49 protein-coding genes and 6 pseudogenes are annotated in these 56,414 nt (G+C 65.0%); 25 read left to right on the forward strand and 30 right to left on the reverse strand.

Annotation, left to right across the window (positions count from 1 at the left end; translation table 11 throughout):
* Nucleotides 1–303: 303 nt before the first annotated feature.
* Nucleotides 304–1,575: an Nramp family divalent metal transporter gene (locus tag OVA21_RS00005; RefSeq protein ID WP_070720780.1), complete on the reverse strand. Its 1,272-nt coding sequence runs from the start codon at nt 1,573–1,575 to the stop codon at nt 304–306.
* A 312-nt stretch (nt 1,576–1,887) separates the two neighbouring features.
* Between OVA21_RS00005 and OVA21_RS00010 the strand changes: the two genes are divergently transcribed.
* The 5 genes from OVA21_RS00010 (at nt 1,888) to OVA21_RS00030 (ending at nt 8,320) form a co-directional block, all read left to right on the forward strand.
* The gene (locus OVA21_RS00010; protein ID WP_268091498.1) at nt 1,888–3,123 is read left to right on the forward strand and encodes an ISL3 family transposase; all 1,236 of its coding nucleotides are present in this window, start codon (nt 1,888–1,890) and stop codon (nt 3,121–3,123) included.
* A 155-nt stretch (nt 3,124–3,278) separates the two neighbouring features.
* Nucleotides 3,279–4,004, forward strand: coding sequence for a M23 family metallopeptidase (locus tag OVA21_RS00015; protein WP_061917731.1), 726 nt, complete (start codon nt 3,279–3,281; stop codon nt 4,002–4,004).
* Nucleotides 4,005–4,086: 82 nt separating this feature from the next.
* Nucleotides 4,087–5,046: an SURF1 family cytochrome oxidase biogenesis protein gene (locus OVA21_RS00020; protein ID WP_061917734.1), complete on the forward strand. Its 960-nt coding sequence runs from the start codon at nt 4,087–4,089 to the stop codon at nt 5,044–5,046.
* 250 nt (nt 5,047–5,296) lie between these two features.
* On the forward strand, nt 5,297–7,291 hold the full coding sequence (locus OVA21_RS00025; protein WP_259852130.1) for a bifunctional copper resistance protein CopD/cytochrome c oxidase assembly protein: 1,995 nt from the start codon (nt 5,297–5,299) through the stop codon (nt 7,289–7,291).
* 537 nt (nt 7,292–7,828) lie between these two features.
* Nucleotides 7,829–8,320 carry a M23 family metallopeptidase gene (locus OVA21_RS00030; RefSeq protein ID WP_239550792.1) on the forward strand — a complete coding sequence of 164 codons (492 nt, stop codon included), beginning with the start codon at nt 7,829–7,831 and terminating at the stop codon, nt 8,318–8,320.
* Between the two features lie 96 nt (nt 8,321–8,416).
* Here OVA21_RS00030 and OVA21_RS00035 read toward each other — a convergent pair whose 3' ends face one another.
* From OVA21_RS00035 to cmtR, 10 genes are all read right to left on the reverse strand, one after another.
* Nucleotides 8,417–9,655, reverse strand: coding sequence for a Dyp-type peroxidase (locus OVA21_RS00035; protein ID WP_253002872.1), 1,239 nt, complete (start codon nt 9,653–9,655; stop codon nt 8,417–8,419).
* 6 nt (nt 9,656–9,661) lie between these two features.
* Nucleotides 9,662–10,222, reverse strand: a complete 561-nt coding sequence (locus tag OVA21_RS00040) for a copper chaperone PCu(A)C (protein ID WP_253003837.1) — start codon at nt 10,220–10,222, stop codon at nt 9,662–9,664.
* A 260-nt stretch (nt 10,223–10,482) separates the two neighbouring features.
* Nucleotides 10,483–11,115, reverse strand: a complete 633-nt coding sequence (locus OVA21_RS00045; RefSeq protein WP_061917650.1) for a vitamin K epoxide reductase family protein — start codon at nt 11,113–11,115, stop codon at nt 10,483–10,485.
* A complete protein-coding gene (locus tag OVA21_RS00050) occupies nt 11,108–11,749 on the reverse strand; it encodes a DsbA family protein (RefSeq protein WP_061917647.1) in 642 nt (213 codons plus the stop codon). The genes OVA21_RS00045 and OVA21_RS00050 overlap by 8 nt, the downstream gene beginning before the upstream one ends.
* A 277-nt stretch (nt 11,750–12,026) precedes the next feature.
* Nucleotides 12,027–12,881 (reverse strand): cytochrome c biogenesis CcdA family protein, encoded by an 855-nt coding sequence (locus OVA21_RS00055; protein WP_061917644.1) that lies wholly within the window; start codon nt 12,879–12,881, stop codon nt 12,027–12,029.
* A complete protein-coding gene (locus tag OVA21_RS00060; protein ID WP_096907575.1) occupies nt 12,881–13,444 on the reverse strand; it encodes a TlpA family protein disulfide reductase in 564 nt (187 codons plus the stop codon). Before OVA21_RS00060 ends, OVA21_RS00055 begins: the two co-directional genes overlap by 1 nt.
* Before the next feature lie 292 nt (nt 13,445–13,736).
* Entirely contained in the window at nt 13,737–14,672 is a 936-nt protein-coding gene (locus tag OVA21_RS00065; protein ID WP_061917639.1) for a cation diffusion facilitator family transporter, read from the reverse strand.
* 7 nt (nt 14,673–14,679) lie between these two features.
* On the reverse strand, nt 14,680–15,129 hold the full coding sequence (locus tag OVA21_RS00070; protein ID WP_096907574.1) for an ArsR/SmtB family transcription factor: 450 nt from the start codon (nt 15,127–15,129) through the stop codon (nt 14,680–14,682).
* 94 nt (nt 15,130–15,223) lie between these two features.
* Complete coding sequence (locus OVA21_RS00075) at nt 15,224–15,820, reverse strand: cadmium resistance transporter (RefSeq protein ID WP_096907573.1); 597 nt, start codon at nt 15,818–15,820, stop codon at nt 15,224–15,226.
* Complete coding sequence (gene cmtR, locus OVA21_RS00080) at nt 15,817–16,176, reverse strand: Cd(II)/Pb(II)-sensing metalloregulatory transcriptional regulator CmtR (RefSeq protein WP_119193011.1); 360 nt, start codon at nt 16,174–16,176, stop codon at nt 15,817–15,819. The genes OVA21_RS00075 and cmtR overlap by 4 nt, the downstream gene beginning before the upstream one ends.
* A gap of 177 nt (nt 16,177–16,353) precedes the next feature.
* Here cmtR and OVA21_RS00085 point away from each other — a divergent pair, with 177 nt between their 5' ends.
* Nucleotides 16,354–16,722, forward strand: a complete 369-nt coding sequence (locus OVA21_RS00085) for a cytochrome c oxidase assembly protein (protein ID WP_096907572.1) — start codon at nt 16,354–16,356, stop codon at nt 16,720–16,722.
* 94 nt (nt 16,723–16,816) lie between these two features.
* Here OVA21_RS00085 and OVA21_RS00090 read toward each other — a convergent pair.
* From OVA21_RS00090 to OVA21_RS00100, 3 genes and pseudogenes are all read right to left on the reverse strand, one after another.
* A pseudogene (locus tag OVA21_RS00090) lies at nt 16,817–17,077 on the reverse strand (glycosyltransferase); the annotation flags it as partial.
* On the reverse strand, nt 17,078–18,682 hold the full coding sequence (lnt, locus tag OVA21_RS00095) for an apolipoprotein N-acyltransferase (protein ID WP_173674860.1): 1,605 nt from the start codon (nt 18,680–18,682) through the stop codon (nt 17,078–17,080). It lies immediately after the preceding pseudogene.
* The gene (locus tag OVA21_RS00100; protein ID WP_326493453.1) at nt 18,679–20,037 is read right to left on the reverse strand and encodes a COX15/CtaA family protein; all 1,359 of its coding nucleotides are present in this window, start codon (nt 20,035–20,037) and stop codon (nt 18,679–18,681) included. Before OVA21_RS00100 ends, lnt begins: the two co-directional genes overlap by 4 nt.
* Before the next feature lie 62 nt (nt 20,038–20,099).
* Here OVA21_RS00100 and OVA21_RS00105 point away from each other — a divergent pair, with 62 nt between their 5' ends.
* From OVA21_RS00105 to OVA21_RS00115, 3 genes and pseudogenes are all read left to right on the forward strand, one after another.
* Nucleotides 20,100–20,333: a ribbon-helix-helix protein, CopG family gene (locus tag OVA21_RS00105; protein ID WP_096907569.1), complete on the forward strand. Its 234-nt coding sequence runs from the start codon at nt 20,100–20,102 to the stop codon at nt 20,331–20,333.
* The gene (locus OVA21_RS00110) at nt 20,330–20,572 is read left to right on the forward strand and encodes a toxin (RefSeq protein ID WP_096907568.1); all 243 of its coding nucleotides are present in this window, start codon (nt 20,330–20,332) and stop codon (nt 20,570–20,572) included. Before OVA21_RS00105 ends, OVA21_RS00110 begins: the two co-directional genes overlap by 4 nt.
* 507 nt (nt 20,573–21,079) lie before the next feature.
* Nucleotides 21,080–21,657 (forward strand): annotated as a pseudogene (locus OVA21_RS00115) (recombinase family protein).
* Nucleotides 21,658–21,915: 258 nt separating this feature from the next.
* On the opposite strand, the gene OVA21_RS00120 reads toward OVA21_RS00115, so the two are convergent.
* Both OVA21_RS00120 and OVA21_RS00125 read right to left on the reverse strand, forming a co-directional pair.
* A complete protein-coding gene (locus tag OVA21_RS00120) occupies nt 21,916–22,587 on the reverse strand; it encodes an Abi family protein (protein WP_159981232.1) in 672 nt (223 codons plus the stop codon).
* A 670-nt stretch (nt 22,588–23,257) separates the two neighbouring features.
* A complete protein-coding gene (locus tag OVA21_RS00125) occupies nt 23,258–23,776 on the reverse strand; it encodes a hypothetical protein (RefSeq protein WP_268091500.1) in 519 nt (172 codons plus the stop codon).
* A gap of 220 nt (nt 23,777–23,996) precedes the next feature.
* Here OVA21_RS00125 and istA point away from each other — a divergent pair, with 220 nt between their 5' ends.
* Both istA and istB read left to right on the forward strand, forming a co-directional pair.
* Nucleotides 23,997–25,538 (forward strand): IS21 family transposase, encoded by a 1,542-nt coding sequence (gene istA, locus OVA21_RS00130; protein WP_268091501.1) that lies wholly within the window; start codon nt 23,997–23,999, stop codon nt 25,536–25,538.
* Nucleotides 25,535–26,335 (forward strand): IS21-like element helper ATPase IstB, encoded by an 801-nt coding sequence (istB, locus tag OVA21_RS00135; RefSeq protein WP_268091502.1) that lies wholly within the window; start codon nt 25,535–25,537, stop codon nt 26,333–26,335. The genes istA and istB overlap by 4 nt, the downstream gene beginning before the upstream one ends.
* Before the next feature lie 86 nt (nt 26,336–26,421).
* On the opposite strand, the gene OVA21_RS00140 is transcribed toward istB, so the two are convergent.
* Both OVA21_RS00140 and OVA21_RS00145 read right to left on the reverse strand, forming a co-directional pair.
* Complete coding sequence (locus tag OVA21_RS00140; protein ID WP_268091503.1) at nt 26,422–26,598, reverse strand: hypothetical protein; 177 nt, start codon at nt 26,596–26,598, stop codon at nt 26,422–26,424.
* Between the two features lie 114 nt (nt 26,599–26,712).
* Complete coding sequence (locus tag OVA21_RS00145; RefSeq protein ID WP_159981229.1) at nt 26,713–26,868, reverse strand: hypothetical protein; 156 nt, start codon at nt 26,866–26,868, stop codon at nt 26,713–26,715.
* A gap of 493 nt (nt 26,869–27,361) precedes the next feature.
* Here OVA21_RS00145 and OVA21_RS00150 point away from each other — a divergent pair.
* Nucleotides 27,362–28,138 (forward strand): annotated as a pseudogene (locus OVA21_RS00150) (type ISP restriction/modification enzyme); the annotation flags it as partial.
* A gap of 94 nt (nt 28,139–28,232) precedes the next feature.
* Nucleotides 28,233–29,081, forward strand: a complete 849-nt coding sequence (locus tag OVA21_RS00155; RefSeq protein ID WP_268091504.1) for a hypothetical protein — start codon at nt 28,233–28,235, stop codon at nt 29,079–29,081.
* A gap of 184 nt (nt 29,082–29,265) precedes the next feature.
* Here OVA21_RS00155 and OVA21_RS00160 read toward each other — a convergent pair.
* Nucleotides 29,266–30,675 (reverse strand): annotated as a pseudogene (locus tag OVA21_RS00160) (IS3 family transposase).
* 16 nt (nt 30,676–30,691) lie between these two features.
* Between OVA21_RS00160 and OVA21_RS00165 the strand changes: the two are divergent.
* From OVA21_RS00165 to OVA21_RS00175, 3 genes and pseudogenes are all read left to right on the forward strand, one after another.
* Nucleotides 30,692–31,162, forward strand: coding sequence for a hypothetical protein (locus OVA21_RS00165; protein ID WP_268091505.1), 471 nt, complete (start codon nt 30,692–30,694; stop codon nt 31,160–31,162).
* Nucleotides 31,163–31,250: 88 nt separating this feature from the next.
* The gene (locus OVA21_RS00170) at nt 31,251–31,490 is read left to right on the forward strand and encodes a hypothetical protein (RefSeq protein ID WP_254050717.1); all 240 of its coding nucleotides are present in this window, start codon (nt 31,251–31,253) and stop codon (nt 31,488–31,490) included.
* A 9-nt stretch (nt 31,491–31,499) separates the two neighbouring features.
* Nucleotides 31,500–32,084 (forward strand): annotated as a pseudogene (locus OVA21_RS00175) (transposase); the annotation flags it as partial.
* A gap of 271 nt (nt 32,085–32,355) precedes the next feature.
* Here the strand turns inward: OVA21_RS00175 and cydB are convergent.
* Together cydB and OVA21_RS00185 are read right to left on the reverse strand one after the other, a co-directional pair.
* On the reverse strand, nt 32,356–33,405 hold the full coding sequence (gene cydB / locus OVA21_RS00180) for a cytochrome d ubiquinol oxidase subunit II (protein ID WP_096907666.1): 1,050 nt from the start codon (nt 33,403–33,405) through the stop codon (nt 32,356–32,358).
* A 20-nt stretch (nt 33,406–33,425) separates the two neighbouring features.
* Nucleotides 33,426–35,006, reverse strand: a complete 1,581-nt coding sequence (locus OVA21_RS00185; RefSeq protein WP_096907664.1) for a cytochrome ubiquinol oxidase subunit I — start codon at nt 35,004–35,006, stop codon at nt 33,426–33,428.
* Nucleotides 35,007–35,149: 143 nt separating this feature from the next.
* Here OVA21_RS00185 and OVA21_RS00190 point away from each other — a divergent pair, with 143 nt between their 5' ends.
* Nucleotides 35,150–35,509 carry a BlaI/MecI/CopY family transcriptional regulator gene (locus OVA21_RS00190; protein WP_070719688.1) on the forward strand — a complete coding sequence of 120 codons (360 nt, stop codon included), beginning with the start codon at nt 35,150–35,152 and terminating at the stop codon, nt 35,507–35,509.
* A 14-nt stretch (nt 35,510–35,523) separates the two neighbouring features.
* Nucleotides 35,524–36,315, forward strand: coding sequence for a M56 family metallopeptidase (locus OVA21_RS00195; protein WP_096907662.1), 792 nt, complete (start codon nt 35,524–35,526; stop codon nt 36,313–36,315).
* A 33-nt stretch (nt 36,316–36,348) separates the two neighbouring features.
* Here the strand turns inward: OVA21_RS00195 and cydC are convergent, their stop codons facing one another.
* The gene (cydC, locus tag OVA21_RS00200; protein WP_268091506.1) at nt 36,349–39,783 is read right to left on the reverse strand and encodes a thiol reductant ABC exporter subunit CydC; all 3,435 of its coding nucleotides are present in this window, start codon (nt 39,781–39,783) and stop codon (nt 36,349–36,351) included.
* 266 nt (nt 39,784–40,049) lie between these two features.
* Nucleotides 40,050–40,746 (reverse strand): annotated as a pseudogene (locus tag OVA21_RS00205) (IS3 family transposase); the annotation flags it as partial.
* Nucleotides 40,747–41,152: 406 nt separating this feature from the next.
* Here OVA21_RS00205 and OVA21_RS00210 point away from each other — a divergent pair.
* On the forward strand, nt 41,153–41,404 hold the full coding sequence (locus OVA21_RS00210; RefSeq protein ID WP_268091507.1) for a toxin HicA: 252 nt from the start codon (nt 41,153–41,155) through the stop codon (nt 41,402–41,404).
* Nucleotides 41,401–41,736 carry a type II toxin-antitoxin system HicB family antitoxin gene (locus OVA21_RS00215; protein WP_268091508.1) on the forward strand — a complete coding sequence of 112 codons (336 nt, stop codon included), beginning with the start codon at nt 41,401–41,403 and terminating at the stop codon, nt 41,734–41,736. Before OVA21_RS00210 ends, OVA21_RS00215 begins: the two co-directional genes overlap by 4 nt.
* 462 nt (nt 41,737–42,198) lie before the next feature.
* Here OVA21_RS00215 and OVA21_RS00220 read toward each other — a convergent pair whose 3' ends face one another.
* Nucleotides 42,199–42,759, reverse strand: coding sequence for a ParA family protein (locus OVA21_RS00220; RefSeq protein ID WP_268091509.1), 561 nt, complete (start codon nt 42,757–42,759; stop codon nt 42,199–42,201).
* A 1,417-nt stretch (nt 42,760–44,176) separates the two neighbouring features.
* Here OVA21_RS00220 and OVA21_RS00225 point away from each other — a divergent pair.
* Nucleotides 44,177–45,439 carry a helix-turn-helix domain-containing protein gene (locus OVA21_RS00225; RefSeq protein WP_268091510.1) on the forward strand — a complete coding sequence of 421 codons (1,263 nt, stop codon included), beginning with the start codon at nt 44,177–44,179 and terminating at the stop codon, nt 45,437–45,439.
* 27 nt (nt 45,440–45,466) lie between these two features.
* On the opposite strand, the gene mobF is transcribed toward OVA21_RS00225, so the two are convergent.
* The gene (mobF, locus tag OVA21_RS00230) at nt 45,467–48,967 is read right to left on the reverse strand and encodes a MobF family relaxase (RefSeq protein WP_326493454.1); all 3,501 of its coding nucleotides are present in this window, start codon (nt 48,965–48,967) and stop codon (nt 45,467–45,469) included.
* Between the two features lie 245 nt (nt 48,968–49,212).
* Between mobF and OVA21_RS00235 the strand changes: the two genes are divergently transcribed.
* Together OVA21_RS00235 and OVA21_RS00240 are read left to right on the forward strand one after the other, a co-directional pair.
* Nucleotides 49,213–49,581 carry a hypothetical protein gene (locus OVA21_RS00235; protein ID WP_268091511.1) on the forward strand — a complete coding sequence of 123 codons (369 nt, stop codon included), beginning with the start codon at nt 49,213–49,215 and terminating at the stop codon, nt 49,579–49,581.
* Nucleotides 49,582–49,729: 148 nt separating this feature from the next.
* Nucleotides 49,730–50,137, forward strand: coding sequence for a hypothetical protein (locus OVA21_RS00240; protein ID WP_268091512.1), 408 nt, complete (start codon nt 49,730–49,732; stop codon nt 50,135–50,137).
* A 77-nt stretch (nt 50,138–50,214) separates the two neighbouring features.
* Here the strand turns inward: OVA21_RS00240 and OVA21_RS00245 are convergent, their stop codons facing one another.
* Both OVA21_RS00245 and OVA21_RS00250 read right to left on the reverse strand, forming a co-directional pair.
* Nucleotides 50,215–50,538 (reverse strand): hypothetical protein, encoded by a 324-nt coding sequence (locus OVA21_RS00245; protein WP_268091513.1) that lies wholly within the window; start codon nt 50,536–50,538, stop codon nt 50,215–50,217.
* A 140-nt stretch (nt 50,539–50,678) separates the two neighbouring features.
* Nucleotides 50,679–51,239 (reverse strand): hypothetical protein, encoded by a 561-nt coding sequence (locus OVA21_RS00250; RefSeq protein ID WP_268091514.1) that lies wholly within the window; start codon nt 51,237–51,239, stop codon nt 50,679–50,681.
* A 242-nt stretch (nt 51,240–51,481) separates the two neighbouring features.
* Here OVA21_RS00250 and OVA21_RS00255 point away from each other — a divergent pair, with 242 nt between their 5' ends.
* Both OVA21_RS00255 and OVA21_RS00260 read left to right on the forward strand, forming a co-directional pair.
* On the forward strand, nt 51,482–51,742 hold the full coding sequence (locus tag OVA21_RS00255) for a hypothetical protein (RefSeq protein ID WP_268091515.1): 261 nt from the start codon (nt 51,482–51,484) through the stop codon (nt 51,740–51,742).
* Between the two features lie 295 nt (nt 51,743–52,037).
* A complete protein-coding gene (locus tag OVA21_RS00260; RefSeq protein WP_268091516.1) occupies nt 52,038–53,084 on the forward strand; it encodes a PDDEXK nuclease domain-containing protein in 1,047 nt (348 codons plus the stop codon).
* Nucleotides 53,085–53,294: 210 nt separating this feature from the next.
* Here the strand turns inward: OVA21_RS00260 and OVA21_RS00265 are convergent, their stop codons facing one another.
* The 3 genes from OVA21_RS00265 to OVA21_RS00275 form a co-directional block, all read right to left on the reverse strand.
* Nucleotides 53,295–54,704: a Fis family transcriptional regulator gene (locus OVA21_RS00265; RefSeq protein ID WP_326493455.1), complete on the reverse strand. Its 1,410-nt coding sequence runs from the start codon at nt 54,702–54,704 to the stop codon at nt 53,295–53,297.
* 75 nt (nt 54,705–54,779) lie between these two features.
* The gene (locus tag OVA21_RS00270; protein WP_168547789.1) at nt 54,780–55,133 is read right to left on the reverse strand and encodes a helix-turn-helix domain-containing protein; all 354 of its coding nucleotides are present in this window, start codon (nt 55,131–55,133) and stop codon (nt 54,780–54,782) included.
* Nucleotides 55,126–56,262 carry a tyrosine-type recombinase/integrase gene (locus tag OVA21_RS00275; protein ID WP_268091518.1) on the reverse strand — a complete coding sequence of 379 codons (1,137 nt, stop codon included), beginning with the start codon at nt 56,260–56,262 and terminating at the stop codon, nt 55,126–55,128. Before OVA21_RS00275 ends, OVA21_RS00270 begins: the two co-directional genes overlap by 8 nt.
* Nucleotides 56,263–56,414: the final 152 nt, after the last annotated feature.

The following is a 56,414-nucleotide window of genomic DNA, read 5'->3' on the forward strand; positions in this document are numbered from 1 at the left end:
TTTATCTTATGACAAGCTAACGGTGCCGAGTTGTAGATTGTGCGAACTCTGTACCCCACCGAACCGTTCCCCACATTCGTATCGGTCAACCCCAGCGCGACCTGCGCGTGGGTGGATCTCGGGCCTGCGCTTCGTTGCTTGCGCCACCTTGACCGCAGGGAAATGACGGAATGGTGGAGCAGGTCGCCACCTGCGGACCGTTGTCGAGACTCGTGTTTCATACCACGCGTTCGCACCACGCGGAGCCCCTCCGGACGGTGCAACATGCCGCAGCAACTATGGTGCACCATAGGGTGGTGTAACTCAGGCAATTCCCGTCTCGAGAGCCACCAGCGCGACATTCAAAGCAATGATTACAGCAGCGATCGCCCAGCCCAGTAATGTTGTTTCGCGCGCATTGACCGAGGCGCCCATGAGGGATTTTCGGGAAGTGAGCCACACCAATGGCACCAGCGCAAACGGGATGCCAAACGACAGAATTACCTGGCTCAGAATCAGCGCGTACGTGGGATCAACCCCGGCTGCTAGCACAATAATGGATGGGATAATGGTGATGAGCCTGCGGGTGAGGAGTTTCATCCGGGTACGAAACAGGCCCCCCATGATGTCGCTGCCCGCGTAGGCGCCAACGGCAGTTGATGCGAGCCCTGAAGCCAATAGCGCGATTGCGAACATAAGACTGGCTGTCGTGCCGAGGGTGTTCTCGATCGCAGCGTGAGCCCCTTCAATAGTCTCAGTGCCCGCCACTCCGGGGAGCACCGATGCCGCCACAAGCAGCATCACTAGGTTCACTGACCCGGCGATCGTCAACGCGATAGTCACATCTACCCGGGTTGCCCTGATTAACCGGGAAAGCGGGTAGGTCCTCTCTGTACCGAACCTGTCACGGGCGAGTGAGGAGTGCGCGTAGATTGCGTGCGGCATGACCGTTGCCCCGAGAATACTTGCTGCCAGCAACACCGATTGGGCGCCGTCGAAGCGGGGGATCATGCCACCTAGTACTGCACCAGGCTCGGGCGGAGCAATGAACAGGCCGTAACAGAACCCGATGACGATCACGAGCATAAGGCCGATAATCGCGAACTCAAACGTTCTTGCTCCACGTTGAGCTTGCAGCAAGAGAAGCCCTGTGGAGATGACTCCCGTGATAACAGCACCGGCAACAAGGGGGACATCGAACAAGATCCACAGCGCGACGGCGCCCCCGATGACTTCAGCGACATCGGTAGCGATCGCGACGCATTGGGCCTGCAACCCATACAGGACACGCCATGCCCGGTTGGCGATGCGCTGACCGAGAAGCTCAGCCATGCTCGACCCAGTAACCAACCCGAGCTTGGCCGAAAGGTACTGGACCAGCCACGCCGCTGCGTTCGCCGCAACAAGCACCCATACCAACAAGTACCCGAACTGAGCCCCGGCAGACATGTTGACGGCAACATTTCCAGGGTCAAGGTAGGCCACACCCGCGACTAGGGCCGGGCCCAACAGCCATGCTCGGCCCGATCCCCGAGCTCTCAGCTGCAGTTTTGTCTGTGTCCCCACTGTACGAGCCCCCTTATTCCACTCCCTCATACGTTCTTCGGACGGACGTCTACCCGAGCCCGTTGTCGCCTGGCCACCAAGACGTATGGCCAGATCGACCGTAGCGCACGGACCAGCAACGGTTTGACGGCTCTTCGCATCTGAGTGTGGGTGAGGGCGACACGCCGGTGAAGCAGTAGGGAGCAAGAGGGTCGAGGCCCTGAAGGATTGGAAGTACCTCTACACCCAATCCCGAAGGGGCCTCGACCCATGTCTGAGCCTATCGGGTGCTGCCGGCCTGCCGCTGGCGCCGCACCTTCGTCTCGTTGTTCCCGCTGCGATGTTCTCGTCGGTCTCGATGACGTGTACGTCCTTGATGCGCGCATGGTCGACGAGCACCTGGAGGTGACCGTCGAGTCCGAGCCTGGGCCTGTCGGGTGCCCCGACTGCGGCGCCGTCGGAGTAGGCCATGGCCGGCAGGTAGTGCGTCTGGTCGACATCCCCTCGTTCGGTCGCCCCGTCACGATCATCTGGCGCAAGCGCCGCTTCCTGTGCCCGGGAGCGGCGTGCGAACGCTGCACCTTCGTCGAACATCTTCCCGGCCTGGCCTCGCCGCGGCACGCCACCACGACCCGCGTAGTGGAGTGGGCGGTACAGCAGCTGCGACGAGAGCACGCCACCGTCAACGGACTGGCCCGCCAGCTCGGCACCGCGTGGCACACCGTGTGGACGCCGGTCAAGGCCGTGCTGCAGTCGCTCGCCGATGATCCGGACCGCTTCGACGGCGTCCTCACCCTCGGAGTCGATGAACACATCTGGCACCACGTCTCCCGCCGCAAGCGCGGACCCAAGGAACTGACCGGGATGGTCGATCTCACCCGCGATCGCCAAGGAAAGGTGCAGGCCAGGCTGCTGGATCTCGTGCCAGGTCGCTCCGGGGCAGTGCTGGCCGAATGGCTCACCGGTCGTGGCAAGGGCTTCACCAGCGGTGTCGAGATCGCCGCCTTGGATCCGTTCCACGGCTACAAGCGGGCCATCGATGACGAACTCGAGGACGCCACCGCGGTGCTCGATGCCTTCCATGTCGTCAAGCTCGCTCTCGGCGCCGTGGACGAGGTCCGCCGTAGGTTGCAGCAGCAGATCTGCGGCCACCGCGGACGCAAGGGCGACCCGCTCTACGGGATCCGCACCATCATCCGCTGCGACCCGGCACGGCTGACCGAGCGGCAGTGGCGACGGTTCAATGACGCATTGGCCGCCGACCCCCGGCACGAGGAACTGTTCCTCGCCTGGCAGATCGCCCACGAACTCCGACAGGCCTACCACCACAAAGACCTGCCAGCCGGGCGCAGCGCTGCGGAGAAGATACTCGCGACCTTGCCGTCCTGCCCGATCCCAGAGATCGCCCGCCTCGGCCGCACTCTTCGCAAGTGGAAGGACTCCTTCCTCGCCTACTGGACCACCGACCGATCCAACAACGGAGGAACCGAAGCGATCAACGGCCTCATCGAACTCCACCGGCGCCTGGCCCGCGGCTACCGCAACCGCGACAACTACCGCCTGCGGATGCTCCTCATCGCCGGCGGGCTACGGACCTGACCCCACACTTAGATGCGAAGAGCCGGTTTGACCTGCGATGTTTCAAGTCTCCGGAGATCGCGCAAGACAAGACGATATGAAACTGTTACCGTTTCGAGAGTAATCGGAGACCGCCCGCGGCCAGCCGGAAGCATCACCACGTCAAAGGAATCAGCATGTCGAACTCTTCGCGGGCTGTACCGTTCGCCGATCTCATGGTCTCGCTCGGTGTCGAGACCACTGCGTCCCCTGCCGGCCGGCATCGGGCCCGCCACTCTGCGGGAATCGGCCGCATGGCTGCCACCACCCTGGCCGGCGCGGCGATTGCTAGCGGTGCAGCACTGAGCGCCACGCCTACCGCCTCCGCCCAATCGTCTGATCTCGACCAGGTCGGACAGATGGTCCAGGAGGTCGGCGCTCAGCACGGCATCGGGGCCGAGCAGGTCCGCGCGTACGCCAGCCAGATTCCCGGGCTAGATCAGCTCGGGCTCGGTTCTTTGCAGCTGCCTGGCAGCGTCGACGCACACAAGCCGACCGACGGTGTTGTCACTTCGAGCTTTGGCCCCCGGTGGGGCTCCAACCACAGTGGCACCGACTTCGGCGCTCCAATCGGTACTCCCTTGTACGCGGCCAAGTCTGGCACTGTCGTGGCTTCCGGGCCCGCCGCCGGCTATGGGCTGTGGATCCGCATCCAGACTGACGACGGCTACCTCCTGGAGTACGGCCACAACAACGCCAACTACGTGTCCGTGGGCGAGCGGGTCACTGCCGGCCAGGTGATCGGCGAAGTCGGCAACCGGGGTGACTCGACCGGCCCGCATCTGCACCTGGGCGTGCAGAACCCCGCCGGCCAGTGGATCGACTCGGTGTCGTGGCTTGCGACGAACGGTGTCATCATCTGACGGATGCGCCCACCGCGGCGGTCTCGGCGAACCGGAGGTCCCAGATATTGACCGCTTTGGTCCCGGGTCTACCGTGAACGGCGTGCAGAGGTTCTTTCGTGCGATCACGTCGGGATGGCTGATCGCCGTTATCGCCGTCGCGCTTTTTGTGTACGCGTGTTTCACGCTGCTTGCACCGTGGCAGTTGGGCAAGAATGAGGATCTACAGGCACGCAACTCACAACTCCGTGAGAGCATCGAGGCCGATCCGGTGCCGCTGGCGGAGCTGACGACTGGCAACACTCCGCTGGAGCAGTCCGAGTGGCACCTCGTGACGACGACTGGCCGCTACCTTCCGGAGGCAGAAGTTCTACTACGCCAACGAGCGGTCGACGGTAAAGCCGTGTACCAGGTCTTCGCCGCCTTTCGAACCGAGAAGGGCACTGACCTTCTCATCAATCGCGGGTGGGTTCCAGTCGGCGAGAACAATTCGGTGCCGGACTACCCTGCGGTACCGGCTGATCCCGTGACCATCACCGCCAGGCTCCGAATGGCTACCGATGCGCCAGCAGAGCCCATCGTTTTGCATGGTCGACACATGGTGCGCAATGTCGAAACCTCCGCAATAGGTCCGCTTGTGGGCCTCGACCTCGTGCCGCATCACCTCCAACTCCCCGGAAACCAACCCGGGTCGCTCGAGCCGGTGCCGACGCCGTCCATCGAGGCGGGCAGCTACCTGTCCTATGGGTTGCAGTGGCTCGCGTTCGGGGTCCTAGCACCAGTTGGCTTCGGGTACTTCCTGTGGAGCGACATCCGAGAGCGCCGCCGCAACCGTGCCGATGGCATCGACCTCGAAAACGACGCCGGCGAGGGCCCCCAGGGGCGGACCGACGACGGTGACAATACTGCTACCGACGCATCAGGCCGTCCCGTTGCTACTACCGCCAGCGGACCCATCTCGCATGAGCGCCTCATCGAGAAGACTGTTCGCGATCGCTACGGCACCAGGTTCGACGCGGAACGACGGCGCCATCTGCGACAAGGTAACCGTCTCGATTATTGAGTGCTGCTGCCTCAATGTGCTGACCGAACCTTTCCTTTCCGTCGCCGTGTCCCGCCAGGCGGCTACCCATCGACCTCTCGATTGACCTCGAACGACTCCGGGGCCTTCGAGGTGCAACCCGAAGCCTGGTTGGCGACGGCCTCGGCGGGCCCCGCTAATTTCCCTGGCTCCGCCGACAGCAGGACCCCCTTGGTCGCGATCCCCCTTCGTCCATTCCGGTTCTCGGGGTTGAGCTTTCTATGATGAGCCCATGAGTTCTCCTCTGGCGAGCGTGCGCCGACCTGTCTGGCCGGTCATTCTGGTCCTGCTCGTCATCGGTGCCGCTCTAGCGGTCATGCTGTCCGGATTATCAACAGCCCAGGCCCTGGTCCTTTTGGGTATTCCCGACCCTGGGATCCTCACCACTGCCGGGCTACCTGCCACACGGGTAGTCGCCGAATTGCTCTGCGCAGTCGCGGTGGGCACCGCGATGTTCGCGGTGTTCTTCACACCTGCGGCACCCGATGGGACCCTCGACGTGGCCGGGTATCGCGCACAGCGACTCTCATCGTGGGCGAATCTGGCATGGGCGGCCTCGGCCGCGCTGCTCATCTTGCTCACCCTCTCGGACACTTCGGGCAAACCATTATCCGCCTCGCTTCCGCCCGAGCAGTGGATTCTCGCCGTCGAACAGATCGAGGTCGCCTCATCGTGGCGGTGGGCTGCGTTGCTGGCTTTGATTGCAGGCATCGGCCAGCGCTTCAGCCTCTCGTGGCGTTGGTCGGCGGTGTGGCTCGCCGTCACCGTATTGTCACTGCTGCCGGTCGCGGCGACGGGACATGCGGCAGGCGCGGTGGCGCACGACATCGCCACCAATTCGCTGATCCTTCACCTCTTTGCCGCCGCAGCATGGGTCGGCGGCCTCATCGCCGTGCTTGTGCACGCCTGGTGGGGAGGCAAGAAGGTCGCGCTCGCACTGCGTCGATTCTCTGCGGTCGCGACCGTGGCGATCGTGGTGATGGCACTCAGCGGCGTCATCAATCTCTTCACCCGTTTGCGCCTGTCCGACCTGCTCACCTCCACATACGGATTGCTTGTCGTAGCTAAACTGTTCGCCCTGGCCCTACTGGGCTTGTGTGGTTTGCTGGTACGCGCCCGCATCCTCGCCGATCTGGACAGTCGGGACCCCGACGCACCGCTTCGCCGGCGCATCCTCATTCGTATCACCGGCATTGAGGCTGGATTGATGGCCGCGACTATGGCCATCGCTGTATCTCTGGGCCGCACCCCGCCGCCGGCACCTCGCTACCTCCCGAGCGTTCACGAATCGCTGATCGGCTTCCAACTCTCCGGGCCGATCACCATGGCCACGATCGTCGGGCAATGGCGGTTCGATCTACTCTCGGGAACACTGGCGGTCGTCGCGCTCGGTCTTTACCTCTGGGGCTTACGAACGCTGCGAAGGCGAGGAATCGGATGGCCGACCGGTCGCACCATCTCGTGGGTGGCCGGCTGTGTGTTCCTCTTTCTGACCACCAGCTCGGGCTTCGGCATGTATGCGAGAGCCGAGTTCTCCGCCCACATGACCGCACATATTCTGCTGTCCATCGTCGTGCCGATATTCCTCGCAATGGGGGGGCCGATGACCCTCGCCCTCCGTGCTCTACCTGCCGCTGCACCCGCAGATCCGCCCGGTCCGCGCGAATGGTTGCTCGAATTCATCAACAACCCGATCTCCCGGCTTCTCACCCACCCGGCCGTCGTCGGGGCGCAGTTCGTAGCTGGTTTCTACCTCTTCTACCTCGGAGGCATGTACGAGGAGCTAATCTCCGAGCACCTGGGCCATATGTTCATGAACGGATTCTTCCTGGTCAGCGGTTACCTGTTCTTCTGGGTGATCATCGGCGTGGATGAAACACCCACACCTGTGAGCCCTCGCACCAGATTCCTGATACTCCTGAGTTCGATGTCGTTTCATATCCTTTTCGGGCTTATGCTGATCAACTCGCAAACGATCCTCGCCGAGGCTTGGTACAGCGATCTCAACCTGCCGTGGATCCCTGATCTTCTTCGCGATCAGCAAGTCGGAGGTGGCATCTCCGTGGCCGCGGGCGAGGCGATGCTGTTGGTTGTCCTCCTCGCCCTCGGGCGCAGATGGCATTCCAGTAGAGGACAGACGCGGGAACGTGCCCACCGCGCCACGGCGGACAAGCGTGCCGAACCGCGCTCCGAGAAGGTGCTACAGCAGGGCCCGAGCTCGAACTGAAGCCGAGCTCCTTGAGGCTGCCCCGCATGCCCGCGGGCAGCAGCCAAACGACCCTCGCACGGGGGAGCCATCTTGCCCCGAGGTTTGCAGTGGCCGAATCGACTCGACTACCTTCGCACGGGTAAGATCACGAAAGCATCACGGCGCAGCGACAGAGGGGACACGGCGGCAGTGAAGAGAAGGCGCGCTCGCCGCAACGGAGACTCGCTCACAGTCGACCATTGGGGGCTCGACGGTACGGTTCGGCATCGCGGGGAACATCGCCGCCCCTCCCAGGCAACCGCCGTCCGCGATCGGGTCATCGTGGTCGCGGTTGCTGCAGGGGCGGTCACCTCGTCGGGCAGCGCTCTGGCCACCCCGCATGAAGACGCCTCCGGTGAACACATCGACCTGATCGCTCACCAATCGACGATCAGTCCGAGCGCGCCCGAGGTGCCTCCCACTGCGTCTGACCAAGCAGAGGCGCCCGTGCCACTTCCTGGCAGTCCTGAGCCCATCACCCCACGGGAGGACGCCGCGGACGAAGGTGCCGCCTCCATGGTCACTTCGCTGATGACCGGCACGGCCATCGATACGTACCGACAGGTCACTGAGGAGACCGCGCGTCGTCCGAAGGCAGCGATGCCGACGAGCGGTTCGCTGACCTCCGGATTCGGCCAGCGCTGGGGGGCACTCCACGGCGGTGCCGATATCGCCAACGCCATCGGCACTCCCATCTTGGCGGCCAGCGAGGGCATGGTCATCGATGCCGGGCCAGCGCAAGGATTCGGCAACTGGGTGCGCATCATGTCGGATGAGGGCACGATGACCGTTTATGGACACATGGAGGAAGTCCTAGTGTCCACGGGCCAGCGCGTACAAGCAGGGCAAACAATCGCCCTAATGGGAAATCGCGGTTTTTCCACCGGGCCTCACCTGCACTTCGAGGTCTGGACAAATGAGGGACGAGATCGAGCGGATCCCCTGGAGTGGCTCCGACAGAAGGGCGTCGACCCGTACTCCACCAATTCGCTTGCCGTTCAGAGCTAGCTCTGAACTGTTCTGAGGAGCTGGCGCCCTCGTGTGCGGTGCGCCGCCTCGGGCTGTCAACCGACTGTCGATGCCATTGGCCAGTACCTCGGACGGTTATCCCTCCATCACTCCTTGGCCGATATAGCCACCCTCCTGGCATCCGGGCGGAATGGCGAAGACAGCTGATCCGATCGGCACAGTCCAGGTGTTAAGCATGTCCTGCTCGGCGAGTCGTTGCTGGATCGGGAGATACTGCCGTACCGGATCGGCTTGGTAGGCGGCGAACAGCAGTCCGGAGTTGCTGATCTCACCTGGCTGCGGGGTGTCGTCGTAGTTGTACGGTCGACGTAGGATTGTCTCGCTTCGGTTGCGCGAATGCGCACGGGCGATATGCGATTCGGCGGGAATGACGGGCAAACCGACCTCGTTCATCGCCGTGAAGTCTGCGGGGTCGTGCTCGTCTGTGCCAGTGAGCGGAGCACCCGTGTCCAGTTTTCGTCCCACCGAAAGCTCGCGGCTGTTTCGGTCGATCTCCTCCCACGAGTTCATCGTCATCCGGATGCGGCGCAGCACCAGCGACGTCCCCCCACGCATCCATTGCTGTTCCGCGCCGTCTGAAAACAGCAGCGCCTCGAAGTCGGATTCGGCGGGGGCGGGGTTGACGGTGCCGTCAAGCTGGCCAAACAGATTCCGCTGCGTCCGGCCGGACGGATCGGTGCCAACTGCCCGCCGGAATCCGCGCTGGACCCACCGCTGGGTGGCGACACCACGGACACCGGAGGCCAGGACGCGGGCGGCGTGAGCCACCGTGAGTGGGTCATCCGCGCAGATCTGAAGCAACAGGTCTCCGCCGGACCATCTGTCCTCGAGACGGTCAATCTGCGGGAAAGCGGGGAGCGGTCGAAGCCACTGCGGACTGCGGCCGCCCAGTCCGACTTTGCCGAGCAGGTTGGGACCGAAACCGATGGTGACTGTCAGTCGGGCAGGATGCTCTGCCAACTCGGGCTGGAGATCGGCAAGTCCGCTTCGACCCCGCGCCAACCGGGCGGCGTCGTGAGTCCAGGTGCGCAGCACTCCAGTGAGGTTCTCTCGGTGCGCCTTCTTGCTGAGGTCAAAGGCCAGGAAGACCGCGTGCGCCTGCGGCGCGGTGGTCACTCCGGCCTGTCGGTCGCCATAGAATGGCTCCGTCGCGTCTCCGACCGCGCGAGAATCGGTGAGAACAGCCCTGTCTGCGGAGCTGGAAGTGGCGGTCCTATCGGCGACACCGAATCCTACGACGCCGCCGGCCAGAGCGGCGCCACCGGTCAGAAAGCCCCGGCGGCCGAGTTGTGGACCACGGTCAGACCTCGCCACCGTCGTTCACTCCCCGCCCTGATATTTTTCGTTGCCCCCCTCGAAGGATCTCCCTGAGACGACCATCTCAGTGCTGTTGCCATCGTCGAGTTCGAGAGTGATCGTCACCTGTTGGCCTGTGGTGATCGGGCCACGCAGCCCGATGAGCATGACGTGATTGCCCCCCGGCGCCAAAATGAGTTCGCCGCCCGGAGGGATCGCAAACCCTTCCTCTCGCTTCTGCATCGTCGCCGCGCCGGTCGGGCCGGGCACAGTCTCGTGCAGCTCGGCCTGCTCGGAAACGTCGGAAGAAGCACCGATCAGCCGAAGGTCGGAGTCGGACTGATTTCGCAGGGTTCCGAACACCGGCGTCATCACCTCGGCCTGGCGATTCATCTCGCCACCGGAATGCTCAGTTTCGGCGCCATTCGGGTCAGCTGCTTTGACCCAGACATCTTCTGCCACCAGCGGGGCAACCTCAGCCGGCGCCGATGATGTAGCCGTAGCGTCGCCCTGGGAGTCTGCAGTGCAGCCGGATAGCAGCAGAGTACCGGCGGTGATCGCCGCAGCGAATACCGATTTGCGCATTGTGTTCACTCGAACTCTCCCCCTCCGCAGCACGGAAGGTTGGGGCCACCTTCGGCGTTGGGCAGGCACCTCGCACTCACATGAAGGACCATGGTGAAGCGATTCGAACCGCGGAACGTTAGTGCCAGTGTATTATGCTCCGCGCTGTCACCTGTAACTGGGCGCGGTCGGGTGTGCGGGCGCGGCCCCGCGAGCGATGATGAGCGGCGTGTTCGCGGTGCTTGGATCACTCAAGTGGCCCAAGGAGTTGGTGCTGACGGTTACATCAAGCTGATCCAGTAGTCCCAGAAACGGGCCGCGATCAGTGTGATGACGAGGAGAACCCAGGCGGTGAGAAGTACGCCGTGGTAACCCGTGGCGATCTCAATGCTCTGTCGCGCCCATCGCGGCGTGGACCCCTGGAAGTGCTGGAGGTTGTACACGGTGGTGTACCAGAATATCGGGATTGTCACCGCCCACACGACCATGCAGTACGGACACAAAGCGCCGATTACGTAGAGACTTTGATAGATCAGCCAGTGGACGAACACCACCGCGAAGGTGACACCGACTTGGGCGCCAACCCAAAACCAGCGGCGAAATCCACTGCCGGCCAGGACTGCCCCACCGACGACAGCGACCGCGGCGAACCCTGCGATTCCGATAATCGGGTTCGGGATGCCGAAGGCCTCAGCCTGGGGTGTGGTCATGACTGAGCCACACGAGAGAATCGGGCTGACGTCGCAGGTGGGTATGTAGTCAGGGTTGACCAGTAGTTCGAGTTTCTCTACCAGCAGCACGATGGCTGCGGCGAGCCCGATGAGCCCTGCACCGATCAGCAGTGCACCGAGCCGACGGGCGCCCACCTGGACGTGTGCGAAGTCAGCCTCGGACCCTGCCGCGGTTTCAGTCATTCAGGGCTGCCTCGATGCTGGCTTCCAGATCGGCAACGCTTGTCGGCTCGAGGCGTTGGCCGTCCAGAAACAGCGTCGGCGTGCCGGTAACTCCGAAGGCTTGAGCGTCTTGTCTGCTCTGTTCGATGCTGGCCAACGTGGCCGGATCGTTGACATCGGCACGGAAACGGTCGACATCTAGTCCCAGTTCATCGGCGTAACCGACGAAAGTTTCCGCCTGGGAAGTGGATTGGTGGCCCCACTGGTCAACGGAGTCGAACAGTCGCTGATACATAGCCTCGAACTCACCCTGTTCGGCCGCAGCTTCCGCCGCCAGTGCTGCATTGACCGAGTTATCGTGCAACGGCATGTGACGCACCACGAATTCAACCCGATCCCCGTACTTGTCCCGTAGGTCCTCGATCACCGGGTACAGAGCCAAACACCCTTCACATTCGAAATCGAGGTACTCGACGAACACTGCTTCCTCACCCTCGGACAATCGGGGGCTGTCCTCACGCACCAATTGCGCGGTCGGCTCGTCCCCGACCGCCTCAGGGGATGACTCGTCTTGACTGTTCCAGACCAGCATGCCGGCCAGGATGAGCCCGACAACACCGATCAGGGCCAAGGACAATGCCAGGTTCTTACTCAAGTGACTTCCCTACTTTTAGAGGCTGTGCAACCAGACGACCGGACACCGTCTCGCACGGAATTCTGAGCATTCCCGGAGGCGTGCCGACGGCTCGCGACCGACTTCTGGTAACGCAGAGGCACGGTCAGGTACGGACAGCAATGGTGGGCGGCAATGACGGAGCCAGTGTGCCAGCGACGGTTCGGGGAGCGGTAGCTCCGATACGAGCAGCCCACAGACCATTGATGATGATGGCTGCCAGCGACCGGACGACAATCTGCGTGCGCACACTCCTAACTCAGATCGGCAGCGTGGTGTCGGAGATGGCGAAGTCGCGAAGCCAATACACGAACTGAGTCCAAAGACCACTAAGCAGCAGCAAACCGACGATGATGAGCATGACGCCGCCGGCGATCTGAATTTTCCGGGTGTGTCGTTGCAGCCATCCGACGGTGCGGATGGCCCTCGTAGACCCAAACGCCACTACCACGAAAGGCAGTCCAAGCCCCAAGCAGTACGCCACAATAAGGAGCACTCCGCGAGCCGCGTCGATTCCAGTCCCAGCGGCCACTGACAAGGCCGCCGCCAGCGTCGGACCAAGACAGGGGGTCCACCCCAGAGCGAAGACGGCCCCGAGCAACGGTGCGCCCGCCCAGGTCGACAGAGCTTTGGGCTGCATGCGGGTGTCCCTCTGAAGTACGGGAACGACCCCGATGAACACCAGCCCCATGAGGATTGTGACTACTCCGCCGAGCCGCTGCAGTAGCTCCTGCTGGGGGGCGAGATACTGCACGGCCCCCAACACCATCGCCGACAGCAGGACGAACACCACCGTGAACCCTGCCACGAACAGCAGAGCCGCCAGAACCACGCGTTTGCGCGATGACGATCGGTAGCGCTTCTCCTCAAGCGTGAGCGTGCCCGATGCGGCGCGACGTTGTTCTGCCGCCTGCACTGTGACTGCCGGGCGCTCCGCACCGACAATGCTTGCGAGATAGGCCAGGTAGCCGGGCACGAGCGGAACCACGCACGGCGAGGCGAACGACACGAGCCCCGCGAGCATGCACGCACCTAGCGCGAGCAGAAGTGGGCCGGAAGCCGCTGTCTGCTGAAAGGCCTCACCAATGGACTGCGCGAGCAACACCGTGCTCATCAAGCGTCGCTCCCGACCGGCTCCGCGAGCAGCCTCTCGATGAGCGGCTCCAACTGATAATCAGTGATCTCCGCTAGAAACACCGCAGCCACCCGATGTTGCTTATCGAGGATCAGTGTCGCCGGCACCACCGACGTGGGAAAACCGTCCAGTGCCGCGACCGCAGCCTGGGACGGGTCCCAGATCGAGGGATAGGTGACCCCGTTGTCCTTGACGAAGTCAACGGGTTTGTCGCGATTCGGGTCACGCAAATTGACGCCGACATTGGTGAACCCTCGGGATTCGTACTTGTCCTGCAAGCGTTGTAGATCGTCGATCTCCGCTCGGCACGGCCCACACCATTGGCCCCACAGGTTGATCAGCACCACATCGCCGGGATAATCACCGACGGCCACGGTCATCTCGGGGTCGAGCAGGTTCGGCCCAGACATCGGCGCGATCTTCCTACGCTCCTCCGGAGGGTCGTAGAAAATCTCCAACTGGCCATTCGGGCTGACGAAGTCGAACGTCTCGCCGGTAGCGACAGCGTCAGCTCCGGTCGCGCAGCTTGTCAGCGTCAGCATGCCGACTATGGCTGCGGCTACTGTTCCGATGGACTTGCAGGAAGTGCGGTTTCGGCGACCGCACACTGCTCTAGGCCTTATGGACAGTCTCGCCATGCCAACATCTTCCCTTCGAGGACCCCCACCGTGGCTGACCATACTGACCGGCTCGGTGATCACCGAACTCGGGCAAGCGCCGACCAGGTCTTCATCCACCAAGGCGAAGCCGGCCGGGCGGGCTCCACTGAGTTAGATCATGCATCTTCAAGACGTCGGCGCATATACCCGTGTTCGGTTCCCTATCTCCCGTACTTCAGGGGTGCCGCGCGACCGGGGGTTCGTGATCTCGGTGGTGCTGGGTCTCAAGCTGGAAGGTGGTGTGCTCGATGTGGAAATGCTCGGCCACACAGTGCCGCACGGTATCGAGGATCTCCGGGGCATGACCGTCCTCGAAGCACTCATCGTCAAGAACGACATGGGCAGACAGTGTGGGAAGACCGGTGGCGACAGTCGAGGCGTGGAGGTCGTGGACCTCCCGCACGTGGTCGATCGCAAGGATGTGCGCTCGGACCCGGTCGAGGTCGAGGCCAGCCGGGGTGAACTCCATGAGGACGTGGGTAGTTTCTCGAACCAGAAGGAAAGCCCGGGGAATGATCATGAGCGCTATAGCGACAGCGGCGATGGTGTCGGCACGCTGAAACCCGGTGGTCATGATGAGCACGGCTGAGACGATGACCGCCAGCGTTCCCAGCGCGTCCATGAGGACTTCCAGGAACGCGGCGCGCATGTTGAAGTTCGCGCCGCGGCTGGACGCGAGCACGAGTGCGGCAGCGATATTGAGAGCCAACGCGACGACGCCGAAAATCAGCAACTCTGCACCCGCGACTTCTGGAGGGTTGCTCCAGCGCTGGACTGCTTCGACAAGGGCGTAGACGCTGACGCCGGCCAGGAGCAGTGCCTGGCCGAGGGCCGCCAAGACCTCGATGCGGCGAAAACCCCAGGTTCGCCGCTTGTTTGAGGGACGAACCATCAGTACCGCCGCGACCAGCGCGACGAGCAGCCCGATGGAATCAGTCAATGAGTGGACGACATCAACGAGCAGCGCCAGGCTGCCGGTGATCCAGGCGCCGACACCCTGAGCAACGACGATGGAGAAGACCAGCGCGAAGGCAATGCCGAGCTTTCTACGGAAGTCCGGTGCCGACGCGGCTTCCTCCGAACTCGGTCCGTGACTGTGTCCAGCACTCATAGTGGTTTCAGACCTTTCCTCGACTGGTGGATGGCTGCGACAATTGGGGCACTCGCATGACAGTCTCGGTCCACTGAGCCGCATCGCGATCATGGAGATCGCGGTGCTCGCGCAGCGAAAGCGTGGTCCCTGATGCGCTCAGGAGCGCCGCTGCAGACTCGATCAGGGCTTCCAACCGAGTTGGGTCCGCCAGCGAGAACCAGGAAGCCCTACCTTCGATCCGAACAGTCACAAGCCCGCAGTCCCGAAGACAGGCAAGATGCTTGCTCACCGTGGACTGAGCCAAGTGCATGTGATCAACCACATCCCGCACCCTGTGCTCGCCGCTGCCCAAGTGCTCAAGAATCGCCAACCGCGTCGGCTCTGCCAAAGCATGGAACAGCGCCGCGTACGCCCCGCAATCAACCGGCTGGAAGGGCTCGCCGACCAACTCCTCCGGGACCCCTTTAATCGCCATTGAGCGATAATATCACGCGCAGGCGATTAAGGGGCCGCAATACTTGTACGAGATTGAGCGGGGAGAGCCAATCAGGGGCGCTGCGTCAGCACTGTCAGAGTCCGAATGCTCCGCCGCTGATCAAAATGAAGGCGCCTAGGCCGATTAAGACAATCGGGAACAGGATGTGCTCCCAGCGCTCCAGGACTTCAGCGATCGGCCGGCGGGTGGCGACGAACCTTGCCAGGCCCACCAGTCCTGCCACCAGCACTAGGAACACGACGCAGTAGGCGACTACGGCTCCCGGGCCCACGTTGAGAAAGACGGGGACGTAGACGCCGATGTTGTCTCCACCGTTGGCGAAGGTTACGCCGGCCACGGTCCACACGGCGACGTTCTTGCCCTCGATCTTTGCGTCGTCGTCATCATCATCCCCGCGCCAGGCCTGCCACGCGGCCCACAGTCCCAAGCCGAGTGGGATCAGCCCGAAGTAAGGGATGGCCTGCGGGGGCAGGAAGGCTCCCGCGCCCAGGGAGACGAGCACTGCGGCGCCGAGGATGCCGATGAAGCCGAGGTACTGGCCGACCAGGATGCGTGCGGTGGTGCCGCGTTGGCCGGCGCCGCGGGCGAAGAACAGCGACAGGACGATAATGTCGTCGATATTGGTGGCAATGAACAGGCCGATCGCCTGCAGGGCCGAGGACAGGATCACGCCTGCACCTCCGTGGCGCGACAACCCGGCACTGAGCAGCCGGGCTCCAAGCAGGGGGCGTTTTCGTTGACCGCGAGGGTGACCTCGACCAAGGAGGACAGCGACCGCGCCAAGTGCGGATCTGCGATCTCGTACCGGGTCTGGCGACCTTCGGGCACGGCGACAACGATCCCGCAGTCGCGCAGGCATGCCAGATGGTTCGACACGTTCGACCGTGTCAGCTCCAAGTCCCGGGCCAGCTCCGCCGGGTAGGTCGGCTGCTGTAGCAAGGTCAGCAGTATCCGGGACCGTGTCGGGTCGGCCATCGCCCGCCCTAACCGGTTCATCACATCCACACGGGAAAAAATGGTCAGCACTTGCTGAACTATACAGCGCCTGCTGAACTGTCGGGAGAATGCCTCAAACCCCTACAGATTTACGAGACAATGGTTGTCGGCCCGGGCGCGCGTCTGCCTCATGGGCCGGAAGCCACATTCGATGTCTCGCTAAGTCGCTTCGACGCACTCTGATTACGGAAAGGTTCAGAAAGCACGGTGCCGACCCCGGCCACCGCCCCAAAGCCTGTGACTCCTCGCACCAAGTTCTTCGTGCTCCTCGGTTCAATGCCAGTTCACATCCTCTTCGGGATCATGCTGATCAACTCGCAAACGATCCTCGCCGAGTCCTGGTACAGCGATCTCAACCTGCCGTGGATCCCTGACCTTCTTCACGCTCAGCAAGTCAGTAGTGCCATCGCCTTGGCCGCGGGCGAGGCGATGCTGTTCGTCGTACTCCTCATCCTCGGCCGCAGATGGCATTCCAGCAGCAGACAAACGCGACACTATGCCCACCGCGCCACGGCAGACGAAGGTGCCGAACTGCGCGCCGAGAAGGCACTACAGCAAGGGCCAAGCACCAACTGACTCGCACTCACCGAGGAGACCGCGCGTCGTCCGCAGGCAGCGATACCGACCAGCGGTTCGCTGACCTCCGGATTCGGCCAGCGCTGGGGGCACTTCACGGCGGCGCCCAGCCCGTTCTTGCCGGCGCGGTGCATGACTGTGATCCGCCTCCGCGTGTCCTCGGCGGCGAGCCGGTCCGCTACCTCCCCCGTGCCGTCGGGACTGTTGTCGTCCGCGATGAGGACCGACACGTCCGGAGCCGCGGCGAGCAGCCGCTCCACGACCCCCGGGAGGTTCTCCCGCTCGTCGTAGGTCGGATGATCACCAGCGTCCGCGCGGACGGGACACCACCGGCGGGCGTCAACGGATCGGTCACTTACATCTCCTCGAAGTCTTTTCCGAGCCGCCGCCGGGCACGGATGAGCGCCCAGGCCAGCCCGGCGAGCCCGATGAGACAGCACACCGCCTGTGGGATGCCGCCCAGTCGGGTTGCCAGCGTACCGGCCGCCCCCACCTCGACCTGCGCGGCCAGCACCGCGGGCTCGAAGATGCCGGTCTCCTGCCGGACCCGGCCGTCGGGCCCGATCACCGCACTCACCCCGCTGGTGGCGGCGATGAGGACGGGGATGCGGTGTTCCACGGCCCGCACCCGGGACATGGCGAGCTGCTGGTACGTCATGGGCGACCGGCCGAAGGTGGCGTTATTGGTGGGCACGGTGAGGATCTGGGCGCCCCGGGCCACCGGTTCGCGGGCGGCGGCGTCGAACGCGATCTCGAAGCAGATCGCCACGCCCAGGCCCACTCCAGCCGCGGTGACGAGTCCGTCGCCGTCTCCGGGGATGAAGTGGCCGGCACTGCGCGCGATGGGGAACAGTTTCTCCAGCGGTTCGCGTAGCGGGAGCCATTCGCCGAATGGCTGGATGTACCTCTTGTCGTGACGGTCGACGACCGGGTCTGCGGCGGGGTCTACGGAGCTGCCGTCCCAGACCAGGTACGAGTTGGTGGTCTCGGGCCCGTCCCCGGTCGGCAGGACGGTGCCCACGAGGATCGGCGCCCCCAGCCGCCGGGACAGCGCGCTGATCTGGGCGCCCGCACGTCGGTCGGCCAGCGGGGAGATGTCCGAGGCGTTCTCGGGCCACACGACGAACCGGGGTCGCGCGCGGAGGCCGGCCTCGACCTCGTCGGCGTACCCGGCCGTCACGCTTAGGTGGTTCTCGAGGACCGCGCGACGCTGGGCGTTGAAGTCCAGGCCCAGCCGGGGGACGTTGCCCTGGATGACGGCGACCTCGACGGCGGACGAGCCGGTCGAGAGGGCCGCCGAAGCGGTGACTGCGCCGCCGGCGACGAGGCCGGCCGTGACCGCTGGGACGGACACCAGCGCGGCCACCGCCCGGAGAGGTCGGTCCCTGCGGGCGAGGAGCAGGCACGCGATCCCGAGGGCCGCGCCGAGCGAGGTTACGGCGAACCCGAGCAGCGGGGCCCCGCCGAGCGAGGCCAGGGGCAGGAGCGGGCCGTCGGCCTGACCGAACGCCAGCCGCCCCCACGGGAAGCCGCCCCACGGCCAGGAGGAGCGGACCCACTCCCAGACCGACCACCAGCCGGCCACGCCGAGGACCGCGCCAGTCGCACGCAGTCCGGCCCGGCGCCCGGGTGCGAGGCCCGTCCGCAGGACCGGCACCGCCCCGGCACCGAAGGCGGCGAGGTACAGCGCCTCGACCAGGGACAGACCCCAGGCGGCGTAGGCCCCCACGTACAGGCCGACCCACGGGACCAGGAGGAGGAAGAACATCAACCCCGCCACGAACCCCAGGAGGGCGCCCGTCCGCGCGCGGGGCGCCGTCCCGCGCACCGGGGAGAGGACGACGACGAGGAGGGCGATCGCGAGGAGCGCCGCCCACCACAGACCGACCGGAGGGAACGAGGCGGCCAGCAGCGCGCCGGCCGCAGCCGCCCCCGCCAGCCGGAGCAGGACCGGGATCACTCCGCGGGGCCGGCGGGCCGGCTGTCCACCGTCGGCGTGTCCGTCGTCAGCGCGTCCTCTGCGTGTACGCCCGTCGTCGTCTGGCCGACAGCGGCAAGCGCGGCCAGAGTGTCGTCGTATGGGGTAAGCCGTGATGAGGGTGCGGGTTCGCGTGTGGACAGCGAGCTCACCGCGAACACCAGAGTCACGACGGTGAGTGCCGAGCCGAGCATATGGATCCCGACGAGCAGCTCGGGCAGTCCGGTGAAGTACTGGACGTATCCGACCGCACCTTGCGCCAGCGTGATCGCCAGCAGCCATCCCCACGCCCGCACTGCCCGTTGGTTCTGCTCTCGCCGGGCGAGGAGAAGCCCGACGACGACGAGCCCCACGAAGACCCACACAGCTAGCGCGTGTAGGCGCGAGACGAACGCCGGGTCCAGTGCCCAGCGGTAAGGCTCGGTGGCATCCCCGGAGTGCGGGCCGGCGCCAGTAGTGACCACCCCGAGTACGAGAAGAAGCACGCCGACGGTGCTCATCGCGAGCCCCAGGACGCGGGCGGACGGCGAGGAGACAGGGACGGCCTGGCCATCAGGACTACGCAAGCAGACCAGCAGGTAGGTCGACACCGCCACCAGCGCCAGTGAGATGAGCATGTGCGAGCCAACGATCGCCGGGTGCAGGTCCACCCAGACGGTGATGCCGCCGATGAACCCCTGGAGGCCGACGCCAATGAGGATCAGCCAGGCCAACCGCTTGACGGCAGGTGAACGTGAGGCTGTCGGCTCACGTCGGTAGACCGCAACGAGCATAGCCAGCGCGATGACGCCGACGACGACGCCCAGCATGCGGTTGCCGAACTCGATGATCGGGTGGAACGTCATCGCCGCATGGAACTGCGGCGTGAACGCTCCCGGCTCACACACCGGCCACTCGGAGCAACCGAGCCCCGAACCAGTCAGGCGCACGGCCCCACCGGTTACGATGATCCCAATCTGAGCGATCAGGTTGGCGACCGCTACACCCCAGGTCAGCCGGTCAACCAGGCGGCCACGTCCCCGCGCCCGCAATTGGCCAACCGGAGTCGTCGATGCAGGAGCAGAACTCAAAGAGGACACACATCCAGGGTATAGGGCAGGTATCCCCAGGCGGACGAAGGACCCTGTAGCCGATCGGCTTACGGAACGTTCGCCGGCCCTGCCCTCGTCCGCATCGCCGGGAGCGGAGGCCGCCACAGAGCGTCGATAGAACGCCGCCACAAAACGGCGAACGCCAACACCGATGGCATCTCTTGAGCCGATAGCGACATCCGGCGCCTCATGAAACCTTCTCGGCAGGACACCGACGAGCTCGGCCTGACACTCGCAGCGAACCACTCCCCTACGCTCACGCCCCTGATCAACTACCCTCCCAACTATTTTCGTTATACGATTTGCGCATGGTCACAGACGAACAGATCCAGGAGTGGGCAGACGAAGCTGAAGCCGGTTATGACGTCGAAGAATTGAAACGACGCGGACGCGGACGTCCCGGTCGCGGCGCTGAACCGATGCAGGTCGTAGCCGTACGCCTCACCGCCGAGGAACTCGAAGTGCTGGACAAGATGGCCACTAAAGAGCACCTGTCACGCTCGGAAGCGATCCGACGCGCCCTGGCAAATTTTGCTGCGTGAAGGTCCACAACAGCGCACTCAAACACGGCGTCAAGCCCGAGGACGCGATCCAGACAGCCGACTGGCCCCAGTGGATCGAACCCCTTGCAGACGATGACTGGCCGCATCGTGAACTGCCACTGGGCTTCGACACGCGCGCCCGCTTGCTCGAGACCATTGTGCTCATCTTCAAAAGTGGTGAGCAGCTGATAATCCACGCCATGCCCGCCCGAAAACAGTACTGGAACCTACTGCCCTGACCCGGGTGAGTCGCGGGAGATTGTGTGCGTGCCAACGCCAGCCCCTGGCCCACGTCCTGTAGACCTCCTCGGAGCCTGGCCCCCCAATGGCCAGCCGGATCAGATGTCGCCCACTCTCATACATCGACCTCCAACAACCGTCCCAGTTCCTTGGTTCTGGGACGGTTTCCGTCAAACCCGGTCCCCTATCGATGGCGGCCCGGAAATGCGCCCCACATGTAGAGCCCACTATTCGAGGCCCACCTCGGCCGTCCGGGTCCAACTTTCGGAGCATTGAACTGGCGTACGTGCAGGTGTCGACGTCCACGACCCAGAGCAACAGGATGACCCCTGACATTGCTCCTACCTCACTCCGACCGGTGTCCTGTTTGACGATCCCCCACCAGCACAACAAAGTGCGGGCCAGGCTTGAACGTGGCCTGCGCGGGAGGCATGAAAAATCGTGCTGGTTAACCGTCCTGCATGTTGGTCCGGCATAGGCTGCCCTTGACGGCCTACCGTTCTGTGATGGACGGAATGCTCGTCGGGTACGCCCGATGCTCAACCCAGGGCCAAGATCTGCGTGCGCAACGCACAGCCCTCACACGCCTCGGCGTCGACAAAGATCTACACCGACCGCGGGTTCACCGGCCGCAACCGCGACCGCCCCGGACTGCGTGAGGCGCTGGCCGCGTGCCGCGAGTTCGACACCCTGATCGTGACCAAACTCGACCGCCTCGGCCGAAGCGCCGTGGACCTTCGCGCCATCGCCGACGAACTCCAGGCGAAAGGGACCCGGCTGAGCATCGGCGGATCGATCCACGATCCAGCCGACCCGACGGGCAAGCTGTTCTTCGGCATGCTGTCGCTGATGGCCGAGTTCGAATCCGACCTCATCCGCGCCAGAACCCGTGAAGGCATGGCCGAGGCGAAAAAGGCCGGCCGACTCCAAAGGCAAACAGCCCAAGCTATCTGCCCTGCAGCGCAAACGCTTGCTCGCGGACTACGAATCCGGCGACTACTCCGCCAATCAGCTATGCGAAATCAGTGGCCTATCCCGCTCGGCAATGTACGCGACACTGCGCCGCGCCCGAGACGAAACCTGACCACAGCATCGACGCGGACCGCTACAACCCGAGTCGGTCCCCTCGACCGGTCGTGATGACGACTTCCGATATCCGTGCTGACAACTTCTGAAAGCGGCACTGACCGCCTTCGACAGACGCACGTCACCGGCGGCTGCACCGCCGCCGAACTCGGCCGACCCATCGGGGGTTCACTCGCACCTTGGTGGTACCGCTACATCTCCCCCGCCAGCCCCGGCCAGTGACCCACATCGATGAGCGCGCACCCGATGCGGCGAATCAGATCTGCCACGTGAGCAGACCAGGCACCTGGCTCCGCTCGTCGATGAATCTCTCCAGATCAGGGTCCAAGTAGCCAGCCACGCTCAGCAGATCGTCGTAACGCGACTGGATATCCTCTGACCACACCCGGTGATGGTGGCCGATCCGGTTTCGGAACTCGCGCAACCGTTTCACCGGATCCTGGATCGTCGCTTGGTCACGCCTGGGCGCATAGGCGAACGCACCAGCGACATCCGGCCAGAGGAACATCTGGCGCCGGGAGACCATCTGGTGCCAGAACCCGAACGGAAGCTCTGAGATGATCTGGCCGGCGCTGAGCGGCTTGCGGTTCCTCTTCACCCGGCCAATGCTCTCGGCAATGTCCTTGTACGGCTGACGATGCTTACCCGGCCCGATGGCATCACGTCCCAATTCACGAGCATCGTCGAACACCCAGTGGCCCGAACGCCCAAGAAGCGCGTGACGCTCGCTCATGCGTTCATCCAGAGCGTTGCGAAACGCTACTTCGAAGTAGGCCAACGACTGCCAAAAGGCGCCAGAGATCGCGGCGTTCCACCGATACAGCTCCATCGCCGCCACCTCGTTGCCTCCGGTGTGCACGAGGTAGTGCTGCAACCGCGACCGGGCAAAGTGGCGCTCATAGAACGCCCAACTGCTCGTGCTGGCCACGCCCACCTCCGCCATGTAATATCAGTGCTGAACACCCCGGAACCGTCCCTGTAGTCCTCTTCGGAGGGCCGATCACACGGCCGGGGTTCTGCTTTTTCTACCGCACCACACGCCGCCGGAAGCGGACCCCCGCCGAGCCGGCCCATTCCCCACCTCGAGGAATCAACAGCATCCGGGCACCCGGCCGGCCAATGACAGAGCCGCTGCCTGAACCCTGGACCCCAGAGGAACCGGGATCAAAACGCGCGACCCGACCCTGCGAAACAGCCGGAACTGCGCGCACCAGGGAGTCCCGCACCGGTGTACCCAAAAGGGACGAGGCGGAGCCTCACGTGCCGACGATGTGAACCGAACCGCTATCTGGCGGATGTCTCCGGCGCCAGGTGGCGGTGGAGTGCTCCGGAAGCTCACACTTTCCGCACAAACGCCGATAGGTCCCGCCAGATGCGCGACTCCGGCGGACGCACGGGAACTGAGGTAGTTCCTCAGTAGTGAACGCCGGACGCAACTGGCTCAGGAGTGCGTGCGAACGACGACGTGACAATGCTCCGCAGTTTGGATAACATACAGGTGAGCAATGAGTCGGCCCTCTGGGCTTACGCCCCGACAGTCGGCCAGGCCCCTAGGTGTAGCTACGGCAGCCAGGGGCTGCTCTTTTTTTACACCTCATCTAGTCCCCGGCCTCAAGAAAATGCACTTGAGGCTTCACGATCTCGAAGATCTCGTCGGTTCCGTCTGTGTGAGTGATGGTTCGGCGGAACGCGGATGACACGAGATCTGGAAGCCACAGCAGCCGCTCGGCACTTGGAGAGGTCTGCAGGAGTCGCGTGTTTCGTGGGACTCGATTTTCGCGGATCAGTTCTTTGTGGTTCTTGTCATCCTTATTCCGGAAGTTGCTCTGGTTGCGCTCTTCGAGGATGAGCAACTCTATAGGGCTCCAACTGCCGGCTCGGCCAGCGGCGAGTTCTTCCGCTAACGATCGATAGCAGGCGCGACGAGCGTCTTCTGCATCATGGTCGACAGGGTCTACGGACACCTGATGGGCAATCACGCAGGTCTCCTTCCCGTCAGCGAGATACCCGAGCATGTCCTCAGTGGCCCGTCGCCCTCCTGCCGTGAGCAGAGCCTCGGTGGTGTGCCAGTGCGGCGAGCCCGCAATCTCGAGAAGCCCTCCACGCAACTCGTCCATGTCATCTTGAGCAACAACAACCGCGGTGAATGACAACGGACACGAGAGACTGCCCGTAGGCGGTCACGAAGGTGCCCGCTGGCGGACGTGAGAGTTGCCCGCTGGCGGTCATGGGATCTGCCCGACACGACATTGTTTCCCGGCCCGCTTGGGCGGTTCGGGGCCCCTCCTCGGGTGCGATAGCGGTGCTGAAGCGCCCATCGCCCCGAGGAGGGACAACATGAAGTCTGCCGAGGAGATCATGGAAATTCTCGAAGCGTTTGATCTGACAGGGTCCTATCGGGATGCCGGCGAGCTCGCCGGGGTCTCGCACCACACCGTTGCCCGCTATGTGACTGCTCGTGATGCGGGCCGGTTGACCGACAAGCCGGCCTCGCGGCCGCAGTTGATGGACGAGTTCATGCCGAAGGTCGAGGAGTGGGTGGAGCGCTCGGGCGGCAAGATCCGCGCGGACGTGGTCCACGAGAAGCTGCTAGCGGTGGGGTTCACCGGCTCGGAGCGCACCACCCGTCGGGCGGTGGCGGCGGTGAAGAAGTCCTACCGCCTGGGCAACGCCCGGGTGCACCGGCCATGGGTGACCGAGCCGGGCTTGTGGTTGCAGTACGACTTCGGTGACGGTCCGGTGATCGACGGGGTCAAGACCGTGCTGTTTTGTGCGTGGCTGGCGTGGTCACGGTTCCGGGTGGTCCTGCCGATCCGCGACAAGACGGCCCCGAGTGTGTTCGCCGCTCTGGATGTGACTCTGCGCCGTCTGGGTGGGGCGCCGACGTATGTGCTGACCGACAACGAGAAGACCGTCACTGTGGAGCACGTGGCTGGGATGGCGGTGCGTAACCCGCAGGTGGTGGCGTTCGCCCGCCACTATGGGGTCACGGTGCTCACCTGCGAGCCAGCCGATCCGGCTTCCAAGGGTGGCTCAGAGTCGACGGTCAAGGTCGCCAAGGCCGACCTGGTGCCCAAGGAGACGAACCTGCGCGGTGAGTACTCCTCGTTCGCCGAGCTGGAGGCCGCGTGCGAGCAGTGGTGCGAGCAGATCAACGACCGGGAGCACCGCGTCACTCGGAGGGCTCCGGCGGAGATGCTCGCCCAGGAACGGGCCCGCCTGCATACCGTGCCGACCGCTGCGTACACGGTGGCGCTGGGGGTCACGCGGCAGGTGCCGGTCAATTCTCCGATGGTGACGTTCGAATCGGGGCAGTACTCGGTGCCGCACACGCTGCTCGGCGAGACGGTGTGGGTCCGCCCGTACGGCGCTGGCGCCGGCGAGCAGATCGTCGTGGTGCACGTCGGCCCCGACGGACCGGTGGAGGTGGCCCGGCATCCGCGGGCCACCCCGGGCAGCCCGCGGCTGGCCGATGCGCATTTCCCGGACGCCCCGGCCGGTGCCCTGCACCGCCAACCTCGCGCCCGCAACGCCGCGGAGGCGGCGTTCCTAGCCCTGGGTGACGGGGCCCGGCTGTGGCTGACCGAGGCCGCCGCTGCGGGCACGGCCAGGATGCGGGTGAAGATGGCCGAGGCCGTCGCCCTGGCCAAGTTGTTCGACCCCGACGAGGTCGACTGGGCGCTCGGGCACGCGGCCCTGCACAACCGGTTCGCCGAGGCCGATCTGCCCTCGATCCTGAACCACCACGCCGCCTCCGGCGCTACCGGCCAAGCCCACACAGCGGGTGAGGACCGGTCGCTGACCCAGGGCACCGCCGGATGGGCCGCCCTGGGCCAGCAGTCACCGGTGGCCACCGATTCCGAGGAGGAAGACCGATGACCGCCACCACCGAGGTTCCGGCATTGGGCGTGCCGGCCAGTCCGCCGCTGCCCGCCGACCTGGACGCCGTGCTGCGGCGCCTGCGGCTACCGCACATCCGCCGCCACGCGCCCGAGGTGATCGCCACCGCCAAGGCCCAACGCTGGGACCCGGCCGAGGTGCTGCGTGCTCTGCTGGCAGAGGAGGCGACCGGCCGTGACCGGGCCTCGCTGGCCACGCGCCGCGCCGCCGCCGGGTTCCCCACCGGCAAGACCTTCGACGCCTGGGACGAGTCGGTCTCCTCGATCCCCGCACCGACTCAACAGGCGTTGCGGACGCTGGAGTGGGTGCATCGCAAAGAGAACCTCGTGGTCTGCGGGCCCTCCGGGACCGGCAAGACATTCCTGCTCGAGGCGCTCGGACAGCAGGCCGTCGAGCAGGGGCTGAAGGTCTCCTGGTTCACACTGGAAGACCTCGGCGTGCTGTTGCGCAGTCACCGTGCCGACGACACCGTCACCAAGGCCATCGCCAAAATCCTGCGCGCCGACCTGATCATCGTCGACGATATCGGACTGCTGCCGGTGGCCACCGACGCCGCGGAGGGGCTTTACCGCCTGGTGGACGCCGCCTACGAGAAACGTGCCATCGCGATCAGTTCGAACCTGCACCCGGCCGGTTTCGACGAGCTCATGCCCAAGACCATCGCCACCGCGACGGTGGACCGGCTCCTGCATCACGCCCACGTCTGCCAGACCAGTGGCGACTCCGTCCGCCTCTCCCAAGCACTCGCCGGCCAGGGGGTGAAGCCCTTGGCCTGACAATCCGGGGACCGGAGATGACCAGCCCCGTGGGCAGATCCCATGGCCATCTCCGGGCAGATCTGGTGACCGTCACCGGGCAGGTCTCACGACCGCCCCTGGGCAGAACTCAATGGCCCTTGACAGGTGAAGAGGTAGAACGTCTTGCGGTGGTGCTCTATCGGGTCCGGCGCCTGATAGGACTCGTCGAGGTAGGCGACGTGACTCTTCGTTCGGCGGTACGCCTCGGCGACAATCGACGCCTTGCGGTCAGAGAAGCCCATCTGGGGCATCTTAGACGCGCGCCGGCAGCACGCCTTCGACTTGGCCGCAATGTAAACGACGACAACATTAGAACGGCAGACTTCTCCCTACGAGAGTGTTAGGTGCGATTTTTCCTAGTCGTCCTGCTTCTTCTTCGCCTCAATCAGTCGGATGGCGCGTGCGTTAACGCGATCCGAGATCAAGGGAAGGAGGCGGAGCACAAAGTGCCCGGCCCCAAGGAGCAGGACGGCCGCGAGGTCCAGCTTGTCGACGATGTCGAGAACCTGCATATCGCAACCTCCCCTCATGGTGGAGAGATGCCACACCTGGCCGATTGCCAGGCTGAGTGCCGCGGCCAGGTATTGGCCAGCGACCTGAATTGCGCCTAGGCGCGGGCTGCCAGCGTCATGGCCAGCAGGTTGCGGCGGGCGAAATGACGAAAACCCGGTCTGTGACCGGGTTTTTGAGCGCACGAATCCGCAACAAGAGAAATATAGCATTTTCGACTGTCAGGCTCGGCGAATACTCTAAGCCCAGTCGTTGCGCGAGAATAGGCAGTCTCTAGCGGTGCGTCCACGAACTTCCCGACGGGGAATGAAGGACAATCGGAGCAACCCCACCGCTTGCATCCTGAAAGGTTGCTCACGTGTCATCGCCTTGGCTCACTACTGCTGTTTCGGAGTTCGGGCAGCGTTGCAAAGCCAAGTTGGCCGGTCCGGGTGAGGCAGAAGCAGCGAGGGTGGGCGGGCGCTCCCGTTACTCCACCCCGGCGGGCGACCGAACGTCGCCACCGGTCTCCTGAGCGCATTGTCTACGCTGGCCGGGCGTCCCATCATTCCTGAAGATGTTGTCGCCTACCTAGCGGGAACGGTCTCACATCCCGGATTCACCGCGCGGTTCGCAGACGAGCTGACCACCCCGGGCATCCGAGTGCCGGTTACCACCAGCCCGGAACTCTTCGAGCGAGCCGTCGCCCTCGGGATGGAGGTTATCTGGCTGCACACCTATGGCGCCGCGTTCATTGACTCGGAGTCCGGCCGTCCAGCCGGCGATGTACGGCTCCTGGCCGGGGATTCTCGTCGAGTGATGAACATAGCGGCAATAGCTGAGATGCCATCAGAGATGACATTCGACGAGACCACCAGTGAAGTGCGACTCGGTGGTGGCGCATTCGGCCCGGTGAGTCCTGCGGTGTGGGAGTACACCGTGGGAGGAAAGAACGTGCTCCGGTCGTGGTTCAGCTACCGCAAGGCCGAACCAGGGGGAAAGAAGTCCAGTCCCCTCGACGATGTACATGTCTCGTCTTGGTCGTCCGAGTGGACCAGCGAACTTCTTGACTTGCTGTCGGTGCTCACCCGCCTGGTCGGGCTTGAGGAAGCGCAAGCGGGGCTGCTGGATGAGATCATGACCGTCTCGCTGGCGTCTCGGGACATGCTTGCCTCCGCCGGTGCCGTCTGGCCGGGTGGGAACAAGGATCCCCAACGCAAACCAGATTATTTGAGTGCGCAGCCCGGCTTCGATGAGGGCGACGAAGGGCAGCTGGGCTTCTCCTTCACGTAAAAGATCCGTGATCGCGGGTTCGGATGTAGCCTGCCGTTCCAAAGTGCTCAGCTCGTGGGCGTTTGAGCGACGGCTTCATTGCCATACTTGTCGTATGACAGAACCGAGACCGGCGGACCAGGCTGCTCTTGAGGGCCTGCGCCAGGACCAGACGGGGGTCTGCTGGTGGTGCGGGAGCATCGCGGACAGTCAGGAGCATCGCCACAAGGCAAGCGTTCTTCGCCGGATGTGGGGCGACGAAGGGCTCTATCTTGGTCGTAGTGGCGAGAAGCTGTACTCGATACGCGGCCCGAACAGCAAAGCCGTGAAATTTTCGAAGATCCTCTGCCGCAAGTGCAATAACGAGCGAAGCCAGCCATTTGACGAGGCTTACGACGTGTACGTCAGTTTTATTCAGTCGAATGCAGACGAACTTTCCCGGGCTCAGTCGTTGGATTGGCGAGAGGTCTACGGCGGGTCATGGCAAGAGTCGGCTCGGTTCCTCGGGAGCTACGCAGTGAAAAACTTCGGCTGTTGGATGGCAGAGGCTGGGTTGGCGCCGCCTCCAGAGTTTGCAGCCTTCTTAGATGGTGACGACCTGGTGGATACCCGGCTGATGCTTGCTCGCCAAGAGTCTGCTTCGTTGGCATACCGCGCGATGGCACTCGACGGTGGCACTCGTTTCGATCGAGGAATCGGAGTGCTCGCTTCTCACGTTTGGATCGATAACGGACGCACGAATTTGATTGGTTACGAGTCCTACTCCTACGTCGCCGATATCTGCATGCGCGTCAACTGGGCAGCACATGCAGGACTGGGAGAAGTGTTCTGGCAGTCCCCGATAACACCGCTGGAGATAATGCCCGCTTCGGGCGGTCAGCGAGTGCTCGCAGCAAAGATTGGCGCGCGGGCCTTGGGGAGGCGCGCGTCCCGTCTACTCGGTCGAGGACCAAAACGCGAGTGATACTGGTAGGTAAGACGAGCTGGACCTCGGTGACGCCGAGGGCGGAGGCGAGATGCCGAAGGCTGGCCACCAGCGCCCGAGAGATGCCCCGACTCACTCACCAGCCCCGAACGCTTGAGTGACGCTTTCACTAACGCGGTCTTCTCGCGCCGGAATTTGTCAAGATGAATGAGTCCAGGGGGAGTTAAGCGGCCGGTTCGTGGACCGGTTGGTCCTCCTTCTTGTCGTTCTCGGCGGGTTTGTTGATCCACGCTGCTGCGGGCAGTGCGAGGACCTTGGGGGTGTGGTCGGTGCCGAACCGCTCGGGGCGAGCGGCGCGGGCGGTCGCGAGGACCTGTGCACGCTCGTCGGCTTTGGCGGCCGCGAGGCCGTAGTGGACGTCGGCGGGTGTGTGCAGGCCCAGACCCTGGTGGTGGTGCTCGTGGTTGTACCAGTCGCAGAATCGGTTCATGAACCCCTGGGCATCGGGCAGCGAGCCGAAACGTTCCGGGAACACCGGTGCGTACTTGAGGGTCTTGAACCAGGCCTCGGAGTAGGGATTATCGTTGGATACCTTCGGTCGTGAGTGCGAGCGCGTGACCTCCAGATCAGCCAGCAGCGTCGCCACAGGTTTGGAGGTCATCGAGGTGCCCCGGTCGGCATGGACGACCTTCGGGATGCCGTGGATGGCGAACGCTTCGCGCATCATCTCCTCGGCCAGTGGGCCACTCTCGCAGGCATGGACGTGTACGCCGACGATGTAGCGCGAGTAGATATCGATCATCACGTAGGCGTCGTAGTAGGTGCCCTTGACCGGCCCCGCGAGCTTTGTAATATCCCACGTATACACCTGTCGAGAGCCGGTGGCCACGAGTTCGGGCACAGTCCGGGCAGGATGCCGGGCCTGGCGGCGACGCTCTTTGACCTGGTGGTTCTCGGCCAGGATCCGGTACATCGTCGCCACCGAGCACAGGTAGACGCCGCGGTCGAGCAGCGTGGCGTAGACCTGCATCGGCGTGGTGTCGACGAACTCGTCGTTGTTGAGCGTCGCCAGCACCTCGTCGCGTTCGGCGCGGCTGAGCCGGTTCGCCGGCTGGTGCTCGCGTGGCGCGGGCGGGGCCGGCCTCGCGGTGCGGCGGGCCGCGGTGGCACGGGCAACGCCAGTCAGCGTCGCCGCTGCCCGGGTGCTGGTTCCGGCGCTGCTCAGGTCGGTGTAGGCGTTCATCAGCGCTTCCTGCGCTTGGGCTCGGTATCCGCGCTCTCGGAGATGTTCTCCAAGAGCGCGCGTGCTTTTCCCATGATGTCCAGCGCGGCTTCGGTGCGATCCAGCCGCTGCTGGGTCCAGTCCAGCTCTCGGCGCAGTCGGGCGATCTCGGCCTGCTCCTTACTCGGCCGGCCGACCTTCTGGCCGGCCTGCTTGCCCTCCAGCACGCCGGCATCGCGCAGCCGGCGCCAATTCGCTGATCAACGACGAGTACAGGCCCTCACGGCGCAGATAGGCGCCTCCCACTTGCTGCTGGCTGGCCTCCTCGTACGCCTCGAGATGGGCGAGTTTCTGCTGTGGGGTGAAAGTACGCCGACGCGGACCGTCGGCGCGGGGACTCGGGGCACTCATGGCCCCATCATCGCCGGTGGACGGCAGCGCCGAAAGCGTCGAACTGCTCATGGTGATCGATCCTGATCTCGCCCTGCGAAGGCTGACTTGCTGTGAACCTCTGGTCTCAACTCACCCTGACACGCAGGGCTACGGCAAAATCACGTGGCGAAGCGATGGGCACTCCCGCACGATGAGTGCCCACAGGTTCGCGTTGCTGCTCGCCTACGGGGAGGATTCCGTATGTGCGATTGGTGAGCATCGGTGCAATGAGCCGTTGTGCGTTCGCGTCGACCAGGAGCACGTCATCGTCTCCACCCAAAGAGCGAATCTGCGCTATGCCGTCTCGCTCGGTCGCGCCGGCGCACACCGCGCCCCGACCGATGGACGCACTCGTGTCGAGCGGTCCCTCGCCGTCCGTGCCGCCCTCGCGGGCGGCTGGGACCCCATCGCCTACGCACAAGCGGCCGGAGAAACTCTGCCCTCACCGACACCGCGACTGTTCTAAAATCGCTATCCTCACAGAAGCAAAGCCCCGCCAGCCGGGCGGGTTCACGTGATCGTCGCAACACTCTCAACGAGAGGTTGCGGCGATCATGTCGTTTCAGCAGGACTGTGCTCGGTTCGGCGACGAGCTCGCCAGGCTCGTCGACGGCGGCACATCGGTGAAGGACGCAGCGATCCTGGTCGATCAGGGTCTGGTGCCCAGCGAGAAAATCCGTCCGCGAGGCAAGAGCGAGGCCAAACGGCGCTTCGATGAGCTAGTGGTGCAAGGCTGGTCGACAGCGCGAGCTGCCCGCGAGGTGGGCGTGCACCCGCGTACCGGCCGTGACTGACGCAAAGGCATCCGCAAGGTCGGCGACACGCGAGTCCACCCTGATGGCAGGGTTGTGGACTACCGGCGCGAATCCGGCTACACACAGACGGTGACCAGTGCGATCTGTGAAGCTGTCGTCAGTCCCGCGGTTAGTGACCGCTACTTGTCGATCGAGGACCGGGTTGCCATCGCCGACGGTCTCGTGGTTAAGGACTCGCTTCGCACGATCGCGGCACGAATCGGCAAAAACGTCTCCACGGTCTCGAGGGAGGTCCGCCGGCACAGCAGCACCGGCCGGCATCTGCCGTACCAGGCCGATCGAGCTGCTGCCGTGGCCAGGTCACGGCCCAAGCAGGCCAAACTGGTGACGAACGCGGTCCTGAGGGCAGCGGTCGAGGAAGGTCTGTTCCGAAAGCTGTCCCCGGAACAGGTCTCCAATCGTCTGCGCCGGGATCACCCCGACGACGAAAGCATGCGGGTGAGCCACGAAACGATCTACCAAGCGCTGTACTTCCAAGCCCGGGGCGGCCTCAAACGTGAGGTGAAACTGGCACTGCGGACCGGTCGCACCAGGCGGAAACCGCAGCGCAAAGAAGGTGAACGGTATCAGCGGTGATAGTGCCCCATAGAGTGGGACCTTATAGGAGCTTGTGCAGCGGCCCCATCACTGTCTTGTCCACCTCGTGGTCTGGAGTGTTCCCGCTACCGAGTGCTATTGCCAGCCTCAGCAGCCGCGCCCTGATCTCACCAACCCGCCCGCACTACCGGAGAACCTCAAGTGGACGAGCCGGACCCGACCGGCCGATCCCGCACGCCCAAAACCCCTCGACCGGCAGACCGAGAGTCACACCGCCCTCACGCTCGACATCGGTGGAACGAGTCTCTTAGCGCCCGCCGGTCTCGGCCCGCAGAATCGCCGGCAGAACCACGTGTGGCTCGGGGATCATCCCGGGTGTGACGCGGTGCCGGAATACCCAGTAGCTCCATGCCTGGTAACAGAGGATCACGGGCAGCGCCACGACCGTGATGGCGGTCAACACGCCGAGGGTATACGTACTGTGCGCCGCGGACTGCACCGTGATGTCGAAGGCACTGTCGATTGTGGACGGCAGCAGAACCGGGAACATGGCCAGGAAGATCGCGGCCAGCCCGAACAGGCCGGTGCCGGCATAGCCGGTAAACGCGAGCCCTTCCCGGCCCGCGCGTGCCTGAGCCCATCCGACGCCACCGGAGACCACGGCGAGAAGGGCGACCGTCCACCCCGCCGGTCCGGCACCGTGCTCGAATTGCACCATCGCAATCCAGACGAGCAGCGGCAGCAGGCAGAGGGGAGCCCACCGGACGGCGAAACCGGATGCGCGCCGCCGCACTGGGCCGTCGGCCTTGAGCGCCAGGAACGTGGCGGAGTGGGCCAGGGCAAATCCCACCACGGCGAGGCCACCGACGAGGGCGGGCCACGAGAGCCAGGCAAAGGGACCGCCGACGCGGTCGCCGTTGCCGTCGATAGGCAGTCCGATCGAGGTGAGCGCGAGCAGCGCGCCGATGAAGAACGCGACGGCCGCGGAACCGAGGCCGATCATGTACGTCCAGAACGTCGCCCAGACCCTTGTGCCGACCTTGCCCCGGTACTCGATACCGACGGCCCGCACGATGAGTCCGAGCAACGCGAGGGTCAGCGGCACGTAGAGGGCGGACAGTAGCGCGGCGTACCAGGGCGAGAACGCGGCGAAGAGGGCAGCGACGGCGGTGATGAGCCACACCTCGTTGCCGTCCCAGACGGGGCCGATGGTGTTGAGCATGACGCGGCGGTCGCGTTCGCTGCGGGTCGAGAAGATCATGTGCATGCCCACGCCCAGATCGAATCCCTCGAGCAGGAGGTACCCGGTCCACAGGAGGGCGATGGCGACAAACCAGATGATTGCAAGGGGTTCCATGGTTGTTCCTCGTCTCGTGGTCAGTAGGCAAACGACAGCACGTCGTCGTGCTCGCCGTCCGGGTCGTCGACGTCGTCGTCGTCCTGACCAACGAGTTCGGGCATCGCACTGGCGACTCCACCGCGCGTATACCGCACCAGCAGGTACACCTCGACGACCAGCAGAACCCCGTAGACGGAGCCCAGGGAGATGAGGGAGAACAGCAGCTCCCCGGCGGTCACACCGGGAGATACGGCGGCCTGGGTGTACATGTACACGGAGTCGGCTCCGGTCACGGCGGGGTTCGGGGCCACGACGAACGGCTGTCGGCCCATCTCGGTGAAGATCCATCCGGCGATGTTCGCGGCGAACGGTGCGAGGATTCCGGCGAGCGCGAGTCGCATGAGCCCGCGGGATCCGGGGACGGTGCCGCGCCGGGTGAGCCACAGGGCAACCGCTCCGGCGGCGGCGACTATCCCGCCGAGGCCGATCATGAGGCGAAAGCCCCAGTAGGTCACCCACATGACGGGGACGTACTCGATCTGCGCGCCCGCCCGGTCGCCGTACAGGGCGTCGTCCGGAATCGTCTCGCCGTAACGGTCCACGTACTCGGGTTCGAGGTCGCGAATACCCGGCATGTCGACGCCCCACTCCCCGGTGGCGAGGAAGCCGAGAACGCCGGGGACCTCGATGAGAGTGGTGACGTCGCGGCAGTCCGTGGATCCCGGGTTGCCCAGCGAGAGCACCGAGAAGGAGGAGCCGGAGTGGCAGGCGGCCTCGGCGGCAGCCATCTTCATGGGCTGCTGCTCGTACATGAGTTTGCCCTGGATGTCGCCGGTGACGACTGTGCCGAGGAACCCCACCATGGCGACTATCGCGCCGAATCGCAGGGACCAGATCCAGACGCCGTGGTCGGTGCGGTCGCGTCCTGGTATGTCCTGGGCCTGCCCCACGATCACGTGCCCGCGCTCGTCGACGGTGTCGATCCCGTCATGCCGGCGGCGCCACAGGTGGTACCAGGCGATCCCGAGCAGGAACATCCCTCCCACCACGAGCGCACCAAAGACGGCGTGGGTGAACGCTGCCAGTGCGGTGTTGTTGGTGAGCACGGCCCACACGTCAGTCATGACCGGCCGGCCGTCCTCGCCGAGCTCGACGCCCACGGGGTGCTGCATCCACGAGTTGGCGACGATGATGAAGTACGCCGAGACCCAGGATCCGATCACCGCGCACCACAGGGCCGCGAGGTGCACGCCCTTGCGCAGCCTGCCCCAGCCGAAGATCCAGATACCGAGGAAGGTCGATTCGAGGAAGAAGGCGAGCAGACCCTCGAGCGCGAGCGGGGCACCGAACACGTCCCCGACGAACCGGGAGTACTCGCTCCAGGCCATTCCGAACTGGAACTCCTGGACCAGGCCCGTGGCCACGCCGAGGATGAAGTTGATGAGGTAGAGCTTTCCCCAGAATTTGGTCATCCGGAGAAATTTCTCCTGGCCGCTGCGCACCCAGGCGGTGTGCATCACGGCAACCATCGCCCCGAGTCCGATAGTGAGCGGGACCATGAGGAAGTGGTAGACGGTCGTGATGCCGAACTGCCAGCGTGCGATCTCGACAACGTCCATAGGACGCCAACCCCTTTCACCGGATCGGGTGTCGTGTTCACCCGCCATCGGCATTCTACATAGCGTAGAAATATTTCTACCGAGAGTCGAATTTCTTTCGCCACTGATAGAATCCGGCTACAAAGCAGGAGGAGAGGATCACCGTGGCGACCCTGGGCGAGTTGGAGCGTGCCGTTATGGACGTAATCTGGGACCACAGTGGGCCGGTGACGGCGTACGACGTCAAGGGCGTGCTCGACAGCTCCCGGGAGCGCCCACCCGCCGTGACCACCCTGCTCACGGTCTTGAGCCGCCTTGCACGCAAAGGTCTGGTCGTCTCGGATCGCACCGCGCGCCCCCACCGCTACCGCGCTGTGGCCTCGCGGGAGGAGTACACCGCGGAACTCATGCACGAAGTCCTTGGAGACTCCCGGGACCGGCACGCGGTACTTGCACGGTTCGTCGGCGGGGTCTCCAACGATGAGGCGGCGGCGTTACGCACGCTACTGAAGGGAAACGGCTGATCCCCCAGTCGGCGATGTCCACCGGCGCCGTGGGGCTCCTGTTGGCCGGGGTCGCCCTGGCCCTGGCCTGGCCGGTGCCGGTTCTGTTGGCTCGCGCGCGCTGGCCGATGCACGCCCCGGCCCGCGCGCTCCTTCTCTGGCAGGCCATCGGCCTGGCCGGCGGGGTCTCGATGATCGGGGCACTCGCGCTGATCGGCCGCGCGGTCGCGCCGGAGCATCCCCTGGCCGCGGTGATCCCTGCGATCCTGCTGGGCTGTTATCTTCTCGCTCACCTCGGTGCGACCGTCGTCCAGGTCACGCGGCAACGGCGCCGACATCTGACGCTGCTCCAACTACTCACGGCGCCCCATCCGACCCGCGCGCGAACGCGCGTGATCGACGAGGCCGCACCGGTGGCATATTGCATCCCCCGTGGCGCCGGTTCCGTCACGGTGCTCTCCCAGGGGCTGCTCGACAACCTGGATCCCGACGAGCTCGCGGCCGTGATTGCCCACGAACGCGCGCACGTGGAGCAGCGGCACGACATCCTGCAATTGGCGTTCCGGGCCTGGCGGTCCGCACTACCGGGACTTCCCACCGCGGTCCTCGCGGAGACGGAGGTCGCCGCGATGGTGGAGATGTTGGCCGACGACCGAGCCCGCCGAGAGGTACGGGACGAAGTGGTGGCCCGCGCGATCCTGAGGGTTGGTGCGGCCGACGGTAGCGGCTATGGCGACCACGACGACCACGACGACTACGACGACGGCGGCCGCATGAGCGATCGACTCCGCCGTCTCGGCGCGCCGGCTCCCGGCCACGAGTCATGAACAGGGCGGGCCAAGCGGCTCGCTCCGGCCCGTTCAGCTGAGTCGGCCCGCCTGGTCCTCGGGCCGCCGGTCATCGTGGCGGTGCGAGACCAGGATCACCACCTTGTCATCGGCGGCGGTGCGGAGGTCGCTCATCATGGCGTCGGCTGTCGGCGTGTCCAGGTGCGCAGTCGGCTCGTCGAGCAGGAGGACGTCGGCGCGAGTGAGCAGTGCTCGCGCCACCGCCAACCGTTGACGCTCCCCTCCCGACAACGCCCGACCACCGGCTCCGACCCGGGTGCCCAGACCGTCCGGGAGCGCGTCGAGCAGCGGGGTCAGGCCGACCTGCTCGAGGACCCGTCGCATCGCGGCGTCGTCGGGGGCCTGCGCGGACGGCCTGGACAGGAGAAGATTGCCGCGCAGGGTGGAGTCGAAGACATAGGCGTCCTGTGGACACCAGGCCACACGGGATCGCCATGCCTTTTCGGCGAACGTCGTGATCGGAGAGGTGTCGGCCCGGATCGTTCCGCCGCTGAGGGGCAGTGCCCCCATCACGGCGGACAGGAGTGTGGACTTTCCCGATCCGGACGGCCCGTCGAGGAACAACCAGCGCCCCGTGCGCGCAACAGCATCCACACCCGCCACGGCCGGGCGCGCAGAGTGCGGATACCGAACACTCACTTGCTCCAGCGTCACCGAATTTACGGGCCCGTTCGGCGCACCAACGCCCCACGTGGCCTGCGGGAAGGGTCCCAGTACGGAGCCGAGGCTGTGCAGCAGTGAGCGCACGGACGGCACACGGTGCACTGCCGCGACCCACGCGGCGAGAGGCTCGCCCAGCGCCAGGCACAGTAGAGCAATCACACTGGCTCGTTCCGCGTCCACCGCCGGATCGGTCACTGCCACGAGCACCGCCAGGATGCCCGTGCCTGCTGTCACCGCCGCCGTGCCGAGCCCGGCGCCGCGGGTCGCGCGCCGTTCGTCGGCGGACTGCTTCCGGTTTATCTCGTCGAGTCGGGCGACCGCCGCCGCTGCCACCCCGTTACCGCGCAGGTCCGCAGCCGCTGCACTCAATGACGCCGATCCCCGCACCAGACGAGACCGACCCGCGACCCTGGCTACGTCACCCCCACGTTCGACCGTTGCCACCAGGCCCGCTCCGAGTGCCATGGTCGTGACCAAGCCCGCCCCCACCAGCACGGTGAACTCAGGAGTGACCAACCAGGTGGTGAGCGTGGCCCCCAGCAGTACGGCCACTCCGGAGATCAGGGGCGTAACGACCCGGGGGAGTTGATCCCGCAGTTCATCGGCCTGGGTCACGAGGTAGTCCAGCGGCGCCCCACCTTCGAGCAGTCGCCGGGACCCGGTACCTCGTGCTGCGATCGCCCGCCAGAGCCGCAGTCGGAGATCGTCGATGGTCCGGAAGGCGGCGTGGTGGGTGAGCAACTGCTCAGCGTATGTGGCCACCGAGCGTCCGATCCCGAACGCTCGGACTCCGACGATCGCCACCAGGAGATACATGATGTATTCCTCGACGCTCGATCGGACGATCAACCATCCCGAAAGCGCCGTGAGAGCCAAGCCCAGGGAGGTGGCGAGCACCGAGAGTCCTACCGCCCCCGCCCAGAGCCCGCCGTGGGCACCGATCAGCGCACCGAGCGACAGACGCCCGGTGCCGCCTACCCCGCTAGACATCGGATCGCCCGCCCCCTCCCGGACTCCCTGTTCCGGGCTCCGCTCGTGGCGGCCCGGGTCGGCATTGCCGTCCGCAGCGGGGATCCGCGAGACGCCGAGATCACTGCCCGGGACGGCCTCGGGGTCCTGGAACTCGGGGTGCCGGGCCATGGGGAGCGCAGATGCGTCGCCGCCTGCACGGCTGGTCGGGCCACAGATCCGGACGGTGCTCGTGGCGAGGTCGAGTGTCTTCGGTTCGTGGCTCGCAAGCACGATGGTGGCACGCTCGGCTCGGCGCAGGATCGCGCCCCGGACCAGCTCAGCGGCATGGTGGTCGAGGTGGGCGGTCGGCTCGTCGAGCACGAGCAGGCGGGCGCCGGCGTCCACGCGGGCCAGTGCACGCGCCACAGACAGGCGCCGGAGTTCCCCCGGGCTTAGTTCGGCGGCAGCGGACTCGTCGACCCGGGATAGTCCGACCTCGGCGAGCGCGGCCGCGGGATCCGCGCCGTACAACTCGAGTTCCTCCCGCGGGGTGGCACCGAACACCCGCGGCGACTGGGGTGACCACCCCACGAGGTCCGCTTCGATTCCCATGACTCGCCCGCGCACTGTCGCATCGTCCGGCAGCGCCCCGACCAGAGCCGAGAGGAACGTGGACTTACCGGCTCCGCTGGCCCCGGTAACGGCGACGATGCCGCTCAGCTCTGCATCGAGGCCAGTCAATGCCGCGGCCCCACGACCGGAGTATCGGATTTCGAGCTCAGCCACGCGGATCGTAGCGCCGTCAGCGTTCCGCAGGTCGGCCTCAGGCGATGTTTCGAGATGTTCGCGCACACGATGCAGTGAGGCGAGGCCGTCCTGTGAAGCGTGGAACGCCACCCCCACCCGGCGAAGGACCGTAAAGCACTCCGGTGCGAGCAGCAATGCGAGCAGTGCGGGTTGCAGGTCCATCGTCCCGTTGAGCAAACGGAGGCCTAAGAAGACCGCTACCACCGCCACGGAGAGCGTCGCGATGAGCTCGAGCGCCAGGGCGGACAGGAACGCCCATCTCAGCGTCTCCCGAGTGCGACGGCCGTAGTTCCGCTGGATGGCGTCAAGTGAGTCCGTCTGCTCCTCGACGCGGCCGAGCCCGACCAGAACGGGCAGCCCACGAGCCAGTTCGACCAGATGGTCGGACAGCCTGGTCAGCGCACTCAACGCCGCGTCCGTGCGTTGACCGGTGTGCCGGCCGATCAGGACCATGAACAGTGGCACCAGTGGGATCGTCACCACGATCACCAGGGCACTGACCCAGTCGGCGGCGAGGACACGGGCCAGGAGAAGCGGGGGCACCACGATCGCCGCGATAATGGCAGGCACGGACTGCACGTAATACTGGTCCAGATCGTCCAACCCATCTGTGGCGAGCACCGCGGTCCCGCCCCGGGGGTCGTGCGCTCGCACCGTCCGGCGCCACAGCCTGCCCCGCAGGCCGTGCTTGACGGCGGTGGCTACCCTGCGGGCACTCGTCTCGGTCGCCCATTCGGCAGCGGCCCGCAGCAGCGCACCGCCCAGACCGAGTATCAGGATCGCCCGCACCGACCCGGCGGGCAGGGTGCCGGCCGCCAGTCCCGCGATGCCTCGCGCCACAGCCTCCGCCACCAGCACTAGCCCCAGTGCCCGGAGGGCAGCCAGTAGTCCCAGCGCCACGAGGGCGGAACTCGGCGCGGGCCCGAGGTCCGGGCGTGCGGAAGTCCGCTTCACAGTCCGCTCGGCCTCGAGCACCCAGGGGTCGATTCCCTCGGCGGGCCGCGCCGTCGACCTGCGCATCATCATCCACACACGTCCTCACCGGCAGGTTCACCGCAGACGATTCCCGCCTCAGCCGTCTAAATTCTACATACCGTAGAAACACTGGTGTGTGCCCCCGCACGCGGGCGCACCGTTGACTCGGCCACGAACGCTCTACGGCCCGCGTCGTCGGGTGGCAGGTCTCGAAGATCCGGGAAACCGACTTGGCACCGGACGCGTTGAACATGGCGATCTGGCAACGCGCTCACGCCGGTGCCGACTGAATCGCACTGGGTCTGATGGAGGCTCGGCTATTGGATTCCGACCAGGGTCTGGTCGGCCCGTTTCGTAGCGTAGAACGTCTCCTCGAACTCTGCTGGCGGCACGTCATTAAGATAGCCGTGCAGGCGGTCGTTGTTGTGCCAGTGGACCCAGCTCAAGGTGGCCAGCTCGATGTCCTCGACGGTCTTCCACGGCCGTCCCTCGCGGGCAGGGCCGCGGATGAGTTCGGCCTTGTAGTAGCCATTGACCGTCTCAGCGAGCGCATTAATCGTAGGAATCTGCGATGGTGCCGATCGAGGGAGTTGCTCCGATTTCGGCGAGGCGTTCGCCGTAGCGAATCGACGTGAACCGCGACCCGGCATCGCCGTGACACCGCAGGCCGGTCAGCTGGGTGCCGCGTGACCAGCGGGCCATCTCGATCGCGTCGAGGACCATCGTGGTGCGCATGTGCGAGGCGACCCGCCACCCGACGATCGTTCGTGAGAAGGCGTCGATGATGAAGCAGACGTAGGCGACGCCAGTCCAGGTCGGGACGAATGTCAGGTCGGTGACCCACAACTGGTTCGGCGCGGTGGCAGTGAAGTCGCGACGCACGAGGTCAGGGCGGCGCGGCATCCCCGGGTCGGGTTGTGTGGTGCGCACTCGCTTGCTGCGCCGGACGCCCTCGATCCCGCCAGCCCGCATCAGCCGGGCGACCTGGTCCCGGCCGATGTCGTGACCAGCACGCCCGCGGAACGAAGCCCGGAACACTGTCCACGACGACCCCCAACCCGTGGAAACCTGCATCTAATGCAAGGGACCTGCGGCACGCTGCAGCAACCCGCACGCATCACCCTCCACAGCACCACCCTCGCCGTCCGGGCTCTCCGGGGCGCCCACCAGCACAAAGCACGTTATCGCAGGTAGCCGGCAGTAATCGCAGCTGATGACACTCCCGATAAATATGTGCCGATAATGTGGGATTCCGTCAAACTCGCAGGCCAGAAGCGTGACGTGAACCGTCGACCCAACCCTATCCGCCAGACTGACCGTGCCGATTTTCTGCTCAGATTCGCGCCTCACTCGCCAATTAGCGACTACAAGCGCTGTGCCAACTATGGTCTCATGCTAGCTCATGCGCTAGCATGAGGTGGTGACGAAGGCCGATAAGCTCCGGGCAGCCATCGAGCGCAACCCGAAGTCGGTGTCCTACAACGACCTGCACACACTGTGCCTGCGGGTCTTCGGTGAGCCTCGTCAGCAGGGCACCAGCCATGCGGTGTTCAAAATGCCCTGGCCGGGCGATCCCCGGGTGAACATCCAACGGGGCAAGAACGGTCAGGCCAAGCCCTACCAGGTCAAACAAGTACTCGCAGCGATCAAAAAGATGGAGGAGCAGTCATGAGCGAAATCGATGTCCGTCGCTACTCGTACCGAGTCCAGTGGTCCCCCGACGACAACGAGTACGTCGCCACCGTGCTGGAGTTTCCGTCGCTGTCCTACCTCGAGCAGGATCAAACAGACGCCCTCCAGGGACTGGTGGAGGTCGTGGCCGGCGTCGTGGACGACCTCACCGCCGCAGGCGAGAGCGTGCCGCAGCCCTTCGCCGAACGCTCCTACAGCGGCACCATCTACGTCCGCACCTCAGCAGAAGTCCACCGCCGACTGGTGATGGAGGCCGCAGAGAACCACGTCTCCCTCAACCAATGGGCCGCCCAGCGACTGGCCAGCGCATAACCCGACACCTGCACGTGGGGAGCATGCGCCGATAAAACGCGTTCCGGCAACACGATCCCCCACGGCGTCAGGTCGCCGCTCAGACACGGCTGGAGGCTGCAGCCCACATCAGTCCCACTGGGACGTGTGCAGAGACTAAGGGTGTCGTTTCGACAGACGATACCGCAAGCGGTATATACCTTTATCGGTAGAGGATGATAAGGGTACATACCGCCTACTGGAGTCAATCTGGAAGCGCGCTCCGGATAGCCGCCTCAATGAACTCAGACACGGTCTCCCCCTGCTGAATGGCCGCTATTTTCGCCCTCCGGTACACCTCAACGTCAAGCGCTAGCGATGTCTTCGTGCGGCGAGGACTGGTCGGACGTGCGGCTTCAGAAGCAGAGAACGTCTCCGACACCGGGCGAATAGGAGCTGCCGCCCGTGGGCGCAGACTACGACTCACCGGCTCTGATTTGCCCTTCACCTAGTCACCTCAACAATCTCTTCCATCAGGTCTCGATAGCCAAAGAAGCTTGCTGGACATGTCCCAAATGACTGACGTATAGCCTGGCGCTTCCCAATCACGTTCTCGAACACGAAAACCCCTTCCGATTCAAGGGCCTCCTTTGTGAGCTCAAGCAGCTTGGTGCCGAGCTCAACACTTGTGAGAAGAACGCCAGCTGGCTTGTGTGCAGCAGCCTCCAACGTTGGCCAGACACGCTGGAGGTCCAACCCAGACGGCGCAGTCGGGACGACGACAACATCAGCCGCATCGATCGCGGCTTGGATGATGTCAGCTGCACCGGGAGGCGTGTCGATCACTGTGAGATCACAACTCGATCCGCGCGAAAGCGTGATCTTGTTGGCAGGCGAGACCTGGAACGGCAGAGGCTGACCCCCCTCGGCCGCTAGCTCGGCCCAGCTAGTTGCCGAACCCTGAGGATCTGCATCTAGCAACTCGGTCGACTTCCCTTGCTCGCTCGCCACTGTCGCTAGGTAGATGGCGGTAGTCGTCTTGCCGACGCCGCCCTTGGTGTTCACTACCGCAATCTTCAAAACCCACTACACCTCGATCTGTGAATACCGTTATACCGCTGTACTGATTGTGGTCAACACCTTGATACCAACCTCGCAGTACAGAAGCCTGCACGACACGCCACTCATCCATAAATACCGCTGTACCAGTACAGGTGTTGTGGTACATACCGCTACTGGTTGATACCGCACAGTGGGGGTCCATTACTGGAAGCCGACGACGTCATAGACGGCGCCAGAAACTCCATCTCACCTTGGCGTGTCGTTAGGATTTGTGGCGCCAAGTGTGGAAGTTTCCCTCCCATGGCGACGAAGCAGCGGGGCCCCGGGCGACCGTCATTCGGCGAGCGCATGCGGGTGCCCGTCCGTATGGCTCCCGAGGTGTACGAAGCACTTCGAGTGGAAGCTAGATCTAGAGGCGTCTCGATGTCTCAGTACTTGGCCGACCTCGCCGCAATCAACCTCGGCCTGCCCGAGGCCGTACTTCCACCTGCAGATGAGGAGGCAATTTCAGCGTGAAGCGGCGGTCGGGTCGTGCCGGCCAGTAGTTGAACATCCCGCAACCCTGAAATGACTGATCCCGGCCCACCTGCCAGTGGACCGGGATCGAAAGTCAAGAGTTCGAGTTACCGCTCAAACTCGGGGTTGCCCACCAATTAGGAGAGCTGTGCTTCCAGGCACCTCTCAGAGTAAGTCATACCCATCGGTTGGTCCAGTCGATCCGTTGGGCGTGTCTTGCACTGACCGCGACAACGTCAAATCCCGAGATTGCACCTGGTGGTGGGACTCGGTGGTGTGCACGTGGAGTCCGCGCCCGTATGTGCGTGTTGACTCGCGCAAGACGCACTCGTTCGCCGCCACGCGACGCCTCACCGACGGCAAACCGGGGGAGGGGACACCGTTTGCGCTTCATTTGACTGATGAATCGGGCAGGTTCCGGTTGCTTGCCCTGGATTTTGACGCCCACCATGCCGGCTCAACCGCGGACCAAGACCTCACAGCGTGTACAACCGTCTTGACTGCCGCAGGTATCGAGCACCTGGTGTGCTCGTCCGGGCCTGGTGGGGGATACCACGTGTGGATCCGGCTTAGTACCGCCGTCTCCCCGAACCGTCTGGCGCCGATCGTTGAGGCCTTCGCCGCGGCGTGGCCCTCGCTGGATCGGGGTCCGCTGGCTAACCCGCGTACGGGTTGTGTTCGCGCCCCGGGCGCACCCCACCGCGTCGGCGGCGCATCGGTGCCTTTGACAAGCCCGCATATTCGCCCGGTGTCTCTGCGCGCCCTGCGCACAGCAGCCACGCAGCTGACACATCCCCAACACGCCGGTTCAACCGCAACCGCCACCACAGACGTAGGCGCCGCACCGATCCCGGTCCACACCGATGTGCAGGGACACCCATATCTGGCTGGTCCCAGACGCCCAGTGTCCGCGCAAACTCGGGCCCTGGCCCGCACCCAGATCACTGCTCACTCAGATGCCTCGGCGATCGGGTGGTCGATCTTGTTGGCCTGCGCCCACGCCAGGATGCGCTACGACGACCTGCACCAGGCTGCGTTCACCGACCGCTGGCCAGGCCTGGAAACCGTCCGCACACACCGCACAGGGGCAGCGGAGCGTACGCCCAGGTTCGACCCGCACGCCGAGTTGGCACGCCAGTGGGCCAAAGCCGTCACCGCAGCCAACTACACCACCCGCCGCAGCACCACCACACCGTCACCTGCCCGCCGAGCTGCCGAAGACACTGTCGCCGACCTGCTGGCCCGCATGAACTCCCAGCCAGCCAGATGGACCGGGAAAACCGGGTCCCAGGACCGCCTGGTGCTCCTGGGACTGGCAGCCCGAACCCTGGCAGCCGCCGCAGAGACGGTGCAGCTGGCTGAGCGCGACTGGGCCACCGCAGCAGGCCTGACCAGAGACGTCGTGAACGACCGCGTGAAAGTGCTGCTGCGGCAGGGCTGGATTACCAGGGCACAGCGAGCAGCGGGCCCCTGGGCGGCCATCTGGCGGATCGCAACACCCGGGGGCGGGGAACGAAGAAGTGGTGCAGTTTTTTCCCCCGCGCTGGAGAAGGGACTACATGCGGAGTTGGCGCGTGCTCGCGCAGACATCTGGCACGCCCGCTCACTCGGAGTGCTCGGGTTGCGGGTGTGGCAGCTGCTGGCCCGAGGGCCTATGTCGGTCGGGGAGCTCGCTGCCCGTGCTGGAGTGTGCGCGGCCACGGTGCGCAGCAAACTGCGGGCCTTGCAGGCCGTGGGCCTGTGCAACTCTGCGGGGCGCGCCTATCAGGGCCGTTCCCGATTGGCCCGGGCTGCGGACCTGGCGGGGGTGACGGGGGCGCACGCGGACCGGGTGCGCTTGTACCGGCTGCAGTCGGCGGTGTTCGTGTGGTGGTTCACCACCCGCTACCAGCCGACGCGATCCGATGCGCTGGCCGAATGGGGCACCTTTCCCAGCCCGGCAGAGGCCGAGCAGGTCCACCCGGTTGATATCGCGCTGGCCTACGGTGCCACCTGCACCGGCCCACCGGTCCAGGCCACCACGTGGGGCGCGGCAATGGCTGCTCAAGACCGGCTGCGAGAGTCCGATCCGGCGAGTTGGTGGGAACTGGTAGCGGCAGCTCGGGCAGAGCTTCCCTCGCCGGAGATGCTCCTCGCGCCTCACCAATGGTCCGCAACCGCCGCCTAAGGCTGCCGGCGCCAGAGAACGAGCTGTTCACCACAGGTCGGGGGAGGAGTCGACGCTGGGACTCCAGTTCCACGATGGTCCCGTTGTGTCTGCATAGGGGTTGGTGTCTTCTTCGGCGTCGAGGGCCTCGAGGTAGGACTGAACGAAGATGCTGCCCGCCTCCTCCGGTTCGGTCAGCGCCGCTCGTGCATCAGAGAGCCAGGCGGTCAGTTCGGTGTCGGTGCCGAGGATGCTGGGGGCGGGGTAGGGGAGTGCGTCGGCGTTGTCGGCCTCGCGGGCCTGGTGACGGAGCCGGTGGGCAATGACTGCTGCGGGCGATTTCGCGGTGTCAAGATTGTCAGTGGCTTCGACCCACACCTCGCGGGGATCGAGACCGGCAAGAACGGCCTCGGTCCAAGCGTGGCCGAGCTCCTCCTGGAGCTCGGGGCCGGGGGCGTAAGCGCGGGGCAAGGCGTCGAGGTAGTCGGGCAGGGTCTGGGCGGTGAAGGCCTTGGCGGCCAGCTCGGCGCCGTGGCGGTAGAGCGCTTCGACACGCTCGGGGTCGGTGGCTTCGGTGTACTCGGTGCGCAGGGTCTGGATTGCTGAAATCTGGCGGGTGTCGCGGGCCAGAACGGTGTGCAGAACCTCGGTGGCGGTGGGCGCTGCGGAGTCGCCGGCGGAGTGCATGTGTCCGTCTTCGGCGGAGAGGTCGAGGTCGGGTTCGCAGACCGTGTAGACGCGGTTTTCTTTCTTGCCTCGGGTCATGGCGACGTACAGGCCGGCCCGATCGACGGAAGTGTCGATGACGGCGTGGGTGGTATCCACGGTGGAGCCTTGGGCGCGGTGGATGGTGGCCGCGTAGCCCAGGTGCATGTTGGTTCCGGCGTAGTCGGCGGGGATGAGCATGTCCTGGCCGGTGTTGATGTCGCGTACGGCGAGTGTGCCGTCGTCGGCGAGGTCGGTGACGGTGAAGAGTTGGCCGTTGATGACCCGCCCGAGGTATTTGCTGTCTGTGGTGTAGAGCTTCGAGTTCTTGCGGGCGATGACGGTGTCTCCGACGCCGACGGTGTCTGAGCGGGAGACGGTGGTGGTGCGGGTGTCGTCGACGAGGCCTTCTGCGATGCGTTGTGCGCGGATGACTTCGTTGAGGGTGTCGACGTCGTCGTTGCGGGAGGCGATGATCAGTGACTTGCGGCCGGCGTCGCGGTCGGCGAGGTAGGCCTGCACGGCGTCGGTGAGCATGGACTCTCGGTGTCCACCACTGATCCAGTCGCGGCCTTGGTATAGCTCGAGGGCATCGGTGTCGCCGACACGAAGCCCCAGTGTTGCTTCTGCTTGCTGGGTGTCTGCTCCCATGCGCATGACCTGGTCGAGCTCTACGGTGCCGGGGGTGCGGCACACTTCCGCGAAGATGCCGCCGGAGTTGACCGCGGACAGCTGGTACGGGTCGCCGATCAGTCGCACGACTGCCCCGGATTCGGCGGCGATCTCGGTCAGTGCGGCGAGGTTCTCGGTGCTGGCCATTCCGGCTTCATCGACCAGGAGCATGTCGCCGGGGTTGATCTGTACCGGCAGTGCCGACAGGGTTTGTCCGGGCTGGTTGGGGTGGAGTCCTCGCCAGGTGAAGGTCAGTGAGTCGATGGTGTGGGCGGGGGCGTGGATGTCTTCTGACAGCACGCTGGCGGCGGCGGCAGAGGGAGCCAGCCCGATCGCCTTCCGTCCTGTTTCTTGCCAGGTATCGGCCACGATCTTCATCGAGGCGGTCTTGCCGGTGCCGGCCGGCCCGACCCCTGCGGCCACGAGTGTTCCGACGGTGAGCAGGTGCTGTGCCAGAGCGTGCTGGCCGGGGTTCAGGCTCCACCCGGTGGCCGCGTGGTGGGCCTGCTCGGCAGCATCAAGTGCGGCGTCGGTGGCGAACACTGCGACCGGGGTTTGGGCAGCGTCAAGGACAGCGGTTTCGGCGTCGAGGACGGCGTCGGTGGTGAACTTTTCGCTGTTGGCGTGCCGGTCAGTTCCCCTGTCTTGCTCAGTCATCAACTGCGCCGGCAGAGTCAGTGGTTCCGGTGGTGTCAGGGGCACCGCAATGCTTTCCATGGCGTACTCCAGCACAGCGGCGTGGGCTCGATTCAGCTCCTCGTCGGTGGTAAAGCGGTAGCCCTTGAGTGCGGTGGATACGGCGGTGTCCACGTGTGAGGCGCGGAACTGTGCACGCATCTGGGTCACCCGTGAGATGGCCTGCCGAGCCACCAGCTGGGTGTGCTTCTGGACGTCAAATACCGGTCGCTCTGTTTCGGTATCGGAGGCGGTCACGCGCTCGGTGATGGCCTCGACTGCTTCGGCTCCCACGCGCTCTTGAGCGGCCTGTCGCCACGCGTTGCGGAGTTCGTCAAGGGACTGCGCGGGCTTCTTGGCGTCACGAGTGTCCAGGATCGCCTTCTGCCACAGAGCGTAGGCAGCACGTTGCGAAGGTTGGCGCCCGTGGGTGTCGACAAACTCGGCAACTAGGCGGTCGTAAACAGGTCTGGCGAGGGTGCGGCGGGATGAGAATGCGTCGATGAGTCGGCGGTCAATCCCGGCAATTTCCCAGATCGGAGCCTTATCCCGGTGTGGGTAGTGGGCCTCGAACTCGACACCCATCTGGCGGGTGAGCTTGTCGTGCAGGATCGCATCGTAGCGGGCCGAGATCGCTTGGTGCATCTGGTGGATTGCCCGTGAATCCAGGCTCAACCATCGTCCGTCGGGGCCTTGCACTTTGTTGGCGACCAGGACGTGGGAGTGCAGGTCCGGGTCGCCTCCTCGGGTATCAAAATGGGTGAACTCCGAGGCGATGAGTCCCCGGGTTTTGACCTGCTGGATTCCTTTGACACCGACGCGGGTGTAGATGGCGTTGTCCTCTGCCCAGGACAGTGCCTCGGCCACGGCTTCGTGGTGCAGTGCCGCCACTCTCGCGGACGTCTGTTCGTCTGCCAGTGCCCACAGAACGCTGACACTTTTCACCGGAGAGAAGGTGAAGTCGAACCCGGCGACTGCTTGCTTTACCTGGTCGCGTTCGCGGTTGATCCAGGCAACGATGTCTTTGCCGGAGGCGTGTTCGTAGCCGAACTTCTCGGTGTAGAACGGGCGACCTATCTGCTCGGCCAGCTGCGCCCGCTCCTGCACAGTGGGTCGCCTTTTCTCGGTTGACAGGAACTGCTTCTCGGCAGCAGATAGTGCGGCCAGAACCTCGGAGGTTCCGGTGAAGACCGGGAAGGATCGTCCGAGTTTGCAGTCAGACAGTGATGTTCCGGCGAGCATCTTCTCGTCGGTGTCCGGGTGCAAACCTTCGCCGTAGAGCGCAGCCATCTGCGATTCCGTGACGGTGGCCCCGGACGTGGTTGCCTCAGAGTTCAGACCGGTGAGGCCGGAGCCGATCCAGCGCCCAGGCGGGGTGCCTTTCGCCGCGTAGTAGTCCGACAAGGACTTGCCCTCGGGGTCGGCGTCGTTGGTGGCCACCGAGCGCAGCAGGTACTGGTATCCAGTACCTGCATGTACCGCTCGGAGGGTCATCATGTGCTCCAGCGTAGGCGTGTTGAAAGGCGGCGTCTACGCGTCGCGTCGCGCGACGCCGTGACCAGTGCCTTCCCAATCTCACTAATAGTGCCTACTGTGTAAGGCTGTTTAAGCGAGCGGTAGTGAGTGCTGGATGTGGGCACGGCGGTGGCGGTTCTACAGGGGCCGGGAATCGTGAAGCGGTGGTCGGATGGGGGAGTGGTTGGTGCTCGCTGATGTCGCAGTGGTGCTCTAGGGTTTGAGCTATGGCTGCTACGAAGACTGATTCGCGTTCCCAGACCGCGCGGGCCCGCGCCCGTCAAGCAATGGCCGACGAGCTCGAGCGTGCGCGCCAGCGCGAGTCCAAGCTCGTGGCGGTGTTCTCCGCGATCGACGCCCGCAACGACGCGCATATCGCCCTCGGTGACGCGTTGATCGAGCTCCGGGACTTGGGTGTGGCTCAAGCCGAACTGGCGGAGATGACCGGACTGTCCGCCCGCGAGGTCGGTGCCGCAATCCGCAGCGCCAAGGAGACGGACACCGCCCTCGAGGGCGCGGCCGAAGACGCGGACCGCGGGGAGACTCCGGCGGCAGACCAGACCCCTGCGGGCACCAACGGTGACCAGCAACACTGAACCAGCTTCCGGCGGGTGGTTCGAGGACATCCCACTCCCGGGAATGGACGCCGGTCCCCGGCCCCGGTCTGCCGCGCAACGGTCCCGGCCGTATGACTCGACGCTGCCTCCAACTGAGTCAGCGATCGCAGCGTTTGACTCCCGCGTCGTGCGCGCACCGGGCAACGGGTGCCACATCTGGACCGGCGCCATCTCCGACGGGTACGGAAGGATTAGCTGGCGACGAGGCGGCGTCAGCAGAACCGAGTACGCGCACCGTTTCGCGCTCCTGGTTGCCGGCGAGCTGACCGACGGAGCGATCGGTGAACACCGCTGCAACGAACCCTTGTGTGTGCGCGTGGACCCGGGTCACCTCATCGCCTCAACCCAGTCGGCGAACCTGCTCTACGCGGTTGCCTGCGGACGCACCGGCATCATCCGCAACGCCACCCAGCGGCACGACCGGCATGCTCGCTCGCTGGCCGTCCGCGAGGCTGTCGCCGGCGGCTGGGACTCGGGTGCCTACGCCCGCGCCAGCGGCAACACCGCACCACTGGGCGAGCCCCCACTGTTCTAGACTCGGGCACCACACACCAATAGCAATGACCCCACCAATCGGTGGGGTCATAGTCGTATCGGTCGGGTGGGGAAGTGTCAGCGGGCTTGTGCCAGGCGCCGGGCGCGGCGCAACTGCCAATAGCGCGGAATTGTCCATCGCAGCGGCGTGGAGTCAATCACCAGCAGCGCGAGAGGCGACCGGTAGTGCACATCGTTGCGTACCGCGAACGACCAGTGCCCAACCAGCCACGCCACCAGACCCAACGCCATCACCGTCGGCGCCCAGGAGCTCGACTGCACCACACCGCAGAAACCGATCACAGCGCAGATTCCCCCGATACCGCGCGCCAACGGCGGCACCAGAAGCGATGCCACCGCGACCACCGCCACAGCCTGTATCGCGGTCTGTAGATCCCACATGGCGTCCTCCCGTGTTGGAGTTCCGGCTGTCACGTACCGAACTGTCCTGGCGGAGGTCCGAGCCGCTGTGTCATTGCTTGTCTGGTTCCGACAGTGTGCTCGTCCGGTCCGACACTTCCGGGCCACCCCGGTGCGGCGCGCTACTTCTCATCGTCGGCCTGCCGGGAGGAACGGAAGGCGTCCAGGAGTTCGCGCAAGGTGTCCGAGGTGGCCTCCGCCCGCACACGCCCGCGGTCGGCCTCGTCGGCCTGTACGCGCGCCTGCTCTGCCTCACGCTGGCTCTCATCGAGCTGCTGACGAACCTGTGCCAGCTCGGCGCGCAACTGCTCGGCGTCCCGGACCGCCTCCTGCCTGGCTGCGTCCGCCTCTGCTCGCTGCACCGTGGCGGACTCCGCCGCGGCGAGGGCGTCGGCCTCGCCGGCACGGGCAGCATCGAGCGCCACCGCGGTGGCCTCGTCTGCCTGCTCGGCGGCACGCTTCCACGCCGCCGCCCACACCGAGGCCACCATCGCCGACATCGGCTCCGACAAGTCCGGGGCCTCCGGGACGTCGCCGGCTGCGCCCGCGGCGTGCTCCCGCATCCACGCCGCCACCTCGCCGATACGCACCCCCGCCTGTTTCTGCACCGCCCGCACGGTGACCTTGTCCCCCCGCGCGACGATCACCCCATAGGCGTGAGCGATCTTCTCCGACGACGACATGACAACCCCTTCAGCTTCAGCACCCGGTAACAGGTAATTGGGAACGTGTTTTGTTTCCTGCGTTACCGACACTAGTTCACGCCCGCGCCCATGTCGAGGATCGAGCGCTGACCGCTGCTAAGGCGCCAGGCGTCCGGCGTCGAGCAAATCGGCGGCGGCATGAGCCGGGTGGACAATTCCACGTACCAACGACTGAAACGGAGAAGATTGTGGATCCAACAATGCTCGCGCTCACGCTTAGCGTGAGCGCGTTCGGTGCGATCGCGGTGACCGTGATGGTCGCAGTACTCGCCGCTCGCGGACACCACATTGGCCGGCCGGGGCAGTTCGTCGGCATCGCGTCCGGCGTGACAGGCCTGGGACTGCCCGCAGTCGCCGTACTGGCCTCGTCGGCGATCCTGCCCATGGTGGCCGGAGGTGCCATCGGTGCCGGTCTCATCGGCGCCGGCCTCGGGGTGGCCCTGAGTGAGACGGTGAAGGCCCTTCCAGCCGGCGGAGGCTGAAAAGGGGTGGCCCGGTCACTGCGCCCGGGCCACCCCCTTTCAACGTCAACGCGAACCGAGACCGCCAAATCATGGGGGCAATCGACCGAGGCGTAACCGCCGCCACTCTCGGGCAGCGGTGCGAGATCACACCAACACGGGTCCGAGAGATCTACCTCAACAACACGTGAAGCCTCCATCGCCGTGTCTCGTTTGACGAGCGCCCAACAGGACGCCAATTGCGAGCCAGGTGAGGCTGCAGTGTATTGCCGTACGGCGTGCAGGTTCGCAGGGGCGAACCTGTCAGGATGGACGGGTGAACACCCGGGACCTGGACCTGCCAACCAACTACGGGCGCCTTATCGAGGACCTGAAGAACAGGGTCAAAAGCGCACGGATCACGGCGCAGCGAAGGGTCAACACCCAACTGATCGAGTTGTACTGGTCCATCGGACAGGCAGTGCGCGAGGAAAGTAACCGACACGGGTGGGGCAGCGGTGTAATTCGCAGGCTCGCCGAAGATCTTCGGGCCGAGTTCCCCCAGATGAAGGGCTTTTCCGCCCGGAACCTGCAGTACATGGCGACCTTCGCCGGCGCCTGGCCCACCGGACCAATCGCGCAACAGCCCGTTGCGCATCTGCCCTGGGGACACGTGACCGTCCTACTGGACAAGCTCAGCACCCAGGAAGATCGGGACAAGTACGCAGCCGCGGCCGTCGAGCACGGCTGGTCGCGCAACGTGCTCACCAACATGATCGCCAGCAGCGCCCTCGAACGCACCGGGGCGGCCCCCTCAAACTTCGCGCAACAGCTTGTTGCGCAAGATTCCGAGCTCGCCCAACAGATCGCCAAGGACCCGCTAATTCTTGATTTCCTGGACCTGTCCGGCGAGGTCGCCGAACGCGAGCTCGAGGAGTCCCTGACCGACCGGATCGTCGATACGCTGCGAGAGCTCGGCCCGGGATTCGCCTTCGTGGGAAGGCAAGTCCATTTCGACGTCGGTGGCGAAGATTTCTACGCTGACCTGCTGTTCTTCCACGTCGAGCAACTACGGTACGTCGTCATCGAGCTCAAGACCGGCAAATTCAAGCCCGAACACGCCGGACAGCTGCAGTTCTACGTCGCCCTCGTCGAGGACCGCCTGCGCCGAACCGCACATGCCCCAACCGTCGGGATCCTGATCTGCGGCAGCCGCAACGACCGCGTCGTCCGCTACGCACTGAACCAAGCCGACGCACCCCTGGCCGTCTCGACCTTCAGCTATGAGGCCCTACCCGCCGCAGAGCAACAGGCACTACCCAGCGAAGACGACCTCACCGCAGCCCTGGCCCAAATCACCGAGAACGACCAAGACCACTCGTAAACAACGTTGGAGCACACCGTGGCCCCAAAACAGGGCCCGACCAGCCATGATGTTGCTGGCAGGAACGGGTGTTCGTAAGTCGGGAGTAGGCGGTCTGATCGCGGTTTCTCGAGCGGCGAATTACTCTGTGGCACTCTCCACGCCGGTAACAGGAATTGTTTCGTGTTACCTGTTTCCGCTGTTACCGATTGCTCGGTGATTTTCGGAGAATCACCTCTGGCAGTGCTCACGTACGGCGGCGATGTATTCGGCGTACGTACCTGCCGCGTCAACGGCGTGGCGCTCAATGGTCGATGGGTGATAGCCCAGGACGTCGGCGATGATGGCGGCCGGGGCGGTTTTGCTGAGTTCATGCAGTGTGCCGAGCCGGGCGGCGCGGGCGCTGACGAGGTGGTCTCGTAGCCGGAGGCGTAGGTGCATCGGGTCGATGTGCCGGCCGGGGGAATGCCCTCTGAAGACCCAGTTGCTTCTCGGGTGAGCGGCGGTCTGGTCGTGGCCGGGGTTGGCCAGGAGTTCACGCCACGGCCCGTCGAGCGGGGTGGGCAACGCGATCGGGCCGCTGCCGAGCGTAATGGTCGTCAGATCTTCGGTCACGGTGATGTCGTCCCAGGTCAGGGCGGCAATATCCTGGATCTGTTGGCCGAAGACTAGGACTAGAATCGCCGCGGCTTTGTCGCGTGTGGTCAGGGTGTCGCCGTCCACTATTCGATCTAGGGCGGCGCCTTGCTCGGTGGCGCTGAGTTTGGTGCTGTTACCGCGGCGATGGCGGGGCACGGTGAGCCCTGGTGGGGCGTTTTTGGTGTCCATGGCCCAGCCGAGGAACCGGTCGATGAGCAGTCGCGTGGTTGGCCCGCCGGCGATCCAGGCGTCGACCTCGCCCTGGCCGACGTCGGCGAGCGTGATGTCGCGCTCGCCGAGCCAGTTGAGGAAGTTGATCGCGACGGTGACGGTCTGCTTGCTGCGCAGGAAGGTGCCGTGGGGGACGGGGTTCATCTGGTTCATGCGCCGCAGATGGTGCCAGTGGACATAGCGGTCAATGACGGCCCGGTGGGTGTCCTCGGTCAGCCTCTCCAGTGCTGTGTCCGCCCAGTCTTGGTAGCGGACAAGCAGCTCGTCGCGTCGGGGCAGGACACCGTGCTCGACAAGGAGCCCGCGCACGTAGTCGCGGGTGCGCGAGCGTGGGAGCGCATCGATCGCCTCGTGCGTGAGCTCCGGGAGGGAGGCCAGCTGGTTCAGGAATTCGGTGACGTGCCGCTGGCGGATCCAGGTCATTCCACTGTTGGCGCGTTTCATCGATTTCAATGCCTCCGCCAGGGGGATTAGCCTCTCGGCGATGGTGCCGGTGTCCGGGTTGGTCAGCAGTCCGTCGACGGTCTCGCTCAGTGCGCATGGCCAGCACAGGCCGGCGCGGTAGATCTCGTCCTCGGCGCCGCAGCGCACGCAATCGATGTTGAGGGTGATCTGGGCGCACGCCCGGCAGGCCGGGCGCCCATGGACTCGGCCCGGTAAGACGCCGATGTGGCCGCAGTCGCAGGTGCCGCGGGTGCGTTTGGCCTGCTGGTAGCAGTAGCCGCAGATCTGGTCCTCCGGGCCCCAGGTGACCACAAGGGGGTAGCCCAAGCCGCAGCGATCACACGGACACACGCGACGTAGGTCCGGATCGTCGGGTTTGCGGGGCCTGGCCATCGGTACCGGTCAATCCTCGTTGTCGCCCCGGACGAGTCTCACCCGGCGGGCGATCGGCTGGCCGGGTGCCACCCCCAGGTCTTCCGGCCGGGCCGGCGCCTGCGCGGTGGCTGCTGCCCGCATCTCCACGAACGGTTCGAACAGCTCACCCGGTTCGCAGTCGAGGATGTCGCAGAGCGCGGCGAACGTGCGTGCCGGGATCCGCTCTGGTGTGCCGGTCACCAGCCGGTAGACCTGACTCTCGGACAGGTTGATGCCCCGAGACCTCAACAACGGCACCAGTTCGGTGCTCTTCCACAGGTTGCGCTGCGCCATCATCGTCCGCAGATTCCAGCGATACCCGATGCGTCGTTGCTCAGCCATCAGCGTCTCCGTCCTGCTTCCTGCCGCGGCCGTCCAGCCGCGAAGCGATCATGCGCTGAATGGTCTTCTGTTTGAAATCGTCGCCGACCGAGGTGTACAGCCCGGTGACCGACGCATAGGCATGACCGACTTGAGTCTGCACGAACGCCGGGTCGTAGCCGGCCTCGATCAAGTGCGTGACGTAGGAATGTCGCAGGCAGTGCAGTCCGAGCTCTTTCGGCAAGCCGGCACCCTCGCGGGCGGCGGCGAAGGCATCACTCAAGCTACCCACTCTTATCCGCTCGGCGCGCTCGCTCGGCCATAGCGCCGCCGAGCGGTCAGCAGTAGCGAAATGCGCTCGACCACGCTCGGTGATCCAGAATCGGAGCAGGTCAACCACCCAGTCGAACTCCGGGACCGTCAACACGGTTCGTCGTCGCGGCCCCGACCCGGCGGTGCCTTTGGCCCACCGGACGGTCACCGCGCCGAAGTCGCCGTACGCAGGCACATGCGGGTTGGGGCCGAAATCCTGCACGTCCAACATCGCCACCTCGCGACGCCGAAGCCCATAGGCGTAGCAGACCTTGAACGCGATCGAGTCCCGCAACAGGGGCAGCCAGCGCTTACTCCCAGCAGCGAACTCACGATCGACCCGGTCGTCCACGTCATCAAACAGTCTCTGCAGCTCCGTGGCCGTAAAGGCCCGGCGCCCGGCCGGAACAGCATCCTCGCAGGTGTGCCGCGGGGTGTTCCACTCGAACGCGATCTGGGCCGGAACATCGTCGAAGACCCGTTGGCACAGCGCACCCCACCCGTAGCTCGAGCTCGAGACGTAGGCACAGAACATCGCGATGGCATTGCTGTCCGAACGCAGCGTCGTCCAGCTCACCGGCTTCTCACCCGAGCGCCGCCCAGCCATGTAGTCATCCAGATCGACCGGTCGCCACGACCACGGGAACGTCCCCGCAAACTCCTGGAACCGGCGCAGCACCCCGCAGCGCCCGTCGATCGTCGCTCTCGTCAGCCCACGCGCCAGCATCTGCGCCCGCCAACCCTCGACCATTGCTTCAAACACGCGGTCCTCGGCGCGGAACAGGCCAACCTCACCGTCGCGCAACAGCCGCGGAACGAACCCAGGAACACCGTCCACGCCGACCTCCGACCCGTGGAAACCTGCATCTAATGCAAGAAACCTACGGGACGCTGGACCGACGCACAAGCATCACATCCGCGGCGTCGACACTGCACCAGCCAAACCCGGCACCCACCAGCACAAACCCAATCATCGCAGGTAGACGGCAG

Origin of the sequence: Dietzia sp. SL131 (genome assembly GCF_026672565.1) — a bacterium.
Taxonomy (GTDB): domain Bacteria; phylum Actinomycetota; class Actinomycetes; order Mycobacteriales; family Mycobacteriaceae; genus Dietzia; species Dietzia kunjamensis.

Excerpts from the sequence above, each read along its gene's own strand:
- istA (WP_268091501.1), top strand. The coding sequence starts at position 23,997 with ATGAAGTCTGCCGAGGAGATCATGGAAATTCTCGAAGCGTTTGATCTG.
- OVA21_RS00145 (WP_159981229.1), bottom strand. The coding sequence starts at position 26,868 with ATGCAGGTTCTCGACATCGTCGACAAGCTGGACCTCGCGGCCGTCCTG.
- OVA21_RS00270 (WP_168547789.1), bottom strand. The coding sequence starts at position 55,133 with ATGGCTGAGCAACGACGCATCGGGTATCGCTGGAATCTGCGGACGATG.
- OVA21_RS00030 (WP_239550792.1), top strand. The coding sequence starts at position 7,829 with ATGGTCACTTCGCTGATGACCGGCACGGCCATCGATACGTACCGACAG.
- OVA21_RS00060 (WP_096907575.1), bottom strand. The coding sequence starts at position 13,444 with ATGCTGACGCTGACAAGCTGCGCGACCGGAGCTGACGCTGTCGCTACC.
- OVA21_RS00005 (WP_070720780.1), bottom strand. The coding sequence starts at position 1,575 with ATGAGGGAGTGGAATAAGGGGGCTCGTACAGTGGGGACACAGACAAAA.
- OVA21_RS00140 (WP_268091503.1), bottom strand. The coding sequence starts at position 26,598 with ATGGGCTTCTCTGACCGCAAGGCGTCGATTGTCGCCGAGGCGTACCGC.
- OVA21_RS00235 (WP_268091511.1), top strand. The coding sequence starts at position 49,213 with ATGGCTGCTACGAAGACTGATTCGCGTTCCCAGACCGCGCGGGCCCGC.
- OVA21_RS00195 (WP_096907662.1), top strand. The coding sequence starts at position 35,524 with ATGTCCACCGGCGCCGTGGGGCTCCTGTTGGCCGGGGTCGCCCTGGCC.
- OVA21_RS00065 (WP_061917639.1), bottom strand. The coding sequence starts at position 14,672 with ATGAGTGCTGGACACAGTCACGGACCGAGTTCGGAGGAAGCCGCGTCG.
- OVA21_RS00125 (WP_268091500.1), bottom strand. The coding sequence starts at position 23,776 with ATGGACGAGTTGCGTGGAGGGCTTCTCGAGATTGCGGGCTCGCCGCAC.
- OVA21_RS00025 (WP_259852130.1), top strand. The coding sequence starts at position 5,297 with ATGAGTTCTCCTCTGGCGAGCGTGCGCCGACCTGTCTGGCCGGTCATT.
- OVA21_RS00070 (WP_096907574.1), bottom strand. The coding sequence starts at position 15,129 with ATGGCGATTAAAGGGGTCCCGGAGGAGTTGGTCGGCGAGCCCTTCCAG.
- OVA21_RS00245 (WP_268091513.1), bottom strand. The coding sequence starts at position 50,538 with ATGTGGGATCTACAGACCGCGATACAGGCTGTGGCGGTGGTCGCGGTG.
- OVA21_RS00250 (WP_268091514.1), bottom strand. The coding sequence starts at position 51,239 with ATGTCGTCGTCGGAGAAGATCGCTCACGCCTATGGGGTGATCGTCGCG.
- mobF (WP_326493454.1), bottom strand. The coding sequence starts at position 48,967 with ATGATGACCCTCCGAGCGGTACATGCAGGTACTGGATACCAGTACCTG.
- OVA21_RS00215 (WP_268091508.1), top strand. The coding sequence starts at position 41,401 with ATGAGCGAAATCGATGTCCGTCGCTACTCGTACCGAGTCCAGTGGTCC.
- OVA21_RS00105 (WP_096907569.1), top strand. The coding sequence starts at position 20,100 with ATGGTCACAGACGAACAGATCCAGGAGTGGGCAGACGAAGCTGAAGCC.
- OVA21_RS00040 (WP_253003837.1), bottom strand. The coding sequence starts at position 10,222 with ATGCGCAAATCGGTATTCGCTGCGGCGATCACCGCCGGTACTCTGCTG.
- OVA21_RS00170 (WP_254050717.1), top strand. The coding sequence starts at position 31,251 with ATGTCGTTTCAGCAGGACTGTGCTCGGTTCGGCGACGAGCTCGCCAGG.
- OVA21_RS00015 (WP_061917731.1), top strand. The coding sequence starts at position 3,279 with ATGTCGAACTCTTCGCGGGCTGTACCGTTCGCCGATCTCATGGTCTCG.
- OVA21_RS00155 (WP_268091504.1), top strand. The coding sequence starts at position 28,233 with ATGACAGAACCGAGACCGGCGGACCAGGCTGCTCTTGAGGGCCTGCGC.
- istB (WP_268091502.1), top strand. The coding sequence starts at position 25,535 with ATGACCGCCACCACCGAGGTTCCGGCATTGGGCGTGCCGGCCAGTCCG.
- OVA21_RS00055 (WP_061917644.1), bottom strand. The coding sequence starts at position 12,881 with ATGAGCACGGTGTTGCTCGCGCAGTCCATTGGTGAGGCCTTTCAGCAG.
- cydC (WP_268091506.1), bottom strand. The coding sequence starts at position 39,783 with ATGATGATGCGCAGGTCGACGGCGCGGCCCGCCGAGGGAATCGACCCC.
- OVA21_RS00185 (WP_096907664.1), bottom strand. The coding sequence starts at position 35,006 with ATGGACGTTGTCGAGATCGCACGCTGGCAGTTCGGCATCACGACCGTC.
- cydB (WP_096907666.1), bottom strand. The coding sequence starts at position 33,405 with ATGGAACCCCTTGCAATCATCTGGTTTGTCGCCATCGCCCTCCTGTGG.
- OVA21_RS00045 (WP_061917650.1), bottom strand. The coding sequence starts at position 11,115 with ATGACTGAAACCGCGGCAGGGTCCGAGGCTGACTTCGCACACGTCCAG.